Source organism: Duganella sacchari (genome assembly GCF_900143065.1).
Classification (GTDB): domain Bacteria; phylum Pseudomonadota; class Gammaproteobacteria; order Burkholderiales; family Burkholderiaceae_D; genus Rugamonas; species Rugamonas sacchari.
Map to the genome: position 1 here is coordinate 277,927 of NZ_FRCX01000004.1, position 57,671 is coordinate 335,597.

Consider the following 57,671-nt stretch of genomic DNA (forward strand, 5'->3'; position numbering starts at 1 on the left):
GGCAACTTCGACAAGCCGAATGCGGAAGCGGGCACGCTGCTGCGCGCGATGGCGCGTATCGGCCTCGCTTACAAGGGCGGCATCATGTTCAAGATGCAGGCGGGGATGGGCGACACCATCTTTACGCCGATGTATCAGGCCTTGCTGGCGCGCGGCGTCAAGTTCAAGTTCTTCCACAAGGTGGAGGAGCTGGTGCCGGACGGCAGCCAGATCGGCAGCATCCGCATGACGCAGCAAGTGGCGCTGGCAAACGGCAGCTACGATCCGCTGGTGCCGGTCAAAGGGCTGGACTGCTGGCCGAGCGAACCGCTGTACGGCCAGATCGACAAGGCGCAGGCGGCGCTGCTGCAAGCGAAGAATATCAACCTGGAGTCGCATTGGACCGACTGGCCGCAAGTGTACCGCGAAGCGTTTGACCAGGAACTGCCGGTGGTGACATTGCAGCGCGGCGTCGATTTCGACCAGGTAGTGTTTGGTATTTCGATCGGCTCGCTGCCGGTGCTGTGCCCGCAGTTGCTGGCGCAAAGCCCGGCGTTGCTGGCCACCTCCGAAAAAGTACAGACCGTGGCGACGCAAGCCTACCAGGTCTGGCTGGACAAGGACCTGGCGCAGATGGGCTGGTCCTATCAGCCGGACGGCCAGCAGCCGGTGCTGAGCGGCTTCACCGAGCCTTACGATACCTGGGCGCCGATGGACCAGCTGCTGGTACGCGAAGACTGGCCGGCGCCGCTGGACCCGCGCAATGTGTCCTACTTCTGCAGCGCATTGCCGGTGGAGAGTTATCCGCCGGTCAGCGACCATGGCTTCCCGGCGCGCATGGCGGAGGTGGCCAAGGCGGGCGCCATCAGCCAGCTGGGCAAGGAGATCGCTTCGCTGTGGTCGGCGGCCGGTCCGTCCGGCGCGTTCCCGTGGCAATGGCTGGTCGATGGCAGCGAAGCCACCGGTGTCCAGCGCTTTGATGCGCAATACTGGCGCGCCAATGTCGATCCGTCCGAGCGCTATGTGATGTCGGTGGTGAATTCGACCAGGTACCGCTTGCGCACCGACCAGTCGGGATTCTCCAACCTGTTCCTGACCGGCGACTGGATCAAGACGGGCCTCAATGCGGGCTGCGTGGAAGCGGCCGTGATGGCAGGCATGCAGACTTCGCGCGCGATCAGCGGCTATCCGGCCGTGATCGAGGGCGAGGTGGATTTCTAAAGCTGCTTGTAAAAGAAGGTGGTGCCGCAGTAGGCGCCATCTGGCATCAACGCGTAATTGGGCACGACGCCAACCGCCTGCCAGCCGGCGCGCTGGTACAGGCGTTCGGCGTCGCCACCGGTAACGGTGTCCAGTACCAGCACGGTTTTGCCTTCTTCCCGGGCGGTGTGATCGACTGCCGCCATCAGCTGCGCCGCCACGCCATGGCGGCGGGCATCGCGGTGGACCAGCATCTTGGCGATGTCCGCACGGTGCGGCTGGTTGTCGGGCAGCGCGGTGATAAGCTGGACGGTGCCGATGATGCGCCCCGCGCCGGTTTCCGCCACCAGCAGGATGCGTTCGTGGCGCGCCGCGCCGGCCAGCACGCCGCGCCAGAATTCCAGCGCTTTCTCGCGCGGCATCGGCAGCATGAAGCTGACCGAGGCGCCGCCTTCAACGCAATCAAGCAGTACATCGGCCAGGGCTGACGCCAGCGTTTCGGTGTGCGTGCTGGCCTCGCTCGCGCTCACACGGCGGACTGTGACAGCGTTCATGCGTTTCTCCTGGCGTTGGGCTGGGTGGTCAGTGCGACCAGATAGCGCGCCTGGGCGCCGGTGGGATTGTGGAAGCTGATGTGGCGGTCCAGGCGCATGGCCAGCGTGTCGCCAGCGTCCAGCCGCCACTGCTGATCGCCGACGCTGACTTCCATGGCGCCTTCTATCATCCATACCTGCTGGTGAATGTCGGCATTGTGCGGCACGCTGTCGTAGGCAACGCGCTGGCCGGCCGGGAAGACCACGTCCACCAATTGCAGCGGAGATGGTGCCGCTGGCGACAGGCTGCGCCGCATATAGCCGGATGCCGGGTCGGTCCATACTGGCTGGTCGGCGACCCGCGCGACTGGCGATGGCCCGGCCTCCGGTGCGGCCTTGTCTTCAAACAGCGCGGCCAGCGCCACGCCCAGCGCGCTGGCCAGTTTGTCCAGCACGGCGGCAGTGGGGCTGCTTTCGCCGCGCTCAATCAGGGAAATGTTCGAACGGCTGACGCCACTGCGCGACGCCAAAGCATCCAGTGAGAGGCTTTGGGCGTCGCGCAGTTCCCGCACGCGGCGGGCGATGAGCTGATGTATGTCCATGAATTCCATTTTACAGGAAATTCATGTCCAGTAAACTGGAATCAGCGTTTTTCCTGATTGTTGTCGGTGGAGCTGTCGCCGCGCGCACCGGCATTTTTGTCACGGTGGGTGGCTGCCGTTGCTGCCGCCGACGCGCTTTGCTGGTTGCGCTGGTCGCCGCGATTCTGGTTGTCCTGGCGCAGCGCATGTTCAGAACGCGCCGGGCCGCTATCGCGCTGTTGCTGCTGCAGATTGCCTGGCGGGGTATCGTTGCCAGCATCGCCGGTGGCATGGTTGCCACTTTCCGACATGCCCTGGGTTTTCGGATCGTAGTCGCCGTGCGGCATATTGGCGCCGGGTTTGAAGCCGCGTGGATCAGGTTTATTGGATGCACTCATGATGGGTCTCCTTGAGGAATGCGAGTTGTCATCGTAAGCCGTCACAGCCGCGGGGGGCGTAGGCGCACGCGCCGTGGTCATGTAGGAGCGTGCGTCAGCGCACGGAGGAGTGCTCAGCAGCGTGCCAAGCTGGGATTTCAACGGGAGATGACAATGGCAGAAGTACGACAGGGACAGGCGCCGCAGCCGCTCGAGCGCAAGGAATTTCATGTGGAATTCATGCGCGCATTTGTGGACCCGAAATTTGAGGCAGTCAAGACTGCGCTGGCGCAGGTAGAGGAAGTCGCGTGGCAGAATTATCACGAAGGCCGCAAGGCGCCAGTGACGCAAAAGGCCGGCAGCGGGTTTGCCGATCCCGATTACGATTTGTCGGTGGAGTGGAAAGCCACGCGCGACCGCCTGCTGGCGGCAGAGAAGCGCCAGAAAGATCCGCAGACGCGGTCGCGCGTGCTGTTGATTATCGGCGCCGCCCGCAATGACGGCTCCTGTCCCGGCGAAATCTCCAAGACCTACCGTATGAGCCTATGGGCGAAGGAAGCCCTGGCCGAAGCCGATATCGAGGCGGACGTGCTGGATCTGAGCCTGCTGACTTCCGGCTATGACCTGCACATCCATCCCTGCAAGGGCTGCGTCTCCACCGCCATGCCGCTGTGCCACTGGCCTTGCAGCTGCTATCCGAATCACGGTACACGCCAGACCAATGACTGGATGGCGGAAATTTACGAGAAGTGGATGGCGGCGCACGGCGTCATCATCCTGACGCCGACTTACTGGTACCAGGCGCCGTCTGTACTCAAACTCATGATCGACCGGCTGGTCTGCGCGGACGGCGGCAACCCTGATCCCACCAGCACCCACGGCAAAAAAGCAGCGGAAGCCAAGGAACTGGAACTCAAAGGCTGGGACTATCCCAAGCATCTGGCTGGCCGCGCGTATGGACTGGTGGTGCATGGCGATGTGGCTGGAGTGGAAAGCCTGCGGCGCAACCTGTCGGACTGGCTGGACTGGATGGGGCTCATCGACGCGGGAAAGCAATCGGCGCTGGACCGCTATCTGGGCTATTACGAGTCCTATACGGAGAGCCATCAGAACCTCGACCAGGAAGTGCAGTTCCAGCAGGAGGTGCGCAATGTGGCGCGCTCGGTGGCAGCCGCCGTCGGCAAGCTGCGCAGCGGCTGGCTAAGCAAGCCAGATGCGGCGATCACGCCGGTGCGGCCCAAATAAGGTGCAGCCGGCCTAGCGCTTGCGCGCCAGCGTCAGGCCGTCGCTGAGGGGCAGGAAGGACAGGTCGATGCGCTCGTCCTGATGCAGCTTGATGTTGAGCGCCTGGATCGCAGCGGTATCGTCGTTATCGGCGCGCTGCGTGACCTTGCCTTCGCGTAGCGTGTTATCCAGCACGATCAGGCCGCCGGGGCGCACCAGTTGCAGGCAGCTTTCGTAATAGCCGTCGTAGCCGGTTTTTTCCGCGTCGATGAAGGCGAAGTCGTACAGGCCTGCTTCGCCATCTTCCAGCAGGGTGTTCAGCGTCTGCTGGGCGGGAGCGATGCGCAGTGAAATCTTGTCGGCCACGCCTGCCTGCTGCCAGAACGGGCGCGCGACGCTGGTGTATTCCTCGCTGATGTCGCAGGCGACCAGCCGGCCTTCCGGCGGCAGCGCCAGCGCGACGGACAGCGCGCTGTAGCCGGTGAAGACCCCGACCTCGATCGCATTGCGTGCGCCCATCAGTTTGACCAGCAGCGCCATGAACTGGCCTTGCTCCGGCGAGATCTGCATGGTAGCGCGCTCGTGGCCGCGCGTTGCATCGCGCAAGGCGGTTTGTGCCGGATGTTCGCGCAGCGAATGCGTCAGCACGTAGTCGTACAGGGTGTCAGTCAGGGTAAGCGTGCGGTTGGACATGCTGTCTCCTCGAATCGGTGTGCAAACAGTTTAACAGCGCTGCCGTAAATGGGGTTCACCGTTGCGCGACGACCAGCCGTGAAAAACTGGCGATGCTGGCGACGCCGGAAAATACTGCGGCCAGGATCAGTGCATACGTGGTGCCGCGCGTCGCGGACAGCGTGAAGCAGTAGGCTACCAGGGCCGCGCCGGTAGCCTGTCCCAGCAGCCGCGCGGTGGCGACGATGCCGCTGGCGCCGCCGGCACGCGTGGGTGGCGCACTGCTCATGATGGCTTTCAAGTTAGGCGCCTGGAAGAAGCCGAAGCCGACGCCGCACCACGCCATGCGCCAGCCGATGTCGAATGCGGAGGGCTGGTCCGGCAGCATCAGCATCGCCACCAGTCCCGACGACAGCAAAGCCAGGCCTATGCCGCCCAGCGCGCCGGGTGGATAGCGGTCGCTCAGGCGGCCGGCGATGGGCGCCATGACGGCCACCAGCACCGCCCATGGCGTCATCAGGAAGCCGGTCTCAATCGGCGAGCGGCCCATCGTATGCTCAAAATAGAAGGGCAGCGACACAAAGGCCAGGCCTTGTGCGGCAAACGTGCACACGGCGGTCAGTGCGGACAGGGTGAATAGCGGGAGCTTGAACAAATCCACCGGCAGCATGGGCGCTGCGTGGCCGGCCTGGCGGCGCAGCAGCAGGCCAAAGAAGATCAGCGTGGCCACCAGCTCCGGCAGCAGCTTGTGCCAGCCTTCCTGGTGCGCGGCGTCGCCGAAAGTGAGGATCAGCAGGCCGAAGGCAAATACGTTGAGGATGGCGGTTGGCGCGTCGATCTTGTGCGTGGCGCGCACGTTATGCGGCAGCGCGCGCCTTGCCAGAAGGATGGCGGCGATCCCCAGCGGGACGTTGATGGCAAACAGCCAGGGCCAGGTTGCGGCGGCCAGTATCAGCGAAGCGGCGGTGGGACCGACCGCAAACGCCACAGCGACCACCAGCGAGTTGAAGCCAAAGCCCTGGCCATGCAGCCTGGCGGGGAAGATGGTGCGTATCATCGCGGTGTTCACGCCCATCATGGCGGCGCCGCCGATACCCTGGAACAGGCGCGCCACCACCAGCGAGGGCAGCGACCATGCGAGCGCGCAAGCCAGCGATGCGGCGGTGAACAGGGCCAGGCCGAAGATGCAGACTCGCCGGTAGCCGATCACTTCACCCAGCGCGGCGAACGGCAGCAGCGTGGCCACCATGGCCAGTTGATAGACGTTGACGATCCATACCGAGGCGGCAGGCGTGGTGTGGAGTTGATCCGCAATCGCCGGCAGGGCGGTATTGGCGATGGCGGTGTCGAGCGACGCCATGCCGACGCCAATGGCGACCGACAGCATGGCCAGGCGCCGCGCATCGGGCGGCAGGCCGTCGCGCGCAGCCAGCGCGCTATCGTGAGTATTCATGTGGGGTCCGATGCAAGGTGAAACGGGTCCACCATTGTCGCGGAAAATGGAAAACTTTGCTTACGCTGCGGCGGCGCTGCGCAAGTCGGTACAGGCTTTGTCCAATGCGGCTTCGACGCCGGGCAGCATGTCGATGACTTCCACCAGGTCGCCGGCCACCGCTGCTGCTTCCATCTCGTGGCACAGGCTGTGCAGGTGGGGCGAGTTGAGATAGCCGGCGCTGCCTTTGAGCGCATGGATGGCCGCTGCCGCTGCGGTGCTGTTGCCGGCGACGACAGCGGCGCGTGCGGTTTCCAGGCGGCGCGGCGCTTCATCCAGGAAGGCCTGCGTGATGCGCTGCATGTGTTTGTGCGACAGACCCGCCAGTGGCATGATTTGCACCGTGTCCGGATCGGTCACGATGGCCGCTTCGGATGTCACGCCGAACTGCTGGTCCAGCGCCACCATGCGTTCCGCCACCAGGCGGGCCGCGTCGGTGGCGCGCAGCTGTCGGCCACGGCTCAGATGCTGGGCGATGACTTTTTCCACCTGGTCGTACAGCAGGCGTTCGTCTACCGGCTTGCTGAGGAAGCCATCCATGCCGACCGCCAGATAGCGCGCGCGGTCATGGTCGCTGGCGTTGGCGGTCAGCGCGATGATCGGAATGTTCGGGTCCAGCACGCGGTAATCCTCGCTGCCGCCCGAGCGGATCAGGCGCGCCGCCTGTTCGCCGTCCATCATCGGCATTCGGCCATCCATCAGCACCAGGTCGTAGGCGGCGGTGCTCAGGGCGTGCAGCGCCTGCAAGCCATTTTCAACGATGCGGATATCGTGGCCCATGCCTTCCAGCAGGGTGCTGACGATGATCTGGTTGGTGCGCACGTCTTCCGCGCACAGCACGCGCAGGCGGTAGGCGTGGTGCTCCTTGCGCGGCAGCAGGGATGGGTCGAGCGTGGGGGCAGCACCCAGTTCCAGCGGCAGCGTGAAGCTGAACGTGGAGCCGGCGCCGACGCGGCTTTCCGCTGCAATCGCGCCGCCCATCAGTTCGACCAGCTCCTTGCAGATGGCCAGGCCAAGGCCGGTGCCGCCGTAGCGGCGCGTGGTGGAGTGGTCGGCCTGTTCGAATTTCTGGAACAGGCGTGGCAGTGTTTCGGCCGGAATGCCCGGGCCGGTGTCGCTGACATCGAAACTGACGCTGGTGCAGCCGTCGCTGGTCAGCAGCGCGGTGACGTCGAGCCGCACTTCGCCACGGTCGGTAAATTTGATGGCGTTGCCCAGCAGGTTAAGCAGGATCTGGCGCAGGCGGGTCGGGTCGCCGCGCACATAGCGTGGCAGGTCCAGCGCTAGGTCGGAGCGCAGCAGCAGGCTCTTGGCGTCAGCCTGGCCTTGCAGGATGCCGATGGCGTCGTCGATGAGCGCAATCAGGTCGAAGTCCACGGTTTCTATCGACAGCCGGCCAGCGTCAATCTTGGAGAAGTCGAGGATGTCGTTGAGGATGGCCAGCAGCGACTCGCTGTTCTGCAAACCGATGCGCAGATATTCTTCCGTACGTCCGCGCACCGACTGGTCGCGCATGGCGAACTTGATCATGCCGATTACACCGGCCAGCGGCGTGCGGATATCGTGGCTCATCGCCGACAGGAAGTCGATGCGGTGGCGGCTGACGACTTCCGCGTGCTCCTTGGCCTCCGTCAGCTCCGCCGTGCGTTCCTTGACGCGCTGCTCCAGGTTGTTGCGCAGCAGGCGGATCTGGTCGGCCAGCGCAAACGCCAGCAGCACGCCGTCCAGCGTCCCGCCCAATAAGGTGAACAGCTGGGCGTTGGTCACCACGGCGGGGATCAGGCCGACGTTGGCCGGCAGGATCAGCAGCCCCGGTATCATCAGCGCGACAAAGCCTAGCACAAAGAAACGCGCCGGGTAGTAGCCGCTGCGCCAGACGATGATGCCGCTGGTGAGCGCCATGGTCATCCAGATCGTAATGACGATGGTGGCGATGGTGTGTGCATAACTGAGCGCGAGGAAGCAGCTCGGCAGCGTCACCAGCGGCAGCACGATGTTGATGCGGCTCAGCGCATACAGGCGTGGCGCGGTTTCCTTCAGGCGCAGGAAGGTGGTGTAGAACAGCGTACTTAATACCGGCAGCAGGAAGAAGGGGACGTAGTGCCAGTGCAGGTTATGCCACCCGAACAGGTCGGCCACCATGTGGAAGGTCGTGCCCCATGCCACCGCGTAGCACAGCACATACATCGAGTAGTACAGCGAAGAGCGGTCGCGCGTGATCGAGTAGATGAAGAAGTTGAACACGGTGAGCGCCAGCAGCGCGCCAACCGAGCCGATAATCAGAACGTTTTCCTTGGCCACCAGCTGCTGGTAGGCGGGACGCGGCAGCACCGAGAACACGGGCGTGCGTGCATAGTAAGGACTGGAGAAGCGTATCAGCACGTGATAGCGCCGGCCCGGCTGCAGGTCGATGTCTTTACCGTAGTGCAGAAGGTAGGAGTGCGGTTGACGGTAGCCGGTCAGCATCTGGTAAATCGTGCCGTCCTCGCCGTAGACCTGGATATCGACCACGTCGATCAGCGTGTCGTTGGGATCGATGACCCAGGCCGGCTGGCGGCCGTCGTTACGTAGTTCTGCGTAGAGCCAGTAGCTGCCGCCCAGCAGGTCCACCTTGGACGCGGGCTTGAGCCGGGCCAGCATGGCAGGCAGGCCGGCAGCATCGACGGGATAAGGCTGGCCTTCGTCCTGATACAGCTTGCCGGCCTTGGCCAGGTCGATGCTGTCATGGGTGAGCGCAATGGCTTGCGCCTGTACCGGCGCGTTTGCGCACAGCGCAACGAAGGCCAGCAGCACCAGCAAAGCATAACGGTGGAAATGCGCGCTGAGGCTGTGGATCGTGCTCGCTTTGCTCATTCGTTGTCCGTGCGCCGGCTGTTCGTGAAAGTGGTATTTCTCATTTTAAACGAGAACTTGACGGTTTGGTATGATGACGCCTTTGCACGACAGGAAAACATCTTGCTAATTTCACCAGAACAGTTCATCGGATTTCTTGGCGCAGCGCTGTTGATTACGGTTTCTCCGGGGCCGGACAACCTCATGGTGCTCAGCATGGGCATGTCACGCGGACGTCGCCAGGGCATGATGTTTGGCCTCGGTTGTGCGCTGGGCTGCCTCAGTCATACGGTATTGGCGACGCTGGGCGTGGGGGCGCTGATCAAGGCCTCGCCCATGGCGTTTGGCGCATTGAAGCTGCTGGGAGGAGCTTATCTGATCTGGCTCGGCATCGGCGCACTGCGTAGCCGCGGCGGCGCGCGCGTGGAGGGCGCGGGCTTACCGGACGAAAGCCTGGGCAAGCTGTTTACCAAAGGGCTGTTCGCCAATAGCATCAACCCCAAGGTGGTGTTGTTCTTCCTGTCCTTCCTGCCGCAATTCGTGGTGGCGGAGCGTGGCGATGCGAGCTGGCAGACCGCGCAACTGGGCTTGCTGTTCACGCTGCAGGCAGTGGTGGTGTTTGGCTTGCTGGGTTATTTTTCCGGCGCGGTCGGTGCGTGGATCAACCGTACGCCTTCCGCAGGCAAATGGATGGACCGCATTGCCGGCGCCATCTTCGTTGGCCTTGGTCTGCGCCTGATCGTCGCACGTTAAAAAAAGTTTGTTCGGGAGAGCGGTGATGTCATCATCGCGTCATGCAGCGCTGAGATACTGTCCTTGCTCTTTCAAGTCTCTCCCGATTTGAAACCTTTGGCCCGCGCCTTACAACGTGCTGCGGGCCTTTTTTTATCTGGCGGTCAGATCGAAACGCAGTTCCATCTGATCCTGTACGGCCATGGCGCCGGCCATCACGGAAAACGGCGTGATGCCGAAATCTGTCTGTTTCAGGTTGACGTTACCCTTGACGTTGATACTGCCGTTTTCTTCCCTGATCGATGCAGGAATGGCCAGCGTGCGCGTGACCCCGTGCAGCGTGATGCTCACTTGTAGCGCTTGCGCATTGCTGATGCGTTCCACATGCATCTGTACCAGCGGATAGCGCTCGGCATCCAGCACCTTGCTCAGCATATTGTGACGCGTGCCGTCGATGGCGTCGGCGGAAGGCTGTTTATCGAGGCCCGCAATCTGCCGCAGATCGGCTTCGTCGACGATGAGCTGGTCCAGGCGGAACTGGAGATCCGCGCGGTTTTGCGACGGCATGACAGTACCGCTGACGGTGTGGCTGGCAACCACATGATCGTGACCAAGGCGCGCCAGGATGCCACCACGGCGCACGGTCACGGCGATCAGCGAGCTGGCGCTGTCGATGTGTAGCACGGGGCCGGCTGGCGCTGTCGCCGCGATGGGGGCGGTGGCCGCAACCGGCGCTGGCGGCGTTTTTAGCACCGGTGCGCTGTGCGGCGGCGGCAGCGGCGAGCATGCGCTCAAGGCGTACCAGGCGATGCACGCAACGGCGGCGCGTGATGGAAATGTAAAGTTTGTGTGCGTCATTTAGCCGTCATATTGTCCAATTATTATCGCTTCGCTGGCGACAGCGTGCTTTGATTGGCCCCGCATCCAAGCTGGTGCGGTCATCCGCAAAGCATAGCTCAGCAGGCTGGCCGGTGGCCTGAAACACCGGCACCACTCCCTTCCTCCGCTACCTTAATGAAGTCCTAAGCCTGCGCTTGCCGATCAATGGCAAAGTAGCACCCATAGCGCAAGGTTAAGCCCAGCGCCCGGTTGCCGGACCGTTCAAGCCCGGCACAAATTTTGTTCAACTGGCACGATAGCCGGTGAACCGTAGAGCAGCAGACATCCCCACGCTTTCGAGCGTTTTGCAACCAGCACCATCTCGCGATGGCGCTGGTTTTTTTTTGCTTAGCCGCGCTGATGCTGCGCCAGCCACGCGTCGATCTGCGGCAGACGCTTGCTGCGCACCTTGATGCGATACTCGATGGCGGCAATCGCGGTTTTGGTGTCGCCTTGCGCGTCAGCGCTCAGATGCTGTTTGGCGTAGGCTTGCAGCTTGCCGATCATGGCAGGATCTGCCGAGCTTCCGCCCAAAGCCGGGAAGTAGCGGCTGCGCGAGCTGCCGTCCACTTTCTTTTCAATCTGTTCGCGATGGGCGATGGCAAAGTCAAACGCCAGGTCGGGATGGCCGTGCGAGACATGGCTGATAATCGACGCGCTGGCAGTGGCGCCTGCTTCATCGGTCAGTGCCAGCTCCAGCGCGCGCTGCGCCAGGGCCTTGTCGTTGGCGGAGCCCAGCAGATCATACAGCTCGCTCTTGATCATGGTCGATTGCTCGGCTTGCGCAGCGGCGCGCAGCTGGTTCCAGGTTGCCGCATCCGCATGGGCGGCGATCACGCCCAGCACCGGGCGGCGCAGCGCGGCCGGCAGGGCGTCCTTGTCGGTTGCGAATGCGGCGTAGCGGCGGTGCGCCTCAGCGATCACGCCATCGTCGCCGACCTCACCCAGCGTGGTGATGAGCGTCTCACGCAGATTGGCGACCGGCGCGGCTTCGTCTTTGGCGGCGGTCCAGCCGATGCGGGCCAGCACTGGCGCCAGGCGCGCACGCGCGTAGCGGTCCAGCGCCGCACGCTGCTCTGGCTTGCCTTCGAAGTGGGCGTGCAGCCCGCCCAGCGCATTGGCGATCCGCTGCCATACTTGCGGTGCAGCGTCGACCGGGGCTTTGCTGGCCAGGTCCATGAAGCCGGAAGCCGGCATCAGGCCGGCCATGCCCAGCGACCAGCTGTCGGCCAGCAGGCCCAGTTGATCGATGGCCGGCATGGTGGCGAAGCTGTCCGTCAAGGTCGCAAATGCCTTCGGCGCATACAGCGTGCGGTAGTAGCCGCTCTGGCCTGCGTTGACCAGCACCGCACCGCAGCCCGGCAGCGTCATGCTGGCCTTGCCGCCGTTGACCACGGTGCGTACCGTGGCGCCGCCCACGGTTTGCGCAATCACCGGCACGCGCCAGCTCAGCGGTTTTTTGTTTTCCTGGTCCTTGCTGTATTCGCCCTGGGTCAGCTGGATGGTGGCCTTGCCGTTTTTGCAGACCGCCTCCGATACGCGGATCAGCGGTACGCCTGGCTGCAGCGTGAAGTCATGGGCAATCGCGGTGACTGGCTTGTGCGCCGCCTTTTCCACTTCGCGCCACAGATCGTCTGATACCGTATTGCCGTATGCATGTTTGGCGATATAGCTGCGCACGCCGGTGCGCCAGGCTTCGTCGCCGACATAATTTTCCAGCATGCGGATGACCGATTCGCCTTTGCTGTAGGTGATGGCGTCAAATGCCTGGCTGGCTTGCTCGACGCTATTGATGCGCTGGACGATCGCGTGGGTGGTGGCCAGTGCATCGCGTTCCATTGCACCTTCGCGCGTACCGACAGCGCGCAGGCTCCAGTTCCATTCAGGATGCAGGCGGTCGGTGGTGCGCGACTCCATCCACGAGGCGAAGCCTTCGTTGAGCCACAGGTCATCCCACCATGCCATGGTGACCAGGTCGCCGAACCACTGGTGCGCCATTTCGTGCGCGGCCACCAGGAAGGCGGTTTCCTTGTCCGACTGGGTCGCGGTGCGCGGGTCCAGCAGGATGCCATATTCAAACGTGAAGATGGCGCCCCAGTTTTCCATGGCGCCGAAGAACTGGCTGCGGCCCGGCGCGGCCACGTTGTCCAGCTTGGACAGCGGATACTTGACGCCAAAGTAGTCGTTGTACTCCTTGAGCACCGCGCGTGACGAGTCCAGCGCAAACTGGGCCTGTCCCAGCGAGCCTTTTTGCGTAATCACGCCCAGTTCCACGCCATCTTCCACGGCGCTGGCGCGTTCAAATTCGCCCAGGCCGAAGAACAGCAGGTAGGTCGACATCTTGGGCGAGGTCGCGAAGCGCACCAGCTCACGTCCGTCCGCCAGTTTGGTGGTGGAGGCCACCGGCATGTTCGACACGGCCATCTGGCCGGCGGGCACCGTGGCTTCCAGCGCGAAGGTGGCTTTGTAGAACGGCTCATCCCACGACGGGATCACGCGGCGCGCATCCGAGTTTTCAAACTGCGTGTACAGCGCGCGCTTTTTGGCGCCGCCGTTTTCATAGTCCAGCGAGAACATGCCGGAAGCCTGGGTGCCGATCACGCCGGTGTAATCCAGCTTGAGCTGGTAGCTGCCCGGCTTGAGCGCTTCGGCAAAATGGAAGGTGGCGGTCTGCTGTTCTTCGTTGACGTCGATCTTGCTGGCGGCATGCACCGCTTTGCCCGGACCGGCGCTGATGTTGGCCGCGCTGAATTTGAGCTCGGAGGCGTTCAGCGTCAGGCGGTTGGTGGCTTGTTTGATCTCGATCGCGATGGTAACGCTGGCGCTGAAACTGCTGTTGGCCGCATCCGGCGTCAGCGAAACGGCGTAGTGCGTCGGAACGGCGGTGCGCGGGAGCTGGGTGGTGACCTGCGCAGCCTTGGCGGCAGGTGCGGCAGCGGCCAGTGCCGGCGCGCCGGCGGACAATCCCATCAGCGCCGTCACGGCGAGCGAAATCAAACTGCGTTGCATGCTAATCCTTTGTAAGATGTAAAGGCCTTTTGGGCAAGCGTGCAATCTACGGCGAAGCGCAGGCGCTGTCAAATCCCAAATAGGATTATGATTTGGGCTAGCCCACCAAACCGAAGGCGAAGACATGATCGATCTGTACACGGCCGCCACACCCAATGGCCATAAAGTCTCCATCGCTCTGGAAGAGCTGGAGCTGGTTTATACGCTGCACGCGCTGGATTTGTCCGCTGGCGAACAAAAGGAGCCGTGGTTTTTAGCGCTCAACCCGAACGGCCGTATTCCCGCGATTGTGGACCGTACGGAAGATAACTTCGCGGTATTTGAGTCCGGCGCCATCCTGATTTACCTCGCCGAAAAGACCGGCGAATTGATGCCTACCGATTTCAAAGGCCGCTCGCAGGTGTTGCAATGGCTGATGTTCCAGATGGGCGGCGTCGGTCCGATGATGGGGCAGGCCAATGTCTTCCACCGCTACTTCCCGGAGAGGATACAGCCGGCCATCGACCGCTACCAGGGCGAGAGCAAGCGTTTGTTCCGCGTACTGGATAGCCATCTGGCGCACCATGAATATCTGGCGGGCGACTACTCGATTGCCGATATCGCCAACTGGGCCTGGGTACGCACGCATGAATGGTCAGGCGTGACGGTGCATGAGCTGCCGCATTTGCAGCGCTGGATCGCGGCGATCGCCGCGCGCCCTGCGGTACAGCGCGGCATCCTGCTGCCGCCGCGCGCCGAACGCACCGACCCCACCACCGTGCGTACCATGCTGGAGACGGGGCAGTCGCGATGAAATTCTATACGTCGTCCCGTGCACCCAATCCGCGCCGCGTGGCAATGTTCATCGCGGAAAAGGGGCTGACCGATATCGCGCAGGTGCAGATCGATCTTGCCACGGTCCAGAACCGCAGTCCGGAATACCTGGCCCTCAATCCGTTTGGCCGTGTGCCGGCGCTGGAACTGGATGACGGCCGCATCTTGTGCGAGACGCGCGCCATATGCAGCTGGCTGGAAGGCTATGCGCCGGAACCCAATCTGATGGGCGATGGCTACGATGAGCGCGCGTTCATCGAGATGACGGACCGCCGCGTGGAACTGCATCTGTTTTACGGCGCCGCCAATTACATCCGCCACACGCATCCAGGGCTGGCCATCCTGGAGCAGCCGCAGTTTCCCGAATATGGCGCAGTGCAGGGAGAGCGGATGCGCGAAACGGCGCGCTGGCTGGACCAGGTGCTGGCCACGCAACCTTACGTGGCAGGGCAGCGTTTCACGATTGCGGATATCACCGCCTTCTGCGCGCTGGAGTTTGCACGCGGGCTCATGAAATTCCGGCCGGGGCAGGAAGGCATGGCGCATCTGCAGGCATGGCGCGACCGCATTGCCGAACGGCCCAGCGCTTCGGTCGTGTATTAAGCGACCCGCTTGTACCAGGGCTGGTGCGCGAGGATGGCTTTGTAATCGCGCGCCAGCGGGTCGTGCTGGTCGAGCGGACGATCAAGGGCCAGCATGCCGAACGGCGCCAGGCTGTCGTGGAATAGCTGGAGCACGCGCTTGCGCAATGACGGCCCAAAGTCCGGCAGGGCGCGGTGGCCCAGTATCATCTGGAATTCGTTGAACGAGGCGTCGGTCACCAGATTGTATTGGGACCACGTGATGCGGTTGCTCAGATGGCTTTTCAGTACGGCGCGGGTGCCGTCCTCACTGACGTCGAAGTAGTCAATCAGTTTGCCGACGCCGCCGCTGCGGATATAGTTCCCCTGCAGTTCGCCGAGGCGGTCCATGGGCAGGCTGGCTTGCCGGACCTCGGCCAGCATGGCGTCGCTGGCGACCGTGGCATGGATTTCCGTGCGCGTCGCAAGCTGTTCCTGTTCCAGCAGGATGGCCAGCGTCCAGGCTTGCTGGACGCCCGCGCAGTCGGCCAGCCAGACGCGCGGCAAGGCGGCGCCGTGCAGGCAAATGCCCAGCGATAGGCGCAGCATCGACACTTCCGCCGCGTTGTCAAACATCAGCGCCGGCGTCACGTACAGCGCGCGCAGCAGGGCGTTATAGGTGGCCTCATCGTGCAGCACGCGTGATTGCAGGGCCGAGATGGTTGGCAGGCCAAGGCTGGCCTGCAAGGCCTGCACCTTGCGTTCGACCACGGCACGCTCGTAGCCACGGAAGTCGTAGCCGTGGCATTGGAACAGCGCTTCCAGCAGCAGTTCCAGCTCCAGCTCCTCAACCGTGGACGGCGAATGGCGGCGGGCCGCATGGCCGCCGGAGACGATGCCGGACGTGCCAATTGATGCCGTCGCCGCCTGCACGCTCGCGTGCGGCGCGGCGGCATCGTCGCCCAGCAGCGCTGCCTTGATGGACGCGAACAGCGACGACATCAATGCAACCACACGCGCATCAGCGACAGCAGCTGTGCCACATCCACCGGCTTGGTGATGTAGTCCGAAGCGCCGGCGGCGATACACTTGTCACGGTCGCCCTTCATCGCCTTGGCCGTCAGCGTAATGATCGGCAGCGACTTGAACTTCGGTATGCGGCGGATTGCGCGCATGGTGTCGTAGCCATCCATCTCCGGCATCATGATGTCCATGAGGACGATCTCGATGGTCGGATCGCGCTCCAGCACCTCGATGCCGTCACGGCCGTTTTCGGCAAACAGCACCTGCATCTGCTGGCGCTCAAGCAGCGAGGACAGGGCGAAGATATTGCGCAAGTCATCATCGACGATCAGCACCTTGCGTCCTGCCAGGCCGCCTTCGGCCGCGTGGATTTCTTCCAGCATGCGGCGCTGCGCTTCCGGCAGGCTGGCCTGGGAACGGTGCAGGAACAGCGCCGTCTCGTCCAGCAGGCGTTCCGGCGAACGCGCATCCTTGATGACGATGGTCTTGGCGTAGCGTTTGAGCTTGGCCACTTCCTTGCGGTTCAGGTCCTTGGCGGTGTTGATGACGATGGGCAGGTCGCGCAGGGATTCATCCTTGCCGATGATGTCCAGCAGGTCGAAACCGCTGATGTCCGGCAGCGTCAGGTCCAGCACCATGCAGTCGAAGCGCTGCTCGCGCAGCGCATCCAGCGCCGCCTGGCCGGTGTCCACGGCGACGATGTGGATGTCGACGTCGCCGATCAGCGCGACGATGGATTCGCGTTGCGCCGGTTCGTCGTCCACCACCAGCAGGCTGCGTTTGCCGCCCAGCAGGAACTTCTGGATGCGGCTGAACTCTTCCTGCAGCGCCTCCTTGCTGACCGGCTTGTTCAGGTAGGAGATGGCGCCCAGACGCAATGCGCGCTCACGCTCGCGCAGCGAGGACATCACGTGCACGGGAATGTGGCGCGTGCTGGGGTCGCGTTTCAGGCGGTCCAGCACCGTAAAGCCGTCGATGTCCGGCAAGTCCAGATCGAGCAGGATGGCGGACGGCAGGTAGTCACGCGCCAGGCTCAGTGCCGAATCGCCCTGCATGGTGACGATGCCCTTGAAGTTCTTCTCGCGCGCGAAGCCCAGCACGATCTGCGAGAAGCGCTCGTCGTCTTCGATAATCAGCACCGAAGGATCGCCAGGCGCCACCAGGCCGCGGTCATCGCTGCCGCTGTATTCATCGAGATCGGCATCGAGCTCATTGAGGTTGCTGAGGGCATCGTGCTCGGGCAGCACATGCCCGGCCTGCGGCGGTGTGTACACTACTTGCGGCGCCGGCAGCGGCATGCGGACCTGCGGCTGGCGGTTAATGTCGTAATTGACGAAGCCCGCGCGGTTATAGGGCAGGAACAGGGTAAAGGTCGAGCCGCTGCCGACCACGGATTCGACCCGGATTTCGCCGCCCAGCAGACGCGCCAGCTCGCGCGAAATCGACAGGCCCAGGCCCGTGCCGCCATATTTGCGCGCGGTGGAACCGTCGGCCTGCTGGAATGCTTCAAAGATCAGCTGCAGCTTGTCCGAGGCAATCCCCACGCCGGTATCGCTGACGCCAAACGCCAGCACCGCATCCGCATGCAGCAGATTCGGGTGGTCGCTGGTGAAGCCGCTGTTGACCAGGCTGATGACCAGCGAGACCTGGCCGTGCGTGGTGAACTTGAAGGCGTTCGACAGCAGGTTTTTCAGCACCTGCTGCAAGCGCGTGGTGTCGGTCATCATCGCGGTTGGCAGGTTGTCCTTGAGCTCTACGTAGAAGCCCAGATGCTTGGCCTCTGCCATGTGGCGGAAGGTACGGTCGACGTAATTGCGCAGATTCTGGAAGCGGTACTCGGACACGTCCAGCGTCACGGTACCGGATTCGATCTTCGACAGGTCCAGAATGTCGTTAATCAGCGTCAGCAGGTCGGAGCCGGAGCCGTGAATGGTCTTGGCGAATTCCACCTGCTTCGGCGACAGGTTGCCGTCCGGGTTGTCGCCCAGCTGCTGCGCCAGGATCAGCAGGGAGTTCAGCGGCGTGCGCAGCTCGTGCGACATATTCGCCAGGAACTCGGATTTGTACTTGGAGGACAGCGCCAGCTGGGTGGCTTTTTCTTCCAGCGCCAGTTTTGCCTGCTCCACCTCGCGGTTCTTGCGTTCCACCTCGATGTTCTGCTCGGACAGCAGGCGGGCTTTTTCCGCCAGCTCCTGGTTGGTCTGTTGCAGCTCTTGTGCCAGCGATTGCGACTGCGTCAGCAGCGACTCGGTACGGCTGTTTGCCTCGATGGTGTTCAGCACCACGCCGATGGACTCCATCAGCTGGTCGAGGAAGGACAGGTGGGTTTCCGTGAAGCGGTCCAGCGAGGCAATCTCGATCACCGCCTTCACCTGCTGCTCGAACAGGATAGGCAGCACCACGATGTTGGTCGGCGGCGCCGCGCCCAGGCCCGACGAAACGACGATGTAATCGCGCGGCACGTCGGTCAGCCAGATACGCACTTTCTCCAGCGCGCACTGGCCCACCAGGCCTTCACCCGGCAGGAAGGAGGTGGGCAGCTTGCGGCTGGAACGGTAGCCGTAGCTGGCGATCATGCGCAGGCGGGCGTCGGAGTCCTGCGAGTCCATCATGTAGAACACGCCGTGGTGCGCCGATACCAGCGGCGCCAGCTCGGACAGAATCAGCTTGGTCACGGCTTGCAGGTCGCGCTGACCTTGCAGCAGACGGGTGAAACGCGCCAGGTTGGTTTTCAGCCAGTCCTGCTGCGCGTTTTTCAGCGTGGTGTCTTTCAGGTTACGGATCATCTCATTGATGTTGTCCTTGAGGTAGGACACCTCGCCGCGCGCTTCCACCTGGATGGACCGGGACAAGTCGCCGCGCGTCACCGCCGTTGCCACCTCCGCGATCGCGCGCACCTGGTTGGTCAGATTGGCGGCCAGCTGGTTGACGTTCTCGGTCAAGTCCTTCCAGGTACCGGCCACGCCGGACACGTTGGCCTGGCCGCCCAGCTTACCTTCGGTACCCACCTCACGCGCCACGCGCGTCACCTCGGAAGCGAAGGAGGACAGCTGGTCCACCATCACATTGATGGTGTCTTTCAGTTCCAGAATCTCACCCTTCACGTCCACCGTGATTTTCTTGGACAAGTCGCCACGCGCCACCGCCGTCGTCACGGCCGCGATGTTACGCACCTGGCCTGTCAGGTTGGACGCCATGAAGTTCACATTGTCGGTCAAGTCCTTCCAGGTGCCGCCCACGCCGGGCACGTAAGCCTGGCCGCCCAGCTTGCCTTCGGTACCCACCTCACGCGCCACACGCGTCACCTCCGAAGCGAACGAGGACAACTGGTCCACCATCACGTTGATGGTATTTTTCAGTTCGAGAATCTCGCCTTTCACGTCCACCGTGATTTTCTTCGACAGGTCGCCGTTGGCCACCGCCGTGGTCACGTCGGCGATGTTACGCACCTGGCCCGTCAGGTTACCTGCCATGGAGTTCACGCCGTCGGTCAAGTCCTTCCAGGTACCGGCCACGCCGGGCACGTTGGCCTGGCCGCCCAGTTTACCTTCGGTACCCACCTCGCGCGCCACGCGCGTTACTTCGGAGGCGAAGGAGTTCAGCTGGTCCACCATCACGTTGATGGTGTTTTTCAGTTCGAGAATCTCGCCTTTCACGTCCACGGTAATCTTCTTGGACAAGTCGCCGTTTGCCACGGCGGTGGTCACGTCGGCGATGTTACGCACCTGGCCCGTCAGGTTACCCGCCATCGAGTTCACCGAGTCGGTCAAGTCCTTCCAGGTACCGGCCACGCCTTTTACCTGCGCCTGGCCGCCCAGCTTACCTTCGGTACCCACCTCACGCGCTACGCGCGTCACCTCGGAGGCGAAGGAGGATAGCTGGTCCACCATCACGTTGATGGTGTTTTTCAGTTCGAGAATCTCGCCCTTCACGTCCACCGTGATCTTCTTCGACAGGTCGCCATTGGCCACCGCCGTCGTCACCGCCGCGATGTTACGCACCTGGCCCGTCAGGTTGGACGCCATGAAGTTGACGTTGTCGGTCAAGTCCTTCCAGGTGCCGCCCACGCCCGGCACATAGGCCTGGCCACCCAGCTTGCCCTCGGTGCCCACCTCACGCGCCACACGCGTCACTTCGGAGGCGAAGGAACGCAGCTGGTCCACCATCACGTTGATGGTGTCCTTCAGCTGCAGGATCTCGCCGCGCACGTCCACGGTAATCTTCTTGGACAAGTCGCCGTTGGCCACGGCCGTCGTCACCTCCGCGATGTTACGCACCTGCGACGTCAGGTTACCCGCCATGGAGTTCACCGAGTCGGTCAAGTCCTTCCAGGTGCCGGCCACGCCTTTCACCTGTGCCTGGCCGCCCAGCTTACCTTCGGTACCCACCTCGCGCGCCACGCGCGTTACTTCGGAGGAGAAGGAGGACAGCTGTTCCACCATGGTGTTTGCCGTCATGGCCGCGCGCAGGTACTGGCCTTTCAGCGGATGGCCGTCCACTTCCAGCGCCATGGTCTGCGACAAATCGCCTTTCGCCACGGCGCCGATCACGCGCGCCATTTCCGTGGTCGGGCGTACCAGGTCGTCGATCAGCGTGTTGACGGAGCTGATGATGGTGGCCCAGCCACCGGTGGTGTTGGTCATTTCGGCGCGCTGGGTCAGCCGTCCTTCGCGGCCGACCACGCGGCTCACCTCCGTCACCTCGCGCACCATGCGCGACTTGGTGTCGATGATGTCGTTGAGCGTGTCGGCGATCTTGCCGGCCATGCCTATCCAGTCGGATGGCATGCGTACCGAGAAGTCTCCTTTTTTCAGTGCCATCAGTGTGGACAGGAGTACTTTTGCGTCCAGCTGTTCGCCCATATCGGTCATATTATTCATGGCTATTCCTCGTTGCTTAGGAGGGAAGGTGTAGTGGTGTCCAGATCAGCAATGCTGGTTTGTTCCAGCAGCCCGGCCGCCGGTAGCGGCGGATAAAACAGTTCGCCCTGGCAGGTGTGGCAGCCCAGCGATTGCAGTACTTCCAGTTGCTGGCGTGTCTCCACGCCCAGCGCCACCACGCGCATGGACAGCGCCCTGGCGAGGTGGATGACGGCTGCCACGATGTCGGTGCCGCCTTCGTCGTTGCCGATGCCGTGCACGAAGCTGCGGTCGATTTTCAGCACATTGAGCTGCCAGCGCTTGCACGCCGCCAGCGACGAGCGCGCGCTGCCGAAATCGTCCAGCGCGATGCGTACGCCGGTGCTGTGCATTTGCGTCAGCATCTGCGCCAGCGGCTCGGTAGGGCCGAGCAGCAGTTTTTCGTTGAGCTCTATGCCGATGCTGCCGGGCGCCAGGCCATGCTTGCGCATGGCCGGCAGCAACACCTGCAGCAGGTCCGCATGCAGCTGCGGCGTGGCCAGGTTGAGCCAGATGCACAGCGGTGGCGACTGCGCCGCACCGCTCAGGCTTTGCCACAGCGAGGCTTGCGAGCAGCACTGTCCCACCACCCAGGCATCGATGCGGTCGAGCAGGGCGCGCTCCTGCACCAGCGGCAGGAAGTGCGCGGCGTCCAGCAGGCCGCGCACCGGATGGCGCCAGTACAGCAGCGCTTCCGCGGCAATCACGCGGCCGCTGCGCAGATCGACCTGGGGTTCATAATGCAGTTCCAGTTGGCCGGCGGCGAGCGCCTTGCGCAATTCCAGCGTCCACTGTTCACGTTCACGCTCGCGTACATTGAGCTCTTCATGGAAGAACTGCACCGGCGTGGCGCTGTTCTTCTTGGCGTGGTACATGGCGGTGTCGGCGTTCTTCATCAACGCCTGGGCGTCGCTGCCGTCCTCCGGATACAGGGCGATGCCAATGCTGGCGGCGGTCTTCAGGCGGTGCTGCCCGATGTCGAAGGGCAGGGCGCAGGCCAGCTCGATCTTGCGCGCCACGCGGGCGGCGTTGGCGGAGGCCGATTTGCCTTCGATGAGCACGACGAATTCGTCGCCGCCAAGCCGCGCCACCACGTCGGCCACGCGCACGGCGGCGGTCAGCCGCGCCGCGACCTGGCGTAGCAGCTCGTCGCCGGCCTCGTGGCCGTAGGTGTCGTTGATCGGCTTGAATTTGTCCAGGTCGAGGAACAGCAGCGCAAAGCCGACGCCGCTGCGGTCGGCGGTGGCGACTGCATGCTCAAGCTGCTGTATCAGCGCGCGGCGGTTGATCAGGTTGGTCAGGGCGTCGCGCGTGGACAATTCATGCGCACGCTGCTCCGCCTGTTTGCGCTCCTTGATTTCCTGTTCGAGTTCGCGGTTGATGCGCTCCAGATCCTGCAGGCGCTGCACGCGCAAGTCCTGGTTGAGCCGCGCCAGCTCTTCGGTCTTGATGCGCAGCTGCATATTCTTCTTGGCCATTTCCACAAACACCGCTACCTTGGTTTGCAGGATTTGCGGTATCACCGGCGTGAACAGGTAATCGGCCGCACCTTTCTGATAAGCCTTGAGCCGGTTTAATTCATCCGCATAGTGGGCGGTGATGAAAATAATCGGCGTGCCGGCCGAACGCGGATGCGAGTGGATGGCCTCGGCGGTTTCAAAACCATCCATGCCGGGCATGCTGACGTCCAGCAATATCACTGCAAATTCATGCAACAACACCTGGCGCAACGCTTCTTTGCCGGAAGCGGCGGTAATCAATTCATGTAAATGCTGATCGGCTGCATCGAGCAGCAAGCTTTCCAGCGCGTACAGGCTGGCCTGATCGTCATTGACGAGGAGAACTTTTGGAATCTGCACGGCGGCGTCGAAGATAGCGGTTTGGAAGGTAAAAAGATACTCTTGTAAGGTAGAGAGTCAAGCAAAAATTGTGCACTGCCGCAAGGCGCATGCGGTTATTATTTTATCGTTTTACCAACTGTTTTTCCATCTTTTATAGCCTGAAAATATTATCGGAATTAAATTTTCCTGTGCGCACGATTGACAGTAATTGCTTGTATTCAAGAAGTAATTAATTTCAAATTCTCACCAATTCTTCCTCTGGTTCCTATGCAGCATTAATAGTATGCTGCTGTGATGCAAAAGAATTCCGTTTTTAAAGTGATCCTGCATGTTCAAAACAACTAACAGGGGGAAAGCGGTCACGGGTTCGCGCCTGATTTTTTGGGGCGTGGGCTTCGCATTGGCAACCGGGATGGGCGCTGCGTTGTACGGCACGGCCGCCAAAACGGTGGATGCCGATGCGGCACTGCGGTTTGAAAATCTGGCGCGCAGCACGCAGTACGGCATTTCTGCGCGCATCAAATCGTATTCCGACCTCACGCGCGGCCTGGCGGCGCTGTTCCAGACTTCGGACCACATCACGCGCGAACAGTTCCACCAGTATGTGGTGAACCTGGATATTGCGCGCTATTTCCCGGCGATCGAGGCGCTGACCTGGGCGCCGCTGGTCCAGGATGCGCAGCGAGATGCGTTTGTGGCCAGCGTGCGCGCGGAAGGCTATCCGGCGTTTGACATCAAGCCGGCGGGCCGGCGCGACCAGTATGCGGTGCTGACCTATCTGGAGCCGTCTTCCCTGGTGGAAGAGCGGCTTGGGGTCGATATCGCCGCCAATCCGCTGGTCGCCAAGATGCTGAACGGTGCGCGTGACAGTGGGCTGGTGGCCGCATCCGGCTTGCCGATCGTGGTGCGGCAACCGACGCCGCATTTCGGTCTGGGCGTACGCCTGCCTGTCTATCGCCGCAATATGCGCCTGGGGACGGTCGATGAGCGGCGCGCGGCCTATCTCGGTTCGGTGGGCGCCGGTTTCAGCATCCCGCGTCTGGTCCAGGGCGCGATTGACGAGATGACGGTGCGCCAGGTCCATCTGACCTTGTACGCGGACGGCAGTACGGATGTCGAACAGCGCCGGCTGGTGATCGAAAAGACGGACCGCCTGCTGTTCAACGATAACGGCGCCATGGAGGCAACGCCGTTGCCGGCCGCTGAGTTGGACAAGTATTTCGAAACCGTGCTGCCGATCGACTTCAACGGCAGCTTGTGGAAAGCGCATTTCCAGGTGAAGAAAGAGGCGTTGCTGACCGGCTTTGACCTGTACTTCCCGCGCATCGCCGCGCTCACGGGGTTTGCCGGCACGCTGCTGTTGTACAGCTATGTGTTCGTGCTGTATGCGTCGCGCCGGCGCGCGCTCAAGCAAGGCCTGTTGCTGGACACGGTGCTCAACAACGTTGACGCGCATGTCTACATGAAGGACCAGAACCGGCGCTATATCTATGTGAACGCGCGCATGGCCGAGTCCATGGGTTTGCCGGTCGAGGACATCATCGGCAAGCGTGACCGCGAGCTGATGCCGGCCAACGTGGCCGATGCGGCGTGGGCGCAGGAACGGCCGATCTTTGCGGACCTGGTCAAGCGCTCGGGCGAGTCGCAGTATGTGGACCGCAACGGCGAGGTGCAGCACCAGTGGACCGTCAAGGTGCCGGTGGAGCTGGGACGCTCGTCCACGGCCGTGATCGGGCTGGCGACCGACGTTACGGCGCTGCATAAGCTCAAGGATGAAGCGGATGCCGCCAACCAGGCCAAGAGCGACTTCCTGTCGAATATGAGCCATGAGATCCGCACGCCGATGAATTCGATTATCGGCATGGCGCACCTGGCGCTGAAGACGGTGACCCATCCCAAGCAGCGCGACTATCTGCAGAAGATTTACCATTCGGGCCAGCATCTGCTGGGCATCATCAACGACATCCTGGACTTCTCCAAGATCGAGGCGGGCAAGATGGACCTGGAGGTGCTGGACTTTACGCTGGATGCGCTGCTGGCCAATATCTCCAGCCAGCTGGGCGAGAGCGCGCAGGCCAAGGGACTGGAGCTGGTCTACGAGATCTGGCCAGGCCTGTCGCATCAGCTGCGTGGCGATCCGCTGCGGCTGGAGCAGGTGCTGCTCAACTTCACCAGCAATGCCATCAAGTTTTCCGAAGACGGCAAAGTCATTATCCGCGCGCGTCCGGTCGAGGAACGCGACAGCAATATCATGGTGCGCTTCGAGGTGGTGGATCATGGCATCGGCATGACGCCGGAGCAGGTGGCGCAGCTGTTCCAGTCCTTCCACCAGGCCGATACGTCGACCACGCGGCGCTACGGCGGCACGGGACTGGGCCTGGTCATCAGCAAGCAGCTGGCGGAGCTCATGGGCGGCGGCGTTGGTGTCGACAGCAAGCCGGGCGAGGGCAGCACCTTCTGGTTTACTGCGCGCCTGGCCAAGGGCGTGCGCTTCCTGCAGCAGAGCGACGAGTTGGTGCAGCCGGATGTGCTGGATAGCATACGCGGCGCCTCGATCCTGCTGGTCGAGGACAATATCTTCAGCCAGCAGGTGGGGCAGGAACTGCTGGAGGATGCCGGCGCCACGGTCTGCGTGGCCAACAACGGCAAGGAAGCCATCGATCTGATGCTCAAGGAGCGCTTCGACTGCGTATTGATGGATGTGCAGATGCCGGTAATGGACGGCTACGAAGCCACGCGCCTGATACGCGCCCACCCCAAGCTGTCGGCGACGCTGATTATCGCGATGACCGCCAACGCCGGCCGCGATGACCAGCAGCGCTGCCTGGATGCGGGCATGGACGAATTTGTCACCAAGCCCATTGCGCCCAAGCTGCTGTTCGATATGCTGGCCAAGTGGATGAGCCAGCGCGCGCGTGCGGCCAACCCGCCGCGCAAGCCGGTGCCGCCGCCGCCGTCCTATTTCTCGGTGCCGGAAGGGGCGGCCGTGCTGCCGGTATTTGTACCGCGCCAGACGGCGCCGTCGGCGCCGGCCATGCCGATGGTGATTGCGGCGCCGGCGCCGGACCCGGAAGCGCCGGTCGAGATGTTTGATGTCGCGGCGCTGGCCGAGACCTTCTCCGGCAAGCCGGACAAGATGCGCAAATACGCCGCGCTGTTCCTGACTTCCGCGCGCGACGGCCTGCAGGAAATCGACGAGGCGCTGGCCATGGAAGACCTGGCGCATCTGTCGGAACTGGGTCACCGCACCAAGTCTGCTGCGCGCGCGGTGGGCGCCATGCAGTTCGGGAATCTGTGCCTGGCGCTGGAAAAAGTCCGTCACGACCCGGATGCCGGCAATGCCCGCCGCATCGTCGGCGAACTGCACGCCATGCTGGATGTGCTGGATCAACTGGTGGAGCAGGAACTGCTGGCATACGACCCGGGCTAGAGCGATAATAGGGGCTTGACCATAACGAAGAGCCCTATGCACCCTGGCATCACCCCCGGCTTGCTGATTTTGCACGGTAATCAGATGGAGCAATTGCGCGCCGCCGTTTTTCAATGGCTGCGCAATCATCCGCTCGGGGCGCTGGAGTCGGAAATCTTCCTGGTGCAGTCGAACGGTGTGGCCGAGTGGCTGAAAATTGCGCTGGCCGAGGAAATCGGCATCTGCGCGGCCTCGCGCGTGGCGCTGCCCGCCCGTTTTCTATGGGACGCCTATCGCGGCATGCTGGGCCGCGACCGCGTGCCGCCCATTTCCGCTTTCGATAAAGGCCCGCTGACCTGGCGCTTGATGCGGCTGTTGCCGACCTTGCTGGCCGAGCCGGTGTTTGCGCCGCTGCGTCACTTCCTCGCGGACGGCGAGGCGGAGCGCCGCTTGCAGCTGGCCGAGCGTCTGGCCGACTTGTTCGACCAGTATCAGGTGTACCGCGCCGACTGGCTGGATGACTGGGCTGCGGGCCGCGACCAGATGCGTACTGCGCGCGGCGAGCTTGTGCCGCTGCCGGAAGACCAGCGCTGGCAGGCGCAGTTGTGGCGGTCGGTGATTGCGGATGTGGAGCCGCACGAGCGCGGACTGGGCCGTGCCACCGTGCACACGGAATTTGTACGTGCCAGCGCGGCGGGCGAGCAACCGCTGGGCCGTCTGCCGCGCCGGGTGGTGATCTTTGGCGTCTCGGCGCTGCCGTTCCAGACCTTGCAGGCGCTGGCGTCAATCGCCCGTTATACCCAGGTGCTGCTGGCGGTGCCGAATCCCTGCCAGTACTACTGGGGCGACATCATCGAAGGCCGCGACCTGCTGCGCAGCGCGCATCGGCGCCAGCAGCTGCGCAATGGCCAGGATCTGGGCCAGATTCCGCTGGAAGAACTGCACGCGCACAGTCATCCGCTGCTCGCGAGCTGGGGACGCCAGGGCCGTGACTTCGTGCGTATGCTCGATGAATTTGACGAAGGCGCGCAGGCTGCTGCCGCTGAAAACGATGAGGTGGCGCCGCTGCGCGTGGATCTGTTCAGTGAAGGCGAGGGCGATACGCTGCTGACGCAGGTGCAGGCCGCAGTGCGCGAGCTGCTGCCGATGTCCGAGCATCCGCATACGCCGCCGTCCGATGACGACCGTTCCATCGAATTCCACGTCACCCACAGCGTGCAGCGCGAGGTGGAAGTGCTGCACGACCAGCTGCTCAAGATGTTTGCCGATGCGGAGCAAAACGGCCGTCCGCTGCGTCCACGCGATGTGGTGGTGATGGTGCCGGACATCGACACCTTCTCGGCCGCCATCCACGCCGTATTTGCCCAGCACCGCCGCAACGATGCGCGCTATATCCCGTTTGAAATCGGCGACGTCAACGACCGCAGCGTCAATCCACTGCTGGTGGCGCTGGAGTGGCTGCTGCGGTTGCCGCAACAGCGTTGCCGGCAAAGCGAAGTCCGCGACCTGCTGGACGTGCCGGCGCTGGCCGCCCGTTTTGGCCTGCATGAAGACGACTTGCCGACGCTGGGCCGCTGGATCGAAGGCTCCGGCGTGCGCTGGGGGCTGGATCAGCAGCACCGCAGCGGCCTGGGGCTCGGTCCGGCCGGTGAGCAGAATGCCTGGATTTTCGGCGTGCGCCGCATGCTGCTCGGCTATGCCAGCGGCGCGTCGGGCAGCTATGCCGGTATCGAACCGTATGCGGAAGTGGGCGGCCTCGATGCGGCGCTGGCGGGTTCGCTGGCGCAGATGGTGGAGGCGTTGCTGCACTGGCGTGCCATGCTGGCGGAGCCGCACACGCCGGCCGAGTGGGGCGTGCAGGCGCGTGCGCTGCTGGCAGCCTTCTTCAAAGCCAACGAGGAGGGCGACCGCCTCACATTGGCACAGCTGGACGATGCCCTCAACAAATGGCTGGATACCTGTGAGGGCGCCGGCTACGAGGAGGCCGTGCCATTGGCCGTGCTGCGCGAAGCCTGGCTGGGATTGATGGACGAGCCGACGCTGAACCACCAGTTCGTTTCCGGCGGCGTGACCTTCTGTACGCTGATGCCGATGCGCGCGGTGCCGTTCCGCGTGGTCTGCCTGCTCGGCATGAACGACGGCGATTTTCCGCGCCGCGCGCCGAAGGCCGACTTTGACCTGCTGGCGCTGCCGGGCATGGCGCGGCCAGGCGATCGCTCGCGGCGCGACGATGACCGCTATCTGATGCTGGAGGCTGTGCTGGCGGCGCGTGACAAGCTGTATATCAGCTGGGTAGGGCGCAATGTGCGCGATAACAGTGAGCAGCCGCCGTCGGTGCTGGTGTCGCAGCTGCGCGATTATCTGGCCAATGGCTGGGAGCTGGATCTGCATGTCCGCACCACGGAGCACGCCTTGCAACCGTTCAGCCGCCGCTATTTTGAGGATGGCGGCCTGCTCACCTACGCGCGCGAATGGCGCGAGGCGCACGGCGAGGAAACCATCGCGACGGAGGCCACAGAACTGCCGCCGTTCGATATCGACGACAAACTCCGCCTCAAGCTGGGCAGCCTGCATAACTTCCTGCGCCAGCCCGTGCGTTTCTTCTTCCGCCAGCGGCTTGGCGTGATGTTCGGCGAAGCCGCGCTGGTGGGCGAGGACGAGGAACCGTTCTCCCTCAATGCGCTGGAGCGCTATCTGCTGGAAGACACCATGCTCGATGACGGCGAGACGCCGGAAGAAATCGACCAGGTCTACGACAAGCTCACGCAACGCGCCGAACGCCTTGCGCGCGAGGGTGTGCTGCCGATTGGCCTGATCGGCCAGCAGTACCAGCACCAGCTGGTGGAAGCCCTGGTGCCGGTGCGCTGCGCGTGGCTGACGCTGCGCCAGTATTACGATAGGCCGGCGCCCAAGGTGGCGCTGAATCTCCAACTGGCCGGCGTGCCGCTGGATGACTGGATCGATCAGCTGCGGAAAAACGAGAGCGAGACGGTGTGGCTGGCGCAGATGTCGTCGCGCGTGGCCGACAAGCAGGGCAAGCCGCGCGGCGATAAATTGATTGCGATGTGGCTGCGCCAGCTGGCGGTATCCGCCACCGGCATGCAGGTGACGGGTTATCTGGTGGCGCGCGATGCAATCGTCACCATGAACCCGCTCGATCCCGCGCAGGCGCAGGAGGCGTTACGCGAGCTGGTGTGCCTGTGGCGCGACGGCATGAACCGCCCGCTGCCAACTGCCTGCAAGACCGCGCTGGCGCTGGTGCAGGGGGGCGATCCGCGCGCTGTCTATGATGGCGGTTTTGAGGTCAACGGCGAAAATGAGGACCTGTGCCTGGCGCGTTTGTGGCCAGACTTCTCTTCGCTGAGCAGCGAACCGGATTTTGACGATGTATCGCGCGCCCTGTATGGGCCACTGGCGGACTGGATGGAGCAGCATATCAAGGTAGAGCAAATTGACGGCGAGAGCGCGTAATGAGTAACACGGCCAATCAACTCGCCCCGCTGACTTTCCCGCTGCATGGCTCGCGGCTCATTGAGGCCAGTGCCGGCACCGGCAAGACCTGGACCATCGCCGCGCTGTATGTGCGGCTGGTGCTGGGGCATGGCGATGACAATGCCTACCAACGTCCCTTGCTGCCTGCCGATATTCTGGTGATGACCTTTACGCGGGCGGCGACGCGTGAGCTGTCCAACCGCGTGCGCGAGCGTCTGGTGGAGGCGGCGGCTTACTTCCGCTCGCATGAGGGGCGTGGGCAGCGCGACGATTATCTGGACGCGCTGCTGGAGTCCTATCCGGACTACAGCGCACAACAGCAGGCTGCGCACCGCTTGCAGCTGGCTGCTGAAACGATGGACGAAGCGGCCATCTTCACGATTGACGCCTGGTGCCAGCGCATGCTGCGCGAGCACGCCTTCGATAGCGGCAGCCTGTTTGATGAAGAACTGGTCAGCGATGAGCAGGCGCTGTTTGAGGATGCCGCACACGATTACTGGCGACAGCAGGTCTATCCGCTCAATGCGGTGTCGCTGGACGCGCTGCTGTCGTGCTGGGGCGATGTGGGAGCATTGAAGTCGTCGATACGCGAACTGGTCAAACGTGCCGATATCATCGGCGAGGTGGATGCGCGCGGCGCATCGCTGGGCGCCCTGATCGCCGAGGTGCAGCGCAAGCAGCAGGCGCAGCTGGCTGAACTCAAGGGCGGCTGGTGGGAGCGGGCCAACCGCATGGAGCAGTGGATTGCGCAGCATCGCGCGGTCGATCCGAAATGCTTCAACGGCAACAAGATGCGTGCTGATTCGCTGGTGAGCTGGTTCAACGGCTTGCGCGAGTGGGCGCAGAATCCCGCAGCCGTCATGCCGGAGATATCGGATACGGCCTGGAAGCGGCTGACGCCCTGGGGCATCGAGGATGCCTTCTCCAAGAATTTCAGCGCCGCCGTCCCCGAGGACTTTGACGCCATCGAATCACTGAAGCAGGCGCTGGATGGGATCGAGCCGCTGTCGCACGCGCTGTACCGCCACGCAGCGGCGGCAGTGGCGGACCGTATGGCCGAGTTGAAGAAACGCAGCCGCCAGTTCGGTTTTGCCGACATGCTGGACCGCCTGAACGCGGCGCTGCAAGGCGAGAATGGCGCCGCGCTGCGCAAGCGGATTACCGACCAGTACCCGGTGGCGCTGGTGGATGAATTCCAGGACACGGCGCCGAACCAGTACCAGATCTTCAATGCGCTGTACCGCGTGGCGGATAACGACCCGGAGACCGGCCTGTTCCTGATTGGCGATCCCAAACAGTCCATCTATGGCTTCCGTGGCGCCGACATTCACAGCTATCTGTCCGCGCGCCGCGCCACTGCGGGCCGGCATTACCAGCTGGGCACCAACTACCGCTCGACCAAGCCGGTGGTCGACGCCGTCAATCATTTGTTCCTGCATGCGGAAGGCCGTGGCGCTGACGATGGTTTCGCACGGGGCGCGTTCCGCTTCCGCGACCCTGCCTCGCGTGACAATCCGCTGCCGTTCGAGGCGGTCGGCGCCCAAGGCCGCAAGGAGCGCATGGTGGAGGCGGGCGGTGATGTGCCGGCGCTGGTGATTGCCTGCAGCGCGGCGCAGGACTTGAAGGCGGATAGCTACCGCGAGTTCTTTGCGCATCACTGCGCGGAGGACATTGTGGCCCGCCTCAATGCCGAGCACACCGGCTTCGCTGGCGGTGACAAGGGCTTTGAACGCCTCAAGCCTGCAGATATCGCGGTGCTGGTGCGCGACCGCAAAGAGGCTGCTGCGATCCGCCGCGCGCTGCAACGGCGCGGTGTGCCCAGCGTCTACCTGTCCGACAAGGATTCGGTCACGGACAGCGAAGAAGCCGCCGATGTACTGCGTTGGCTGTCGGCCGTCGCGAATCCGCTGGATGGCGCGCTGGCGCGTGCCGCATTCGCGACGCGTACCACCGGTTTGCCGCTGGCTGAGCTGGCGCGTTTGTCCTCGGACGAACTGGCGTGGGAAGAACGGGTCGAACAGCTCAAGGCACTGCACATCATCTGGCAACGCCAGGGCGTGCTGGCCATGCTGCGCCGTTTCATCCACGAGCTGCAATTGCCGGCGGCCCTGCTGCAGCAGGTAGGCGGTGAACGCCGTCTGACCAATCTGCTGCATCTGGCGGAACTGCTGCAATCAGCCAGCCGCCAGCTGGATGGTGAACAGGCGCTGATACGCTGGCTCGCCGAGCAGATCGAAGGCGGCGAGGGCGCGGGCGACGAGCGTGTGCTGCGCCTGGAAAGCGACGCCGAACTGGTCAAGGTCGTCACGGTGCACAAGTCCAAGGGCCTGGAGTATCCGCTGGTGTATCTGCCGTTTGCCGTCACCGCGCGCAAGGTGGAGCGCCGCAACCGCAGCTTCTTTGAATTCAGCGACGATGATGGCGTGCGCCGCATCGATATGGCGCTGACCGATACGGCGATGGAACTGGTCGAGCGCGCGCGCCTGCAGGAGGACCTGCGCCTGATGTACGTGGCATTGACGCGCGCGCGCCATTTCCTGTGGCTGGGCGTGACCGCGCTGTCGGCCCGCAAGGCCGGCGAGAATACACTGCACGAATCCGCGCTGGGCTATCTGCTCACTGGCGGCGCACCGCTGCCGTCGGACTTGATGATGGAACGCTGGCACCACGCCTGCCAGGGCTGTGACGATATCAGCATCCTCACCTTGCCGATGGATGGCCAGCCGGTCACGCGTCTGAGCCGTATTGAAGAACGCCCGCCGTTGCTGGAGCCGCAGCACTATAGTGGTCATTTTGAACGGGACTGGTCGGTCGGCAGTTTCAGCTCGCTCGCGCGCCGTACGGGACCGACCGGCACTATCAGCGCGGCTGGCCTGGTGCCACGCGACGCGGCCGAGGCGAAGCTGCTGGAAGGCGGCGATCAGCCAGCCGTCGTGCAGGCGTCGCGCGTGGAAGACGTGGCCTGGCATCGCTTCCCGCGCGGTTCCGTCCCCGGCAACTTCCTGCACGAGCAGCTGGAGTGGATGGGGCAGGAGGGCTTTGCGATTGTCGATGACGAGAATTTCGCTGCGCGCCTGACGCGCCGCGTGGAGCGCGCCGGCTGGGGCAACCGCCTCGACGACACCCTGGTCTGGCTGCGCGAGATCGCCAGCACAACGCTGCCGTATTTGAACGCATCGTTGAGCCGCATTGTGTCGCCGCTGCCGGAGATGGAATTCTGGTTCCCTAGCGATCGGCTCGGTACGGCCGCGCTGGACCGGCTGTGCGCCACGCATCTGCTGGGCGGCGCGCCGCGCCCCGCGCTGCCGGAGCGCGAACTGCACGGCATGCTGAAAGGCTTTTGCGACCTGGTGTTTGAACACGCGGGGCGCTACTGGGTGCTGGACTACAAATCGAATGCCCTGGGCGGCGGTGACGCGGCTTACCACGAGCCGGCGCTGATGACAGCCATGGCCGAGCATCGCTACGACATCCAGGGCGCGCTCTATATGCTGGCGTTGCACCGTTTGCTGCAAAGCCGCCTGGGCGACGCCTACGATCCGGCGCAACAGCTGGGCGGCGCCATCTTCATGTTCTTGCGTGGCATCGGCAATGCGCAGACGCGCGGCTGCTACCGCATCGAACCCGACCCCGAACTACTGGATGGCTTGGATAGCCTGCTGGGTGCAAGTGATGAATGACGAATTTTTTGCGCAGGTCGATGCGCTGACCGAAGCGGGCCAGTTGCGCCGGTTGAGCGGCGCGTTTGCGCGCTTTATCGCGTCGATCGGCGCCAGCTCGCCACCGCTGATGGCGGCCTGCGTGCTATTGTCCGAGCTGGAGGGGCGTGGGCATAGCTGCCTGCTGCTGTCGGAATTGAACGCGGACCCGGCCGCGCTGCTGGGCTGGAACGGCGACGAATGGCTTCATTTGCGCGCATCGGTTGATGGCTGGCCGGAAGATGTTGCCAGCTGGCGCACCTTGCTGGCGGCGTCCGAACAGGTCTGGCCGGTCGGCGGCGCGGATTGCAGCCAGCCGCTGGTGCTGGATGGCGACCGGCTGTATCTGCGCCGTTACTGGCAGGACGAAACCCATGTGGCCGCCGCTGTCCGCGGCCGCGCGCTGGGCGGCGTACTGGCCTCGGATGCCGATGCAGAAACCGCCGAGATCCGCCGCTGGCTGGATATCCTGTTCCCGCACGCTACGCGCGGTGGCGGTGTCGATTGGCAAAAAGTCGCGTGCGCGGTGGCGATGCGTGGCAAATTAGGCATCATTACCGGTGGCCCGGGCACCGGTAAAACCTACACGGTGGCCCGTCTGCTGGCGCTGCTGTTTGCAACGGCCGGCAGCATGCGCCAGTCCGGCTTGCGGGTGGCGCTGGCGGCGCCGACCGGCAAGGCAGCTGCCCGCCTCAAGCAGTCGATTGACGATGCGCTGGATAAATTGGCGGTGCTGGTCGGCACAGCATTGCCGCTGCGCGAGCTGACGGCACGCATGGGCGCCGCGCGTACGCTGCACAGCTTGCTTGGCGCCCGCCCTGACACGCGCGCCTTCCAGCACAACGCCGGTAATCAGCTGGATGTCGATGTGCTCATCGTCGATGAAGCATCCATGATTCACCTGGAAATGATGTCGGCACTGCTGGCGGCGCTGCCGCCGGAAGCGACATTGATTTTGCTCGGCGACAAAGATCAGCTGGCGTCGGTGGAAGCCGGTGCGGTGCTGGGCGACCTGTGCCATAACGCCGAAGCCGGCGAGTATCTGCCGGAGACCTTGTCTTATGTGCAAGCTAGCACAGGACAGCAGATCCCGGACGACTATGCCGGGCACGGCGGCCCGATTGCGCAGCAGACTGTCATGTTGCGCGAAAGCCGGCGTTTTGGCGGTCCGATCGGCGAGCTGGCGCTGGCGGTCAATGCCGGCAATGCGGCCAAGGCTGTTGAAGTATTGCGTTCCGGGCAAGACGGAAAAGTTGCCTGGACCGACTTTGCGCAACCTGCGGACATGCTTCAGCTGGCGCTGTCGGGTTATCGGCAATATTTGCAATTAATCAAAAATTCAATCGCTGATGCGGATGACGTCGTACGACTTGCTATTCTGAGAAGCTTTGAAGGCTTCCGTATTTTGTGCGCGGTGCGCGACGGCGAGTGGGGCGTGTCCGGTCTTAACGATGCCATCGAGCAACGACTGCAGTCGGCTGGATTGCTCAAGAGAACGGGCGAGTGGTATGTCGGCCGGCCCGTCATGGTCACCCGCAACGACTATGCGACCGGTGTTTTCAACGGCGATATCGGCCTGACCCTGCCTGACCCGGCACGGCCGGGAGCGCTGCGCGTCTACTTCTCGGAAGGCGAAACGGTGCGCAGCGTCCTTGCCACCAGGTTAAGAAATGTGGAAACCGCGTTTGCCATGACCGTGCATAAATCGCAGGGTTCGGAGTTTGCGCACACCGCCATGGTGCTGCCCAAGGACGGCGGCAGCATGCTGGCGCGCGAGCTGATCTACACCGGCATCACGCGCGCACGCGACTACTTTACGTTACTCACGCCGAATGGCCAGGTCCTGCTGGACGCCATAGGACAACGCACCCAGCGTGCCAGCGGCTTGCGCCATCTGCTGGACAATTAAGCCAAAAATTAGCTTGTTGACACCAATTTTTGGCGCGCGTACGGGCGTAAAAAAGCCGGACAATAAGGTCCGGCCCTGTGGTGCGTGACGTCAGCCGCTTACATTGCGCGGCGGCTGCGCTTGCCGGCTTTCACCGCTTTCTTATGGCGCGTTACCGACGCCTTCATGACTTTTGGTTTCTCATCCGGGCCGGCAATGAAGCGGCGAATGTTGACCGCATCCATCAGGCGGGCCGAATTGGCCTTCGCGTTGAGCAGCACCAGGGTGGCATTTCTGCCTGCGGATTTGAAGCGCATGATGAGGCAGCGGCCAGCTTCCTCGGTGTAGCCGGTTTTGGACAAACCGACATCCCAGCCCTTGGCGCCAACCAGGCGGTTGGTGTTGTGGTATTCCACTTTGCGACCCTTGATGTTGATCACATCTTTGGTGTCGGTGGTGATGCGGCGGATGTCCGGATAGGCGGCAGCGGCGCTGGCCATCTTGACCAGGTCGGTCGCGGTGGACATATTATGCGGCGACAAACCGGTCGGTTCTTCAATCACGGTCTGGGTCATACCCAGCGTGCGGATCTTGGCCTTGACCGCGTTTTTGAACGCGTCCGCACCGCCAGGGTAGGTGCGGGCCAGCGATGCCGCAGCGCGGTTGTCTGACGACATGAGCGCGAGTTGCAGCACATCACCACGCGAAATTTCGGCGCCGACCGGCACGCGCGACGCGCTGTGTTTCAGCATGTCAACGTCGGTATGGTCGATGGCGATTTTTTCGTCCATATTTTGTTTGGCATCCAGCACGACCATCGCGGTCATCAGCTTGGTCAGCGAGGCGATCGGCACTTGGGCGTTGGCGTTCTTTTCGAGCAGCACCTTGCCGGTGCCATCTTCGACCACCAGCACCGACTGCGAACCCAGCGGTACTGCGGCGAACGCAGCCGCAGTAAACGAAGTGAGCAATACAGCAACAATTTTCTTGAGCATACGGATATTCAGAGGGAACAGGAGTCTATCGGACACGTCAGGGCGACGTGGCGCGCGCAATCTAGCTATACGGCAATATTCTCTAAGGATAGACAATATCATTAAAGTGGGTTCTCGTCTATTGTGCCTAAGTGTCTAATTCTTATATTTTTTATGCGATGTGGCCCGCTTGATGCAAAAAAGCCCTGAGACGGGAGTTCTCAGGGCTTTTTTCCGTTTTTCCGGCCACGGCGGCAGCCGGGACGGGGACGTTAGCTGCCGATCTTGGCGATCGACACTTCGGTGGATTTCACCAGGGCAATCACTTCACTGCCCACCTTCAGGTTGAGGTCTTGAATCGAGCGCGAGGTGATGACGGAGGTGACGATCCCGTGCTGGGTTTCGACATCGACTTCCGAAACGACTGGGCCAAAGATGATTTCCTTGATCTTGCCACGGAATTGGTTGCGTACATTAATTTCAGAAATGGCCATCGTGCTTCCTTTGTCTGGTTAATTACTACACTTCCAGATTACGGGCACGATGGCCATTTGCAAACGAATCTATCCGAATAATCTTATTTGTTATAGATTTTGTCGAATTCGGCGCCATCGTCGAAGTGTTTCTTCTGCGCCGCTTTCCAGCCGCCGAACACGTCATCGATGGTGAACAGCGTGACCTGGCGGAAGTTGGCGTTGTACTTCTTGAAGGCTTTTTCCGAGCGTGGACGCAGCGAATGCTTGGCGATGATTTCCTGGCCTTCTTCGCTGTACAGGAAGTTCACGTAGCCGGTGGCTTGCTTGCGCAGGTTGCGGCGGTCCACCACCTTGTCGACTACGGCCACCGGCGATTCCGCCAGAATCGAGATCGATGGGTAGATCACGTCGAATTTGTCGCCAAACTCTTCGCGCACCAGATTCACTTCGTTTTCAAACGTCACCAGCACATCGCCGATTTCGCGCTGGGTGAAGGTGGTGGTGGCGCCGCGGCCGCCGGCATCGAGCACCGGCACGTTCTTGAAGATCTTGCCGACCAGGTCGCGGGCCTGTGCTTCGTTGCCGCCTTTCCTGATGACGGCGCCCCACGCCGCCAGGTAGGTGTAGCGGCCATTGCCGGAGGTTTTAGGATTCGGGATGATGACTTTGACGCCCGGCTTGCCCAGGTCGGCCCAGTCCTTGATCTGTTTAGGATTGCCCTTGCGTACCAGGTACACCATAGTGGAGTAGAACGGCGAAGCATTGTTCGGGAATTTCTTGGCCCAGTCGGCCGCTACCACGCCGCGCTCGACCAGAATGTCGATGTCGTTGGCCTGGTTCATGGTGACCACCGACGCTTCCATGCCGTCCGCGACCGAACGCGCCTGCTTGGACGAACCGCCGTGCGACTGGTTCACATCAATGGTTTCGCCCGTGGTTTTTTTCCATTGCGCGGTGAAAGCGGGATTGATCTCTTTGAACAGTTCCCGTGTGACGTCGTACGCGGCGTTCAGCAGCACGGTATCCGCAGCGTGCGCCTGCGGCAAGCCGAACAGGGTGGCCGAGGCAGCCAGGAAGGAGGCGAGGATAACGCGGCGAGTTGAATTTTTGGTGGTCATAATGAGCTTTCGTAATAACGAGCGCTCATAGTGTAAAATTTCGCCCCGAAAAGATACGAATTTTTCGTAATATGCTTAGAAGTTCGCTATAAAACATATATGGATTTTTGAAAACATTAGTGGGCAAATAAGGAAGCACCCTCTAGTCTGGCAGCATCCGACAGCCTTATGCCGCTTGGTGTATAGTCCGTACCAGCACAGAAAGGCGTGCTATCAGTAATAGTTTTGTGAGCGTACATGAGTCTTGAAATTCGTATTGCTGCTTCGACGGATGCGGAGGCAGCGTGCAATGTATTGCGCCGGTCCATCAGGGAATGCTGCGAACTGGATCATAAGAATGATCCCGCCATCCTCGATGCCTGGTTAGGCAATAAAACTCCGCAGATGGTGGCGAACTGGTTCAGTTCCCCGACCAATTTTTCGCTGGTGGCTGTCAGCGAAGGCGTCGTCGTCGGCGTCGCATTGCTGACCGGCGCTGGCAAACTGGCGCTGTGTTATCTGCTGCCGGAAGCGCGCGGGCAGGGCGCCGGCAAGGCGCTACTGGCGCGCATGGAGGAACAGGCATGCAGCTGGGGCGTGAAGGCGCTGCAATTGCATAGCACGGCCACCGGCAAGGACTTCTTCGCCCAGCGTGGCTATACCGATGCCGGCATGGTGCGCTCGCCGTATGGCGTCGAGACGGTGTTTTACTGGAAGCAGCTGGATGAGGACACCACCTGTCCTAACGCGCCCAAGCGTAAGCGCTTCTGCAATTGCAATAGCGATTGATGTAAACCGTTGCTTGCCGCGCGCTGCTCAGCGCCCGGCGAAGCGCACAGCCATCAGTAGCACATCGCCAGACGGAATTCGGCGTCACGCGCTGGCGCCGCGCCGACCTCTTCACCGTTGACAAACAGCTTCAGCGCGCCGGCTTCCAGCCTGGTCCATGCCTCATTCGAGGTCAGCGGATGGGTGGCGATCACGGCAATGCGGTCGTCCAGGTGGTTGTGGCGGCTGAAGTCGATGCTGAGGTCGCAGTCGATCAGATGCGCCACCGAGAACGGATACTCCCTCACCACATAATGCAGGTCGGTGCTGCAATGGGCGAACAGCAGGTCGCCATTCGACAGGATGAAATTGAAAGTGCCATAGGCCGCTATCTCGCCGGCCAGCGTTTCCACTGCCGCGTACAGCACATGGCGTTCCGGCGGACTGTCGAAGCGCAGCGCCAGGCCGGACAGCAGGTGGCAGAAGGCGCGCTCGCTATCCGTGTCGCCCCATGGCGCGTACAGACTCGGGTTGGGATCGAACAGCTGCAAATCGCCGTTGTGGGCGAACGACCAGGTCTGGCCCCATAGCTCGCGCGTGAACGGATGGCTGTTCTCCAGCGAGACGCGGCCTTGCGTGGCTTTGCGGATATGCGCCACCACATTGCGCGCCTTGATCGGACTCTGCTTGAATTGCGCCGCCAGCGGCGAGTGGATCGACGGCAGGTAATCGGTGTACAGGCGGCAGCCGTTGGGCGTATGCAGGGCGATGCCCCAGCCATCCTTGTGTTCCCCGGTGCGGCCGCCGCGTTCGGCAAAGCCGGCAAAGGAAAAGTCCACGGCGGCGGGTTTATTGCTGCTCATCGCGAGTAATTGGCACATGACTAGACGGCGGAGTTAATCGATGACATCACGATAACGGCCGCACCGCAGGGGCGGAACGAATGTTTTGGCATATCCATAGGCGAAAGCATTCGTTCTGCTTTGCCGCGCACGGGCATACGCTGTCGACATTATTCGTACCCCTAGAGGAGTTCCATGTCATTCCCCATCTTGCAGAAGTACCTGGCGCGTTTATCCGACGCGACCGGCGCCGCTTCCAGCATCTGGCTCGATCACGAGGGCAAGGCGCAAGGGCGGTTTTTCAATTGCACCATGAGCAGCGCGTTCCAGCCTATCCGGCAACTGGACAGCAGCGCGGTGCAGGCTTACGAAGGTCTGGCGCGCAGCGTGTCGGCGCAGGACCAGGGGCTGTCGCTGTGGAAGCTGCTCGACCATGCGGCCAGCGATGACGAATCCATCGAACTCGACCGGCTGTGCCGCATGCTGCACGCGATTAATTTCTTCCGCCAGGCCGGGGAGTCGCAGGCGGATCTGTATTTAAATGTGCATGACCGTTTGCTGAGCGCCGTCAGCAGCAATCACGGCCACGCGTTCCGCCGCATCCTGGATGCGCTGGAGCTGCCGCTGAGCCGCGTGGTGCTGCAACTGCCGGCGGCGACGCCGCAGCAGGGCTGGCTGTTGAACTATGTGTCGGACAACTATCGCCGCAACGGCTTCCGCTTTGCGGTCAACGTCAACAGCCCGCGTGATGCGCTGGGCGTGTTGGACCGCCTGCGGCCGGACGTGTTCAAGCTGGATGTGCGGGAATTGCAGGACCGGGCGGGCCTGCTGGAAGTGCTGGAGCGTTGCGCGGCTGCCGGTGTGTCGGTGGTGTTCAAGCGGCTGGAGACGCCGCAGCACGTGGCGGCCTTGCGCGAGCTTGCTGCCGATGCCGGCGCCTCCTTGCTGGTGCAAGGCTATCTGCTGGACGAACCGCGCGCCACCCTGCCGCAGGAGCAGGCGCGGCGCGCCGCCTGACGCTTAGTTCAGGACCCAGTTGTACTGGACTTGCGCCCACACCGGCTCGCTGCCGTTGCTCGCTGGCTTGAACTTGCAACTGGCGCCGGCGCGCAGCGAGGCTTTGTCCAGCGCCACGTGGCCGCTCGACGAGATCACTTTGGTATCTTGCACATTGCCATTGGCGTCCACCAGGACCGCCAGTTTTACATTCCCTTGCAAGTCATCGTCCTGCCAAGCGGTGCGGTAGTTCGGCACATTGCATTCGGCATTGCTCAGGCGGCTATTGCTGGTGGAGGCTGCTTGCGATGGGTTGATGGTCGACAGCAGAATCAGGGACACGGCGGCGATAGAACGGATGATCATGATGGGCTCCGGTAGTGAGTGCGATGAGTTCACTATACTGCGGTGCATCATATATGAATACTTTATTGTTGGAATGCCAGCCATCAAAAATTGAAATAACTGAGGGCTTGAAAACGTTTCTGATACGCAGTTTCTGTATCGCGGCAGCAGCCGTATCATTTCTTAAACGTAAGTTGCGCAGGTTTTTCTTTCCCTCAGCATAAGCTATAGTAACAATATTGTTTTTTACGAGTAGGCTATGGCATCGCGCAGAGATTTTTTACAGCAGGGTTTGGGGCTGACCGCAGCGAGTTTTTTGTCCGTACCCTTGATTGGTTGTGCCTCGAGCACACCGGTGTGGCATAGCAGCACCAGCGCTGCCGCCGCAAAACCGGCAGTGCACAGCACACCGGCCGCGCCTGCGGTGGCGTCGTCCGGCGGCATGCCGCGTGCATCGGAGCAGTCCGCGCCGTCCGGCGCTGGCGGCATGATGGAACCACCTCCCGATATTTTTGACGCCCAGGCGCTGGACCTCGAGTTCTGGCTGCGTCCGCGCACGATTGAAGTGATACGCCCGGCCAGCAAGGAGCGCGCCAAACTGCTCTACTGGAAAGATGGCGAGATCATCGAATCGGCCTATCAGGATTTGTGCCACCTGATGCGCGACGTCAACGGCGGCAATGAGGCGCGCACCATCGATCCGAAGCTGTTTGAAACGCTGTGGGGCACGCAGGCTTTCGTGCAGCGCTACGGGATTGATTCGCCGCTGGAGATCCTGTCCGGCTACCGCACGCCCGCCTCCAACCAGAAGCTGCGCGAAGCCGGTGTGCCGGCCGCGCGCCAGTCGCTGCACATGGTGGGGCGCGCGGCCGACATCCGTATCGCCAATCTGAACGCTGAAGTGCTGGGCGGACTGGTCAAGAGCTTCCGCCAGGGCGGCGTCGGATTCTATTACCGTGCCGGTCCGCGCGGCGGCTGGATCCACGCGGATACCGGCCTGCAGCGCACCTGGAAGGGCTAATCGCCGTTGCGGCGGACGTCAGCTGTTCTGCGGTCGGTGGGCCGTCGACTTCATGCTTGGTCCTGCGATCGATTACACTGGCGGCTTAGTGAGTAAGGAATCGTTATGCAAGACAACAATGAGCCGCCACGCTTTCGACCGGTGCCGTGGAGCGGCCTGGAAACGCCCGCCGATGTCGAGCTGTGGATAGAGGAACATAATCAGTCCATGCTGCAGCATATCGGCAAGCATGAAACGGGGTATGGCGTGTGCTTCACGCTGGCCGAAGGCGGCGAGATTTATCTGCAAACCACCCAGGACGGCGCGCTGATTCTGGATGTGACGCCGGAAGCGGCATGGGTGGCGCCGCTGATTATGGCGGCCGCGCGCATCGGCGACGCGCCGCCGGGCCGGCTATGGGTACTGCCGGACGATAAGCTGGTACAGTTGATGATCGGCCTGAGCGGATTGATCGCCAGTTCCATCCTGGTCGTGGGCCATGATTTTGGCCTGCGCCGCCGCATGGGCGCCGCGTGGTAGGCGTCCGTTTTTAAAGGGATTTCATGCGCAAACGGGATTTCGTGTTGATGCTGGCGCTGTGCGCCGCCTTGCCGGCCATGGCCGCCGATCTGCTGGGCGCCGTCAAGGCGCGCGGCACGCTCAAGGTCGCCATGGAAGGTACCTATCCGCCGTTTAACTACCGCGAGAAGAATGGCGAACTGGCTGGCTACGATGTCGATGTCGCGCGCCTGGTGGCCGGCAAGCTGGGCCTCAAGGTGGAGTTTGTCACCAGCGAATGGGCCAGCATCCTGGCCGGGCTGTCGGCCAACAAGTATGACGTGATCATTTCCCAGGTCGGCATCAACCCCAAGCGCGAGCAGGCGTTTGATTTCTCCGAACCGTATATCTATTCCGTGCCGCAGCTGATCGTGCGCAAGAACGAGACTGCCACGTACAAATCGCTGGCCGAGCTGAAAGGCAAAAAGCTCGGCGTCGGGCAGGGCAGTGTCTACGAGCAGCAGGCCAAGGCGGTGCCGGGCATTGAGGTGCGCAGCTATGCGGCCGCGCCGGAGACCATGGCGGACCTGGCGTCCGGCCGTATCGACGCCGCGCTCAACGATAGCCTGATGTCGGCCTATCTGCTGAAAATCTCCAGGCTGCCGATCAAGGCCGGTGCGCAGGTCGGCGCCGTGGAGCGCATGGGCATCCCGTTCCAGAAAGGTAATCCGCAGTTCAGGCAGGCGCTGAACAAGGTGCTGGCCGATGCCGCCGCCGATGGCAGCCTGAAAGCCATTTCGCTGAAATGGTTCGGCGCCGACGTCAGCAAGGCGCCATAACCCATGGAATGGCTGGAGCTGCTGCGCGAGGCCGCGCCGGTCATGTTGCGCGGCGCCGGCTACACGGTGCTGTTCGCGCTGGCAGCCATGCTGGGCGGCTTGCTGATCGGTTTTCCGGTGGCGATCGTGCGGATGCTGCCTTACCGCGTGCTGGCGTGGCCGGCCAATGTGTATGTCAGCCTGATGCGCGGCACGCCGCTGCTGGTGCAGATGTTTGTGATCTACTACGGCCTGCCCAGCATCGGCATCGAGTTCACGCCAGTGACGGCCGGGATCCTGGCGCTCAGTCTGAACTCGGGCGCGTTTCTGTCGGAAAGCCTGCGCGGCGCGATTGCTGCAGTCAGCCAGGGGCAGTGGGCCGCCAGCTACAGTCTGGGACTGGGTTACTGGCGCACGCTGTACCACGTGGTGCTGCCGCAGGCGCTGCGCGTGGCGGTGCCGGCCATGAGCAATACGCTCATCAGCCTCATCAAGGACACCTCGCTGGTGTCGGTGATTACGCTGACGGAGCTCATGCTGTCGACCAAGGAAGTGATTGCCACTACCTTCCAGCCGCTGCCGCTATATCTGGCCGCAGCCGCTATCTATTGGCTACTCAGCCTGCTGTTTGAAGCGCTGCAACGGCGCGCAGAACAACGCTTGAACCGCGCACACCGTTCCCGATAGCTGGTACGCTCGACATCGCTCTCGTGTGATGTTAGTCTAAATACATCAACGAGGGGGTGTATGGATAAGACTATGCACGCTGAATTGCCAGGAATGGCCGTGTTTGCCGACGCGGCTGCACTTGCGCCGTCGCTCACGCCATTTGCGGTGATGGGCGCCGAGATGGAACCAGACTGGTTCAATGATATTTATCTGCTGGCGCCGGTCGGCTACTTCGTGCTGGCGCCGGATACCAGCATCCTGCAGATGAACGTGGTGGGCGCGGACCTGCTTGGGATTGCACGCGCCAATCCGGAGCGGCTGCCGCTGCGCCAGTTCATCGCGCCGCGCTTCCATGAGGATTTCGACCGCTTCCTGCGGCGGGCCATCAACACCACCCAGCCAGAGCAGTGCGACCTGCAGATGCTGCGCCATCGCAACCAGCAGGGTTTTCCAGTGTCGCTGCGCGCCAGCGCCGACAGCACCGGCCAGACCATCCGCGTGGTGCTGGAACTCGCGGAAGGCAAGATGGCAGCGCTGGAACGCAGCGAGGAACGCTTCCGCCGCATCGTCCACAATGCCGAGGAAGGCATCTGGGAAATCGACGCCGCCGCGCGCACCAGCTTTGTCAATCCGAAGATGGCGCAGATGCTGGGCTACACCATCGAGGAAATGCTGGAGCAGCCGCTGGTGGCGTTCATGGACGAGGAGGGCCGCACCATCCTTGAGCGCAATATCGCGCGCCGCCAGCAGGGCATGGCCGAACGCCACGAATTCAAATTCCTGCGCAAGGACGGCAGCGACCTGTGGGCCACGCTGGCCACCAATCCGATCTTCGACGCGGACGGCAGCTACCGCGGCGCGCTGGCGCTGGTCAGCGACATCACCGACACCCGCGCCTCGGCGGAACTGATCTGGCAGCAGGCCAATTTTGACGCGCTCACCGCGCTGCCCAACCGCCATATGTTCAATGACCGCCTGAACCAGGAAATGAAAAAGGCGCGGCGCGAGAATGTGCAGCTGGCGCTGCTGTTCATCGACCTCGACGATTTCAAGGACATCAACGACCTGCTGGGCCACGAGCAGGGTGATGCCGTGCTGGTGGAAGCGGCGCGCCGTATCGGCTTGTGCGTGCGCAGTTCGGACACGGTGGCGCGGCTGGGCGGCGATGAGTTCACCGTGATCCTGTCCGGGCTGGACCAGATCAGCAGCGTCGACCGCATCGCCCAGAGCATGCTGACCCTGCTGAACCGGCCGTTGGCGCTGGGCGCCGCGCAGCCATCGATTTCCGCCAGCGTCGGCATTGCCCTGTTCCCGTCCGACGCGGGCACGGCGGAAGAGCTGGTGCGCAGCGCCGACCAGGCCATGTACGCGTCCAAGCAGGGCGGACGCAACCGCTACAGCTACTTCACGCCGGACCTGCAGCTGGCGGCCCAGGCACGCCAGCAGGTCACGCTGGACCTGCGCTCGGCGCTGTCGCTGGAGCAGTTCGAGCTGCACTACCAGCCCATCATCAATCTGCAGAACGGCAAGGTGGAGCGGGCCGAAGCCCTGCTGCGCTGGCGCCATCCGCAGCGCGGGCTGCTGGCGCCGTCGGAGTTCCTGCCGTTTGCCGAGTCAGGCGGCCTGATGCTGGAGATCGGCGACTGGGTGTTCCGCCAGGCCGCGCAGCAGGCACGCCGCTGGCACGAGCAGCTGGGCGCGGGCTTCCAGGTCAGCATCAACCAGTCGGCCACGCAGCTGCGCGGCGATGCCGCGCTGTACGTGTCGTGGCTGAACTACGCCACCCAGCTGGGACTGCCGGTGCGCAGCATCGTGCTGGAAATTACCGAAGGCGTGCTGCTGGACGGCGCCGCGCGCGCCAGCGAGCGCTTGCGCGACCTGCGCGAGATGGGCTTGCAGGTGGCGCTGGATAACTTTGGCACCGGCTATTCTTCGCTCTCGCATCTCAAGCATTTCGGCATCGACCTGCTCAAGCTCGATCACAGCTTTATCCAGCACCTGGCCCACGACAGCGGCGACCTGGCCATGTGCGAGGCGCTCATCGTCATGGCGCACAAGCTGGGATTGCGGGTGGTGGCGGAGGGCGTGGAAACGGCGGCGCAAAGCGGCTTGCTGGCCATGGCCGGTTGCGACTACGCGCAGGGATTTGTGTTTGCCGGCGCGCTGCCGCCGGACGAGTTCACCGCGCTGGCGCAGCGCGGCATCAGCCTGCTGAATTAACGCAGGCTCAGCAGGGAGATCACGCGCTCGCGGCTGATGCCGGCCAGCGCCGAGGTGATCGACAGCAGCGACTGATAACCGGGCTGCTTGGTGGTGCTGACGAAGTTCTGCGCCACCTGGTCCATGCCGTTCTTGGTGGCCACCGGCGCTGCGCTTTGCACGCGCGCACTGACTTGCGCCAGCGCCTGGTGCACGGAGGCGATCGACTGCTCGACCTTGGCCAGCGCCTGCACCACCTGCTGCAGCGTGGCGCGGATGCCATCCAGATCCGAGGTGTTCCAGCTGTCCGGTTCGATGTCGGCCGATTCCGATTCCGCCTTGACCCGGTTCAGCTGGCCTGCAGGGAAGCGCACGCCGCCGCCTTGCACGGCGATGGTGTCACGCACATTGGCCCACTGCGATTCGGCGGTGGAAAACGCCAGCTGGCCGTCGCTATTGATGGCGGCGCGCACCCCGGCCGGCGCCAGCGCTTCGTCGAAACGCTGGGCGATCTGGCTGTCGGACAGGCCTGGTTCCAGCACCACCGACCGCACGTTCTGGCCGCCGCCGACCGAGATGGCCAGCACTTCGCGGCCGCCCGAGCGCAGATTGCCCAGGTTCATGCCGCGGATCGTAAATTGGGTATTGGTGCCCTTGGTGCTGAAATTCAGGCGCGCATCCAGCGTGCCGCCGGACGCCGTGCTGCGGTTGCGCCAGCTATTGCTGAACTGGCGCACGCGCGCTTCGACCGCACCATCGGCGCGCTGGCGGTTGGCCAGGCGGGCGCTGAGGTCCGCCTTGAGGTTGCGCAGCTGGGCCGCGCTTTGTTCGAGGAAATCCAGCGCCTGCTGGGCGCCCGAGATGTCGCCTTGCAGCGGCTGGTCCCAGTTGTTCAGGCCACGGCGCAGCGGCGCCGCCGAATTCGGCGTCGGCGTGACCGGCGTCGCGGTGGCGGCGTTTTCGCCGTTGAGCCCCAGCGATGTGCCGTCCACCGCAGTGGCATTGCCGGCATTGGCGCCGGGAACAATGACTTGGGGTGTGGATGTGGACGTGATTTGCATACGCTTAGGGCCGGAAAGGGTTACAGGATGTTAAACAGCGACAGGCCGCTGACCTTGGCATACGCCTTGTACGATGCTTGCAACGCGGTGTTGTAGCCGTTCATCTCGGTGACTGCCGTGGTCATGTCCAGCGAACCCAGGTCCAGGATCGCGGTCTGGTTGGACAGGCTGACGTTGGCATGGTTGCCGTCCAGCGTGGCCATGACGTTTTGCGCGCCGCCGAAGCTGGCGACCTTGCCCGACACCAGGGTCAGGGTGTCGGCCGCGCCGTCCATATTGGCTTTGATGGCGGCCTGCAATGATGGCGTCGAGGCGGTGATGCCTGGCTGCGACAGCTGGTCGATCGTGGTGTCCATCTGGTTCAGCAGCGACTCCAGGCCCTTGACGTCAACGTTGACGGTTTGCGTGATGCCATTGCCCACCACCGATTTCTGCTCGTTGGTGTTGCCGGTAAAGGTGTAGCGCGAGCCGGCCGGTGCGGTGGCGTCGTAGCTGATCGACGGGGTATTGGTCAGCGTGCCCGAGAACAGGTAGCGGCCTTCCTGGTCTTTCTCGTTGGCGCTGTAGTAAATACTGTCGCGCAGCGCGGTCATTGAAGTGACCATGGCTTTCAGGTCGTCGCCGGTATTGCTGCCGTCCGAGGCCCACACCAGCAGGTCGTGGCTCTGGGTGATGTCGTTGACCATACTGGTCAGATAGGTCTCGTTGGTCGACAGGCGGATCTTGATGGCCGAGATGTTGTCGCGGTACTGGCCGACGATGGCTTCTTCGCGGTTCAGGCGCGACAGGCGCACGGCGGTGACCGGATCGTCGGACGGCACCTGGATGGCCTTGCCGCTGGCGATGCGCTCGGTCAACGAGGACAGGGCGCTCTGGTTGTCTTGCAGGCCGCGGTTCATGGTGGCCTGGAACTGGCTGGTGGCGATACGCATTCAGGCTCTCCTTAACCGAACATTTGCAGCGTCGAGTCGAACAGGGTGTTGGCGACCGCAATCACCTTCATGTTCGCTTGGTACATATTCTGGAATTCCACCAGGTTGATGGCTTCCTCGTCCGTGTTGACGCCGCTGGTTGATTTCCAGTCGTCTTCGGCCTGGGAACGGATGGTGGTGGCGGTTTTCAGCTGCGACTGGTTTTGCTGGCTGCTGATGCCCAGCTTGCCGACGATCTGGGTGTCGGCGTCGCCCAGCAGCACGCTGCCGATCGAGGTCAGGTTGATCGACTGGCCTTTGACGTCCACCAGTTTTTGCAGGTTGCCGCTGTCGCCCGGCGTGCCATCGCTGGAAAACGCCAGGTCGGTGGTCTGGAAGCCGCTGGCAACTTGCAGCAGGCCGGTGGCGCTGGTCGGGTTGAACGACAGCATGGCCACACCGGCCGTGCCGTCGCTCTTGAAGCCGGAGGTCAGCGTATCGTTGATCTTCTGCGACATCTGCTCAGCGATTTCCGAAATCGACTTTTGCAGCGGCTTCAGTGTGTTGTCGCGGAAGTCGCCCAGGCCGCCCAGCTGGCCGCCCACCTTGGTGTCGTCCAGCTTGAAGCTGGTGTTGGCAAACGTCAGCGTCAGCGTGCTGGCGCCCGAGGTGCTCACGTAGTTCAGGTTGGCCGCCAGGTTGGACACCACCAGCGGCTGGCCGCTCTTGAGCGAGACCGAGGCGGTGCCGTCCGGATTGTTGATGACTTCCACCGCCACCTGCGAGGCGACGCTGTCGATGAGCTGTTCGCGCTTGTCGAGCAGGGCCGAGGTGTTGGTGCCGGTGGCGCCCAGCGACACGATCTGCTGGTTCAGCGCGGCAATCCCGGACAGCGATTCATTCAGCGACGGCAGGATCGCGGTCTGCTGCTGCTGGACCGAGATCAGCTGGTTGGCGGTCAGGTTGTAGATGCTGTTGAACTGCTGCGACATCGAATCGGCTGCGGTAATCACCTGCTGGCGCAGCGGGGTCGAGGTGGGATCGACGCCGGCCGCGTTCAGGGCCTTGAAGAAGTTGTCGACGCCATAGCTGATGCTGGACTTGTCGGCGCTCATCACGGTTTCCAGCTGGCTCAGGTAAGGCTGTACTTGCGAACGCTGGCCCAGGTCGGAGGCGGCGCGCCACATCTGCTGGGATTTGTACGAGTCGCTGAAACGCAGCAGGGAGCCGATCTGCACGCCGTTGCCGGGCGAGTTGGCGCTGGCGTCAGACGCGGTCGCCACCAGCAGCACACCCTGGCGCGTATAGCCCTTGGTTTGCGCGTTGGCGATATTCTGACTGACAGCGTTCAGTGCGGCCTGGGCGGCCAGGGCGCCCGACAGTGCGTTATTCGTGATGGTCATGGAGCGGGTCTTTCCTGGTGAAGTCCGAGGGGCCCGTGGTGCGCTGCATGAGGGCTGGCGCCCACTGGTCCGATATCAGTAACGGGCGACCGTTTATTGCTGCGGATTAAGCGGCTTGGTGAAATTTTGCGAACTAGAAACATTAGTCGCCGTGACAGCTTGCTGTGGAGGCAACAATTGACGCAGGATGGCGTCGGCCACGCCGAACGCGCGCTTGCCGGCCAGCTGGTCGGCCACCAGGTTGTCGGCCATGTCCAGCATGTCATCGTTGATGCGGTCTTTGGGCGCGTCGTCGGAGGCCAGGGCGCGCGTGCCGTCGCGCATCTGGTGCAGCATGTGGCCGATGAAGAAGCTTTCAAACTTGACAGCGGCCTCGGTGGCCTTGGCGCGGTAGGCCGGATCGACGCTGTCGCCGGCCGGGGCCGGCTGCGGCGCCACGTGGGTGCCGCTGAGCTGGCCGGCGACGCCCTTGTCCAGCAGGCGGGAGGGATCGAAGCTGTTGTAGTCCATGGCGTGTCCTTAGATAACCACCAGTTCGCCTTCGATGGCGCCGGCCTGGTCCAGTGCTTGCAGGATGGCCATGATGTCGTCCGGGGTGGCGCCCAGGCTGTTGACCACGTCGATAATCGATTGCAGTTTGGCGCCGGCCGGCCATTTGAACATCTGCGCCGGGCCCTGGTCGGCCGTGACCTGCGACTGCGGCGTGGCGATGGTCTGGCCGCCGGCCAGTGCGTTCGGCTGGCTGACCTTGGTGGATTCGGAAATCACGACTTTCAGCGAGCCGTGAGTGACGGCCGCCGCGCGCACGCGCAGGCCTTCGGCAATCACCACGGTGCCGGTGCGCGAGTTGAACACCACTTTCGGTGCGTCTTCGCCGACGTCGATGTTGAGCGACTCCAGCTTGGCCATGAAGGCCACGCGCTGGGTCGGATTGGCGGGCGCCACCACGTCGACGCTGGTAGCGTCGCTGGCGGTGGCGATGTCGCCAAAGCGCTTGTTGATCGAATCAACGATGTTGGTGGCGGTCTGGAAGTGCGGATGGCGCAGCGACAGGCGCACCGTGGGTTTGCTGATGAAATCGGTAGCGATTTCGCGTTCGATATTGGCGCCGCTGGGAATGCGGCCCGAAGTCGGCGTGTTGACCGTGATCGAGGAACCGCTCTTGCCCTGGGCGCTGAAGCCGCCCACCACCACATTGCCTTGCGCCAGTGCGTAGACTTCGCCATCGGCCGCGCGCAGCGGGGTCAGCAGCAGGGCGCCGCCGCGCAGGCTCTTGGCGTCGCCCATGGACGACACCACCACGTCGATGCTCTGGCCCTTGCGGTAGCCAGGCGGGAATACCGCCGACACCATCACGGTGGCGACGTTCTTGGACTTGGCGTCAGTACCATCCGGCACCTTGACGCCAAACTGCTTGAGCATATTGATCACGGACTGGCTGGAGAACTTGACCTGGGTCGAGTCGCCGCTGCCGTTGAGGCCGACCACGAGGCCGTAGCCGACCAGCGGATTATCGCGCACGCCTTCGATGGCGACCAGGTTGCGCAGCACCTGCGCCGCCTGCACTGGCGCGGAAGCGCCCAGGCCCAGGCTCAGCGCCAGCGGCAAGACCAGGAGTAGCTTGCGGAAATTCATGGGATCACCCCTTGGTTAAGCTTAAAACGGCATCAATGGGCCGTTGAAGAAACGCGACAGCCAGCCCGGCTGCTGCGTATCGGCCAGCGTGCCCTGCGCCGAATAGGCGATGCGCGCATTGGCAATGCGCAGCGAGGACACCTGGTTGTCGGCATCGATATCGGCCGCGCGCAGGTAGCCGCGCAGACGGACGAATTCTTCGCCATTGTTCAGGGTCAGGGTTTTTTCGCCGGACACGCGCAGCAGGCCGTTCGGCAGCACTTCCTGCACGATCACGGTGATCGCGCCACTCAGCGCATTCTGCTGGGTGCTGGTGGCGTCGCCGGCAAAGGTGTTCGAGGCGCCCAGGCCCACCGCCGCCTTGCCGAAAGTCTTGCCCAGCAGGTTGGGCGCGGTGATGTTGTCGGCCGAATTCTTGGAGTAGCTGGTCCCGGCCTTCTTGCTGGCCTGGGTGGTTTCCTGCAGGTTCACGGTGACGATGTCGCCGACGCGGAAAGCGCGGCTGTCCGAGGTCAACGACATGCTTAGGTCGGTGCTGAAGACACCGCCCGAAGTGCCTTTGGGGCCGCTCACGCGGTTGACCTGCGGCGGTTCGTCGGACGGGCCGGGACGCACTGCTGGCGGCTGCAACTGGGCGCAGCCCGCCAACGACAGCGCCGTCAGCAGCAGAACAAACGGCCGATTGCGCAGTGCGGGTTTCATCAGCGTGCTGCCTGCGACAGGTATTGCAGCATATTGTCGGCGGCCGACAGCACCTTGGTGTTCATTTCGTAGGTGCGCTGGGCAGCAATCATGTCCACCATTTCTTCCACCACCTGCACGTTCGAGCCTTCCAGCGTGCCTTGCTTGATCTTGCCCCACTGGGCGGTGCCTGGCGTGCCTTCGGTTGGCGTGCCCGACGACGGGGTTTCTGCAAACAGATTCTCACCCAGGGCCAGCAGGCCGGTCGGGTTGATGAAGCTGGTCAGGGTCAGCTGGCCCAGTTGCTGCGGCGTGGTGTTGTCGGCGATCTTGGCCGACACCACGCCGTCTTCGGCGATGGTCAGCGCGGTGGCCGTCGCAGGTACGGTGATCTGCGGGATCAGCGGCAGGCCGCTGGCGTTGACCAGGATGCCGTTGGCGTCCACCTGCAGCTGGCCGGCGCGCGTGTAGGCGGTAGTGCCGTCAGGCTGGCGCACCGACAGGAAGCCGTTGCCCATCACCGAGATGTCCAGTTCGCGCTGGGTGGTTTGCAGGATGCCCTGGGTGAACACCTTCTGGGTGCCGACCATGTGCACGCCGTTACCGAGCTGTACGCCCGATGGGTTCAGCGTGTTGTTGTCGGCGCGCTGGGCGCCCGGCTGCTGCTCGACCGAGTAGAACAGGTCCTCAAACACCACGCGGTCGCGCTTGAAGCCGACGGTGTTGGCATTGGCGAGGTTGTTGGCGATGGCCTGCAGTTTCTGGTCCTGGGCTTGCACGCCGGTCTTGCTGATCCACATTGCTGGATTCATGATTTCTCCCTGTAGTGTCGAAGTGGATTAGCTACCGCTAATCAGGCGGTTACCGGCTTCTGTCATCGAATCGGTGGACGAGAACAACTTCATTTGAATTTCAAACGTCCGGTTCAGGCTCATGGTGGCGACCATTTCCTCGACCGCCGAGACGTTGCTGCCTTCCAGGTGGCCGGGGCGCAGCACCACGGTGGGATCGGTGGCCAGCTGGCCGCCGTTGCGCGGCACCAGCAGGCCGGCTTCGTTCTTGGTCAGCTCGGACGCTTCCGCCTTCACCAGGCGCAGCTTGTCGATCACCTGCATGGTGGTGGTGCCGGGCGCCTGGATCGAGATGGTGCCGTCGGCGCCGATGTCGATGGCCTTGTAGTCGGGCAGGGTGATCGGGCCGCCTTCGCCCAGCACCACGTTGCCATTGATGCGCAGCGTGCCGTTTTCATCTAGCACCATATTGCCGGCGCGGGTGTAGGCTTCGCCGGCGCCGCCGGTCTGCACGGTCAGATAGCCGCTGCCGGCCACTGCCACGTCCAGGTCGCGGCCGGTACTTTTTACCGTGCCCGTCTTGCCGGAAATGGAGTTGGCCTGCAACTGCGACATGTGACGGTCGTCGTAGCCGTAACCGTTGACGGTTTGCGCCGCCGACAGTTCCATATTGGCGCGGAAGCCCGTGGTGTCGGCGTTGGCCAGGTTGTTGGCGTGCACCTGTTGCCCGCGCAGGGCCCGTTCGGCCCCGCTCATGGCGGTGTAGATCAGCGCGTCCATGGGTGGTCAGCCTTAGATAGCCTGCATCAGCGACTGCAGCATGGTGCTCTCGGTCTGGATCACCTTGGAGTTGGCCTGGTAGTTGCGCTGCGAGGTCATCAACCCCACCAGTTCCGAGGTGATGTCGACGTTGGACTGTTCCAGCGTGGCGACGTTGATGGTGCCGCCCATGCCCACGCCTGGTGCGTTGACCAGCGGTTCGCCCGAGGTGGTCGACGTCACCCAGCTGGTGTCGCTGACCGAGGTCAGTGCGCCTTCGTCCGGGAAGGTGGCCAGTGCCAGGCGGCCCACGGTCTGCTTCTGGCCGTTGGTGTAGCTGGCGATCACCGAACCGTCGGTACCCAGCGCCACGCCGCTGAAGGTGCCCGACGAGTAGCCGTCGGCGTTGTTGGTCGAGGTGGTGGCTTCGCCGGCAAAGCCGGTGGTGCCGGTGTAGTTGATCACCACGCTCTTGAGCGCGCCGCCATTGGTGGTCGGCACCGCAGTCAGGTCCAGCGTGATGCTGCCGGCATCGGCCGATGGGTCGGGCGTCAGCATCTGGCCGGTGGTGGGGCTGAACGTCATGGTGGTCGGGGTGCCGACTTCAACGCCGTCCAGCACGTAGTGAATGTCCACCGAGTTCGCGGTGGCGGGACCGCCAGCGCCGGTGCGGGCGAAGTACTGGGTCAGCGTGTGCTTGCCACCCAGGGTGTCGTAGATTACCGATGCCTTGGACATATTGAAGGTGGTGGTATCCGGTGCGTCCGCCGGGGTGGGCGGGGTGACCCAGGCCGTGGTCGGCGCATTCCAGTCGGCCGACAGGTTGCCGATGTAGCTGACTTTTTCCGACGCCACGGCCGGAATCGAGCCGGTCGGAATGGCCAGGTCGCCCAGGGCGCCGGCGGTGCCGCTTTTCGGGTCGATCGGATAGCCCTGGATCTTGCGGTTGGAGGCGTCGATCAGGAAGCCGTCTTTCGATGCATCAAAAATGCCGACGCGGGTGTACTGGGTTTCGTTGGTGGCGCTGTTGCGCGCGATGAAGAAGCCGCGGCCGTTGACGGACGCGTCCAGCGCGCGGCCGGTGTTCAGGATGCCGCCTTGCAGGCTGATGTTCTGCGTCGTCGAGCCGACCATCACGCCCGTGACCTGGTTGCCCGCGACCAGCGAGGCAAAGTTGGTGCGGCTGGCTTTGTAGCCGTAGGTGCCGGCGTTGGCGATGTTGTGGCTGGTGGTGTCCAGCGAATCGTTGATGGCCTGGATGCCAGACAATGCGATATCAAAACTCATGATGGAGACCTTCCTTTAGAGAGCAGATTGAGTGGCAGTTTTGCCGGCAAATGCGGTAATGGTGTCGGAACCGGTGTCGCCGATGTTGGCGACATTGAGCTGCACGGTGCCGCTGGACAGCAGGCGCACGCTGTTGAGGCGGCCCTGGATGTCGATGGTAGGCGTATCTTTGCTGCTGGTTTCCACCGCCACGCTGTAGGTGCCCACAGGCAGGCCCAGCGCGGCTGGATCGATGGTGAACGGCACGGTGCCCGGCGCTTGCGTGCCCAGGTTGACGTTGTGCTTGACGCCGTCGGCGCCGGTCAGCACCAGCGTGGTCTTGGCGCTCGAGGCGGACAGCGTGGTCTGGCCATTGATCTTGCTGCCGGTGCCATCCACGAGGACCGACTTGCTGCTGACCATGAGGTTGGAGCCGACCTGGGCGCCCAGCGCCATCACTTGCAGGCTGGACAGCGCGCTGGCGCTGGCGTTGGTGATGGTGGTCAGGTTTTGCAGCGATTCGGTCTGCGACAGCTGGGTCAGCTGCTGCACGAACTGGGCCGGATCGGACGGCGACAGCGGGTCCTGGTTCTGGATCTGCGCCACCAGCAGCTTGGTGAACATCTGCGAGGTCTCACTGGCGGTATTGCCGGTGATGTTGGCCGTGGTGCCGGCATTGCTGCCGCTGGCATTGTTATTGAGGAGACTGACGCTCATGGCTTAACCTTCACCGAGTTTAAGGAGGGACTGCTGCATCGTGCGGATGCGGCCGAGGACTTCAACATTGGTTTCAAAGGCGCGCGAGGCCGACATCATGTCGGTCATCTCGGCCACCTGGTTGACGTTGGGATAGAACACCATGCCCTCGCCATTGGCCATCGGGTTGCCCGGTTCGTAGACCTGGCGCAGCGGTTCCGACGATTCCACCACGTCCAGCACCTGCACCTTGCCGCCGGCGCTGGCCATGCCAGCCGGGCTGTCGCTCATGACGGCGGCAAACACCGGCTTGCGCGCGCGGTAGGTATCGCCTTCGGTGCCGGCCACGGAGTCGGCATTGGCGAGGTTACTGGCAATCGTATTGAGGCGCACCGACTGGGCCGCCATGGCCGAGCCGGCGATCTCGGAAATATTCTTGAAGGACATGCTGGCGCTCCTGCGGTTACTGGCCGTTGATGGCTTTCGCCAGGCCTTTGAATTTCATGTTGAGGAAGGTCAGGCTCGTCTGAAAGTCGGTGGCGTTCTGCGAGAAGGCCGCCTGTTCGACGCCGATTTCCACGGTGTTGCCGTCGCGGGTAGGGTGGAAGGGCACGCGGTACATGCGCGCGCTGTCGCCGCCGTCGCCAATATCACCGCTGGCTTCGGCCTGCACATTGGCCAGCGTGGCGCTGAAGTCCATGTCCTGGGCCTGGAAGCCGGGCGTGTTTTCGTTGGCGATATTGGCTGCCAGGATGCGGGTGCGTTCAGCGCGCAGCGCCAGCGCGTCGCCATGGACGCCTGCTGCATCCTTGAAGTTAATCCCCATAGTCTTCCCCTGTGTAGACGTTGCAGTAAAACGCATGAGCATGAGTGACAACCGCTACACCGCATGTAGAATGACGGCCGGGCATTGTATTGCCCACCGTCTCCGGCATCATAGTAGAGGTATTGCCCATGCTCAACAAATGTATTGTAACTGTTTCGGCGGGAATGTTGCTGGTTTGCATTCCACTTTTTAACGCTTTTTCTGCGCCCGTGCCGGTGGCCGCAGAACAAGTGCCGGGCGTGGTGGAAAAAGCCGCGCGCCAGCATGTGCAGCGCTGGGTCGAAGCGGCCGGTTTCAGCGAGCCGCAATTCACGCTGGAAGTGGTGCCCGGCACACGGCCGCTGGCCGCCTGCAGCCAGCCGCTCACGGTGCAGGGCGCCGATACGCGCTTGCCGAGCCGCATGCGTTTTGTCGCCGTCTGTGGCGGCACGCCAGGCTGGCGGTATGAATTCATCGTGCGCGCCCAGGTGTCGGCGCGTATTGCAGTCATGGCAAACGACTTGGCAGCGGGGAAAGTTCTGGCAGATGAGGACCTGTTGCTGGAGCGCCACGACGTGTCTGGCGTTACTGACAGCATTACCGATCCGCAGGACGCGGTGGGCATGAGCGGCAAGCGCACGCTGCGTGCAGGCGAGGTGTTGCGCAAGGGTTTGCTGTCGTCGCCGACCGTGGTCAAGCGCGGCGAGCCGGTCAACATCATCGCGCGCCGCGAGCAGATCGAGGTGAGCATGGCCGGCGAGGCATTGGACGCCGGCGCGCGCGGCGACACGGTGCGCGTGCGCAATGCCAACGGCATGGTGATCCGCGCCCGGGTGACAGGCGTGGCCACGGTGGAACCTGTCTCGATGCCGGTCACGACTAATTCTCCGTCGGAGTGAGGCGGGCAAGTCCGCCGCCACGCTGCAATTGCGTGGCGACCTTGCTCAGCTTGTCTGCATAGTTGGGGTCGGTGGCATAGCCGGCCTTGGCCAGTCCGCTGGCGAAGGCCTGGGCATTGCTGCCAGTGTTGAGGGCGGCCGCGTAGCGCGGATTGCTGGTCAGCATATCGGCATAGTCGCGGAAGGCGCTGGCGGTGTCGGGATAGCTGCGGAAGCGTTCGGTCTTCTTGAGCATGGCGCCATGTTCGTATTCGGTGGTGCTGGCCACGGCCACATCGCCTTGCCAGTTGCCGCTGGCCTTGAGGCCGAACAGGTTGTTGGCACTGGCCGCGCCGTTGCGCAGCGGCTGCTTGCCCCAGCCCGATTCCAGCGCCGCATGGGCCGCCACCAGTTCCGGCGAGACGCCCAGCTTGCTGGCGGTTTCCTCGGCCCACGGTTTGATCGACGCCAGGAACTGCTGCTGCAGCTCGCTGTCGACGCCGTTGCCATCGTCTGCAATGGCGCCGCTGGCGCGGTTGCGCAGCGCCATGGCCTGCAAGCTCATGGCCTGGGAGGACGGTTGGGAGGAGGGCTGGAAGTCGCTGCGGAAGCCGCCGTCGCCATTGGCGATAAAGCTGGCGACGTCGCTCTGCACTTGCTGGAAAGTGGTGTTGAAGCCGCCGGACGCGGCAAAGCCGCCAGTCGCCGCAGCAGGGCGGCTGGCAGTGATGTTCGATACGGTTGCGGCAGTGGGCGCGGTGCTTTGCATGACCCCGTTAAGCTGGCGCATAAATCTGCTCCTCGCCATGCAGCACGCGCTGCATGATGCTGTATTGCTCTACCAGCAGGTCACCATTGCGCTTGCTGATGCGCTTGCATTCAATGACGGCCTGCTCCAGCGTGTTCCAGTCCGCTTCCATTTTCTCCCGTGCCGCATTTTTCAGCAAGGCAAAAGCCTGCTTCATGGTGCC

At 63.0% G+C, this 57,671-nt stretch carries 48 protein-coding genes (2 of these 48 only partly in view); 17 read left to right on the forward strand and 31 right to left on the reverse strand.

The annotated features are described in order from the left end of the window. Positions 1–1,200, forward strand: partial view of an NAD(P)-binding protein gene (locus tag BUA36_RS10360; RefSeq protein WP_072784131.1) — the end only. The gene continues 1,902 nt to the left of window position 1, outside the view; 1,200 of the gene's 3,102 nt are visible here — the last part of the coding sequence; the start codon falls outside the window, past its left edge; its stop codon occupies positions 1,198–1,200. On the opposite strand, the gene BUA36_RS10365 is transcribed toward BUA36_RS10360, so the two are convergent. From BUA36_RS10365 to BUA36_RS10375, 3 genes are read right to left on the reverse strand one after another with little or no spacing between them, the layout of a single operon-like run. Further along, a complete protein-coding gene (locus BUA36_RS10365) occupies positions 1,197–1,733 on the reverse strand; it encodes a GNAT family N-acetyltransferase (RefSeq protein ID WP_072784134.1) in 537 nt (178 codons plus the stop codon). The two genes, BUA36_RS10360 and BUA36_RS10365, sit on opposite strands and share 4 nt — an antisense overlap. Beyond that, positions 1,730–2,314: a helix-turn-helix domain-containing protein gene (locus BUA36_RS10370; RefSeq protein ID WP_072784636.1), complete on the reverse strand. Its 585-nt coding sequence runs from the start codon at positions 2,312–2,314 to the stop codon at positions 1,730–1,732. Before BUA36_RS10370 ends, BUA36_RS10365 begins: the two co-directional genes overlap by 4 nt. A 41-nt stretch (positions 2,315–2,355) precedes the next feature. Continuing rightward, positions 2,356–2,691, reverse strand: a complete 336-nt coding sequence (locus BUA36_RS10375; protein WP_072784136.1) for a hypothetical protein — start codon at positions 2,689–2,691, stop codon at positions 2,356–2,358. 153 nt (positions 2,692–2,844) lie between these two features. Between BUA36_RS10375 and BUA36_RS10380 the strand changes: the two genes are divergently transcribed. Continuing rightward, the gene (locus BUA36_RS10380) at positions 2,845–3,915 is read left to right on the forward strand and encodes a flavodoxin family protein (RefSeq protein ID WP_072784139.1); all 1,071 of its coding nucleotides are present in this window, start codon (positions 2,845–2,847) and stop codon (positions 3,913–3,915) included. Between the two features lie 12 nt (positions 3,916–3,927). Here the strand turns inward: BUA36_RS10380 and BUA36_RS10385 are convergent, their stop codons facing one another. Genes BUA36_RS10385 through BUA36_RS10395 form a run of 3 tightly spaced genes read right to left on the reverse strand, consistent with a single transcriptional unit; the run spans position 3,928 to position 8,911 of the window. Beyond that, on the reverse strand, positions 3,928–4,587 hold the full coding sequence (locus BUA36_RS10385; protein ID WP_072784141.1) for a class I SAM-dependent methyltransferase: 660 nt from the start codon (positions 4,585–4,587) through the stop codon (positions 3,928–3,930). Positions 4,588–4,642: 55 nt separating this feature from the next. Further along, complete coding sequence (locus BUA36_RS10390) at positions 4,643–6,019, reverse strand: MFS transporter (RefSeq protein ID WP_072784143.1); 1,377 nt, start codon at positions 6,017–6,019, stop codon at positions 4,643–4,645. Between the two features lie 60 nt (positions 6,020–6,079). Next, entirely contained in the window at positions 6,080–8,911 is a 2,832-nt protein-coding gene (locus BUA36_RS10395) for a hybrid sensor histidine kinase/response regulator (protein WP_072784145.1), read from the reverse strand. A gap of 102 nt (positions 8,912–9,013) precedes the next feature. Between BUA36_RS10395 and BUA36_RS10400 the strand changes: the two genes are divergently transcribed. After that, positions 9,014–9,643, forward strand: coding sequence for a LysE family translocator (locus BUA36_RS10400; protein ID WP_072784147.1), 630 nt, complete (start codon positions 9,014–9,016; stop codon positions 9,641–9,643). Between the two features lie 132 nt (positions 9,644–9,775). Here the strand turns inward: BUA36_RS10400 and BUA36_RS10405 are convergent, their stop codons facing one another. Beyond that, positions 9,776–10,480: a YceI family protein gene (locus BUA36_RS10405; protein WP_072784149.1), complete on the reverse strand. Its 705-nt coding sequence runs from the start codon at positions 10,478–10,480 to the stop codon at positions 9,776–9,778. 369 nt (positions 10,481–10,849) lie between these two features. Beyond that, positions 10,850–13,510, reverse strand: coding sequence for a M1 family metallopeptidase (locus BUA36_RS10410; protein WP_072784151.1), 2,661 nt, complete (start codon positions 13,508–13,510; stop codon positions 10,850–10,852). 124 nt (positions 13,511–13,634) lie between these two features. Here BUA36_RS10410 and BUA36_RS10415 point away from each other — a divergent pair, with 124 nt between their 5' ends. Both BUA36_RS10415 and BUA36_RS10420 read left to right on the forward strand, forming a co-directional pair. Continuing rightward, positions 13,635–14,303 carry a glutathione S-transferase family protein gene (locus tag BUA36_RS10415; RefSeq protein WP_072784153.1) on the forward strand — a complete coding sequence of 223 codons (669 nt, stop codon included), beginning with the start codon at positions 13,635–13,637 and terminating at the stop codon, positions 14,301–14,303. Beyond that, complete coding sequence (locus BUA36_RS10420; RefSeq protein WP_072784155.1) at positions 14,300–14,926, forward strand: glutathione S-transferase family protein; 627 nt, start codon at positions 14,300–14,302, stop codon at positions 14,924–14,926. Before BUA36_RS10415 ends, BUA36_RS10420 begins: the two co-directional genes overlap by 4 nt. On the opposite strand, the gene BUA36_RS10425 is transcribed toward BUA36_RS10420, so the two are convergent. The 3 genes from BUA36_RS10425 to BUA36_RS10435 are packed head-to-tail and all read right to left on the reverse strand — an operon-like array spanning position 14,923 to position 22,663. Further along, positions 14,923–15,885 (reverse strand): CheR family methyltransferase, encoded by a 963-nt coding sequence (locus tag BUA36_RS10425; protein WP_084560091.1) that lies wholly within the window; start codon positions 15,883–15,885, stop codon positions 14,923–14,925. The two genes, BUA36_RS10420 and BUA36_RS10425, sit on opposite strands and share 4 nt — an antisense overlap. Then, on the reverse strand, positions 15,885–20,786 hold the full coding sequence (locus BUA36_RS10430) for a HAMP domain-containing protein (protein WP_208861876.1): 4,902 nt from the start codon (positions 20,784–20,786) through the stop codon (positions 15,885–15,887). Before BUA36_RS10430 ends, BUA36_RS10425 begins: the two co-directional genes overlap by 1 nt. A gap of 2 nt (positions 20,787–20,788) precedes the next feature. Next, on the reverse strand, positions 20,789–22,663 hold the full coding sequence (locus BUA36_RS10435; RefSeq protein ID WP_072784159.1) for a putative bifunctional diguanylate cyclase/phosphodiesterase: 1,875 nt from the start codon (positions 22,661–22,663) through the stop codon (positions 20,789–20,791). A gap of 394 nt (positions 22,664–23,057) precedes the next feature. On the opposite strand from BUA36_RS10435, the gene BUA36_RS10440 reads away from it, so the two are divergent. Genes BUA36_RS10440 through recD form a run of 4 tightly spaced genes read left to right on the forward strand, consistent with a single transcriptional unit; the run spans position 23,058 to position 35,153 of the window. Then, positions 23,058–26,075: a CHASE domain-containing protein gene (locus BUA36_RS10440; protein WP_229255663.1), complete on the forward strand. Its 3,018-nt coding sequence runs from the start codon at positions 23,058–23,060 to the stop codon at positions 26,073–26,075. A gap of 36 nt (positions 26,076–26,111) precedes the next feature. Further along, complete coding sequence (gene recC, locus BUA36_RS10445) at positions 26,112–29,525, forward strand: exodeoxyribonuclease V subunit gamma (RefSeq protein ID WP_072784162.1); 3,414 nt, start codon at positions 26,112–26,114, stop codon at positions 29,523–29,525. Beyond that, on the forward strand, positions 29,525–33,226 hold the full coding sequence (recB, locus tag BUA36_RS10450) for an exodeoxyribonuclease V subunit beta (RefSeq protein ID WP_072784164.1): 3,702 nt from the start codon (positions 29,525–29,527) through the stop codon (positions 33,224–33,226). The genes recC and recB overlap by 1 nt, the downstream gene beginning before the upstream one ends. Further along, the gene (gene recD, locus BUA36_RS10455; protein ID WP_072784166.1) at positions 33,219–35,153 is read left to right on the forward strand and encodes an exodeoxyribonuclease V subunit alpha; all 1,935 of its coding nucleotides are present in this window, start codon (positions 33,219–33,221) and stop codon (positions 35,151–35,153) included. Before recB ends, recD begins: the two co-directional genes overlap by 8 nt. Before the next feature lie 98 nt (positions 35,154–35,251). Here the strand turns inward: recD and BUA36_RS10460 are convergent, their stop codons facing one another. The 3 genes from BUA36_RS10460 to BUA36_RS10470 form a co-directional block, all read right to left on the reverse strand. Continuing rightward, positions 35,252–36,127, reverse strand: a complete 876-nt coding sequence (locus BUA36_RS10460; RefSeq protein WP_072784168.1) for a serine hydrolase — start codon at positions 36,125–36,127, stop codon at positions 35,252–35,254. A gap of 251 nt (positions 36,128–36,378) precedes the next feature. Then, entirely contained in the window at positions 36,379–36,600 is a 222-nt protein-coding gene (locus BUA36_RS10465) for a TOBE domain-containing protein (RefSeq protein ID WP_072784171.1), read from the reverse strand. A gap of 83 nt (positions 36,601–36,683) precedes the next feature. After that, the gene (locus tag BUA36_RS10470; RefSeq protein ID WP_084560092.1) at positions 36,684–37,700 is read right to left on the reverse strand and encodes a sulfate ABC transporter substrate-binding protein; all 1,017 of its coding nucleotides are present in this window, start codon (positions 37,698–37,700) and stop codon (positions 36,684–36,686) included. 237 nt (positions 37,701–37,937) lie between these two features. Between BUA36_RS10470 and BUA36_RS10475 the strand changes: the two genes are divergently transcribed. Then, positions 37,938–38,468: a GNAT family N-acetyltransferase gene (locus BUA36_RS10475; RefSeq protein WP_072784173.1), complete on the forward strand. Its 531-nt coding sequence runs from the start codon at positions 37,938–37,940 to the stop codon at positions 38,466–38,468. Positions 38,469–38,521: 53 nt separating this feature from the next. Here BUA36_RS10475 and BUA36_RS10480 read toward each other — a convergent pair whose 3' ends face one another. Next, positions 38,522–39,328 (reverse strand): class II glutamine amidotransferase, encoded by an 807-nt coding sequence (locus BUA36_RS10480; RefSeq protein ID WP_072784175.1) that lies wholly within the window; start codon positions 39,326–39,328, stop codon positions 38,522–38,524. A 156-nt stretch (positions 39,329–39,484) separates the two neighbouring features. On the opposite strand from BUA36_RS10480, the gene BUA36_RS10485 reads away from it, so the two are divergent. After that, on the forward strand, positions 39,485–40,306 hold the full coding sequence (locus BUA36_RS10485) for an EAL domain-containing protein (protein WP_072784177.1): 822 nt from the start codon (positions 39,485–39,487) through the stop codon (positions 40,304–40,306). Between the two features lie 3 nt (positions 40,307–40,309). On the opposite strand, the gene BUA36_RS10490 is transcribed toward BUA36_RS10485, so the two are convergent. After that, complete coding sequence (locus BUA36_RS10490) at positions 40,310–40,651, reverse strand: energy transducer TonB (protein WP_072784180.1); 342 nt, start codon at positions 40,649–40,651, stop codon at positions 40,310–40,312. Positions 40,652–40,876: 225 nt separating this feature from the next. Next, a complete protein-coding gene (locus tag BUA36_RS30690; RefSeq protein WP_167544270.1) occupies positions 40,877–41,119 on the reverse strand; it encodes a hypothetical protein in 243 nt (80 codons plus the stop codon). On the opposite strand from BUA36_RS30690, the gene BUA36_RS10495 reads away from it, so the two are divergent. The 5 genes from BUA36_RS10495 (at position 41,118) to BUA36_RS10515 (ending at position 45,835) form a co-directional block, all read left to right on the forward strand. Next, positions 41,118–41,651, forward strand: a complete 534-nt coding sequence (locus BUA36_RS10495; protein ID WP_229215427.1) for a YcbK family protein — start codon at positions 41,118–41,120, stop codon at positions 41,649–41,651. The genes BUA36_RS30690 and BUA36_RS10495 overlap by 2 nt on opposite strands. 105 nt (positions 41,652–41,756) lie before the next feature. Next, a complete protein-coding gene (locus BUA36_RS10500; protein WP_072784182.1) occupies positions 41,757–42,170 on the forward strand; it encodes a hypothetical protein in 414 nt (137 codons plus the stop codon). A gap of 23 nt (positions 42,171–42,193) precedes the next feature. Further along, positions 42,194–42,967: a transporter substrate-binding domain-containing protein gene (locus BUA36_RS10505; protein ID WP_072784185.1), complete on the forward strand. Its 774-nt coding sequence runs from the start codon at positions 42,194–42,196 to the stop codon at positions 42,965–42,967. A 3-nt stretch (positions 42,968–42,970) separates the two neighbouring features. Further along, the gene (locus BUA36_RS10510) at positions 42,971–43,633 is read left to right on the forward strand and encodes an amino acid ABC transporter permease (protein ID WP_072784187.1); all 663 of its coding nucleotides are present in this window, start codon (positions 42,971–42,973) and stop codon (positions 43,631–43,633) included. Between the two features lie 72 nt (positions 43,634–43,705). Next, positions 43,706–45,835 (forward strand): putative bifunctional diguanylate cyclase/phosphodiesterase, encoded by a 2,130-nt coding sequence (locus BUA36_RS10515; protein WP_229255665.1) that lies wholly within the window; start codon positions 43,706–43,708, stop codon positions 45,833–45,835. Here the strand turns inward: BUA36_RS10515 and BUA36_RS10520 are convergent. The 12 genes from BUA36_RS10520 to flgB form a co-directional block, all read right to left on the reverse strand. Then, a complete protein-coding gene (locus BUA36_RS10520; RefSeq protein WP_072784193.1) occupies positions 45,832–46,875 on the reverse strand; it encodes a hypothetical protein in 1,044 nt (347 codons plus the stop codon). The two genes, BUA36_RS10515 and BUA36_RS10520, sit on opposite strands and share 4 nt — an antisense overlap. A 20-nt stretch (positions 46,876–46,895) precedes the next feature. After that, positions 46,896–47,807 carry a flagellar hook-associated protein FlgL gene (flgL, locus tag BUA36_RS10525; RefSeq protein ID WP_072784195.1) on the reverse strand — a complete coding sequence of 304 codons (912 nt, stop codon included), beginning with the start codon at positions 47,805–47,807 and terminating at the stop codon, positions 46,896–46,898. 11 nt (positions 47,808–47,818) lie between these two features. After that, complete coding sequence (gene flgK, locus BUA36_RS10530; RefSeq protein WP_072784198.1) at positions 47,819–49,189, reverse strand: flagellar hook-associated protein FlgK; 1,371 nt, start codon at positions 49,187–49,189, stop codon at positions 47,819–47,821. Positions 49,190–49,282: 93 nt separating this feature from the next. Next, on the reverse strand, positions 49,283–49,699 hold the full coding sequence (locus BUA36_RS10535; RefSeq protein ID WP_072784201.1) for a hypothetical protein: 417 nt from the start codon (positions 49,697–49,699) through the stop codon (positions 49,283–49,285). Positions 49,700–49,708: 9 nt separating this feature from the next. Continuing rightward, entirely contained in the window at positions 49,709–50,824 is a 1,116-nt protein-coding gene (locus BUA36_RS10540) for a flagellar basal body P-ring protein FlgI (RefSeq protein ID WP_072784203.1), read from the reverse strand. Positions 50,825–50,845: 21 nt separating this feature from the next. After that, a complete protein-coding gene (gene flgH / locus BUA36_RS10545) occupies positions 50,846–51,526 on the reverse strand; it encodes a flagellar basal body L-ring protein FlgH (RefSeq protein ID WP_072784205.1) in 681 nt (226 codons plus the stop codon). Continuing rightward, entirely contained in the window at positions 51,526–52,317 is a 792-nt protein-coding gene (gene flgG, locus BUA36_RS10550; protein ID WP_167544276.1) for a flagellar basal-body rod protein FlgG, read from the reverse strand. The genes flgH and flgG overlap by 1 nt, the downstream gene beginning before the upstream one ends. A 27-nt stretch (positions 52,318–52,344) precedes the next feature. Continuing rightward, the gene (locus BUA36_RS10555; RefSeq protein WP_072784210.1) at positions 52,345–53,076 is read right to left on the reverse strand and encodes a flagellar basal body rod protein FlgF; all 732 of its coding nucleotides are present in this window, start codon (positions 53,074–53,076) and stop codon (positions 52,345–52,347) included. 12 nt (positions 53,077–53,088) lie between these two features. Further along, positions 53,089–54,342 (reverse strand): flagellar hook protein FlgE, encoded by a 1,254-nt coding sequence (locus BUA36_RS10560; RefSeq protein WP_072784212.1) that lies wholly within the window; start codon positions 54,340–54,342, stop codon positions 53,089–53,091. Between the two features lie 15 nt (positions 54,343–54,357). Then, positions 54,358–55,038, reverse strand: a complete 681-nt coding sequence (locus tag BUA36_RS10565; RefSeq protein WP_072784214.1) for a flagellar hook capping FlgD N-terminal domain-containing protein — start codon at positions 55,036–55,038, stop codon at positions 54,358–54,360. A 3-nt stretch (positions 55,039–55,041) separates the two neighbouring features. Then, a complete protein-coding gene (flgC, locus tag BUA36_RS10570; RefSeq protein ID WP_072784217.1) occupies positions 55,042–55,464 on the reverse strand; it encodes a flagellar basal body rod protein FlgC in 423 nt (140 codons plus the stop codon). Positions 55,465–55,480: 16 nt separating this feature from the next. Further along, on the reverse strand, positions 55,481–55,843 hold the full coding sequence (flgB, locus tag BUA36_RS10575; protein ID WP_072784220.1) for a flagellar basal body rod protein FlgB: 363 nt from the start codon (positions 55,841–55,843) through the stop codon (positions 55,481–55,483). A gap of 215 nt (positions 55,844–56,058) precedes the next feature. On the opposite strand from flgB, the gene flgA reads away from it, so the two are divergent. Beyond that, a complete protein-coding gene (gene flgA / locus BUA36_RS10580; protein WP_229255666.1) occupies positions 56,059–56,721 on the forward strand; it encodes a flagellar basal body P-ring formation chaperone FlgA in 663 nt (220 codons plus the stop codon). On the opposite strand, the gene BUA36_RS10585 is transcribed toward flgA, so the two are convergent. After that, positions 56,702–57,490 (reverse strand): glucosaminidase domain-containing protein, encoded by a 789-nt coding sequence (locus BUA36_RS10585; protein ID WP_072784226.1) that lies wholly within the window; start codon positions 57,488–57,490, stop codon positions 56,702–56,704. The two genes, flgA and BUA36_RS10585, sit on opposite strands and share 20 nt — an antisense overlap. Next, positions 57,477–57,671, reverse strand: the 3' end of a protein-coding gene (flgN, locus tag BUA36_RS10590) for a flagellar export chaperone FlgN (RefSeq protein WP_229255667.1). 261 nt of this gene lie beyond the right edge of the window; only the last 195 of its 456 coding nucleotides appear in the window; the start codon falls outside the window, past its right edge — the gene reads right to left on this strand; its stop codon occupies positions 57,477–57,479. Before flgN ends, BUA36_RS10585 begins: the two co-directional genes overlap by 14 nt.

Coding starts and splice junctions, on each gene's coding strand:
- BUA36_RS10470 (WP_084560092.1), bottom strand. CDS start 37,700: ATGACCACCAAAAATTCAACTCGCCGCGTTATCCTCGCCTCCTTCCTG.
- BUA36_RS10380 (WP_072784139.1), top strand. CDS start 2,845: ATGGCAGAAGTACGACAGGGACAGGCGCCGCAGCCGCTCGAGCGCAAG.
- BUA36_RS10565 (WP_072784214.1), bottom strand. CDS start 55,038: ATGAGCGTCAGTCTCCTCAATAACAATGCCAGCGGCAGCAATGCCGGC.
- BUA36_RS10410 (WP_072784151.1), bottom strand. CDS start 13,510: ATGCAACGCAGTTTGATTTCGCTCGCCGTGACGGCGCTGATGGGATTG.
- BUA36_RS10425 (WP_084560091.1), bottom strand. CDS start 15,885: ATGTCGTCGCTGTTCGCGTCCATCAAGGCAGCGCTGCTGGGCGACGAT.
- BUA36_RS10540 (WP_072784203.1), bottom strand. CDS start 50,824: ATGAATTTCCGCAAGCTACTCCTGGTCTTGCCGCTGGCGCTGAGCCTG.
- BUA36_RS10555 (WP_072784210.1), bottom strand. CDS start 53,076: ATGGACGCGCTGATCTACACCGCCATGAGCGGGGCCGAACGGGCCCTG.
- BUA36_RS10585 (WP_072784226.1), bottom strand. CDS start 57,490: ATGCGCCAGCTTAACGGGGTCATGCAAAGCACCGCGCCCACTGCCGCA.
- recC (WP_072784162.1), top strand. CDS start 26,112: ATGCACCCTGGCATCACCCCCGGCTTGCTGATTTTGCACGGTAATCAG.
- BUA36_RS10465 (WP_072784171.1), bottom strand. CDS start 36,600: ATGGCCATTTCTGAAATTAATGTACGCAACCAATTCCGTGGCAAGATC.
- BUA36_RS10430 (WP_208861876.1), bottom strand. CDS start 20,786: ATGAATAATATGACCGATATGGGCGAACAGCTGGACGCAAAAGTACTC.
- BUA36_RS10370 (WP_072784636.1), bottom strand. CDS start 2,314: ATGGACATACATCAGCTCATCGCCCGCCGCGTGCGGGAACTGCGCGAC.
- BUA36_RS10475 (WP_072784173.1), top strand. CDS start 37,938: ATGAGTCTTGAAATTCGTATTGCTGCTTCGACGGATGCGGAGGCAGCG.
- flgG (WP_167544276.1), bottom strand. CDS start 52,317: ATGAATCCAGCAATGTGGATCAGCAAGACCGGCGTGCAAGCCCAGGAC.
- flgH (WP_072784205.1), bottom strand. CDS start 51,526: ATGAAACCCGCACTGCGCAATCGGCCGTTTGTTCTGCTGCTGACGGCG.
- BUA36_RS10395 (WP_072784145.1), bottom strand. CDS start 8,911: ATGAGCAAAGCGAGCACGATCCACAGCCTCAGCGCGCATTTCCACCGT.
- BUA36_RS10365 (WP_072784134.1), bottom strand. CDS start 1,733: ATGAACGCTGTCACAGTCCGCCGTGTGAGCGCGAGCGAGGCCAGCACG.
- BUA36_RS10440 (WP_229255663.1), top strand. CDS start 23,058: ATGGGCGCTGCGTTGTACGGCACGGCCGCCAAAACGGTGGATGCCGAT.
- BUA36_RS30690 (WP_167544270.1), bottom strand. CDS start 41,119: ATGCCGCCAGCGCCGGACGGCGCGGACTGCTCCGATGCACGCGGCATG.
- BUA36_RS10505 (WP_072784185.1), top strand. CDS start 42,194: ATGCGCAAACGGGATTTCGTGTTGATGCTGGCGCTGTGCGCCGCCTTG.
- BUA36_RS10560 (WP_072784212.1), bottom strand. CDS start 54,342: ATGAGTTTTGATATCGCATTGTCTGGCATCCAGGCCATCAACGATTCG.
- BUA36_RS10415 (WP_072784153.1), top strand. CDS start 13,635: ATGATCGATCTGTACACGGCCGCCACACCCAATGGCCATAAAGTCTCC.
- recB (WP_072784164.1), top strand. CDS start 29,525: ATGAGTAACACGGCCAATCAACTCGCCCCGCTGACTTTCCCGCTGCAT.
- BUA36_RS10495 (WP_229215427.1), top strand. CDS start 41,118: ATGATGGAACCACCTCCCGATATTTTTGACGCCCAGGCGCTGGACCTC.
- BUA36_RS10390 (WP_072784143.1), bottom strand. CDS start 6,019: ATGAATACTCACGATAGCGCGCTGGCTGCGCGCGACGGCCTGCCGCCC.
- BUA36_RS10520 (WP_072784193.1), bottom strand. CDS start 46,875: ATGCAAATCACGTCCACATCCACACCCCAAGTCATTGTTCCCGGCGCC.
- flgL (WP_072784195.1), bottom strand. CDS start 47,807: ATGCGTATCGCCACCAGCCAGTTCCAGGCCACCATGAACCGCGGCCTG.
- recD (WP_072784166.1), top strand. CDS start 33,219: ATGAATGACGAATTTTTTGCGCAGGTCGATGCGCTGACCGAAGCGGGC.
- BUA36_RS10490 (WP_072784180.1), bottom strand. CDS start 40,651: ATGATCATCCGTTCTATCGCCGCCGTGTCCCTGATTCTGCTGTCGACC.
- flgK (WP_072784198.1), bottom strand. CDS start 49,189: ATGACCATCACGAATAACGCACTGTCGGGCGCCCTGGCCGCCCAGGCC.
- BUA36_RS10500 (WP_072784182.1), top strand. CDS start 41,757: ATGCAAGACAACAATGAGCCGCCACGCTTTCGACCGGTGCCGTGGAGC.
- BUA36_RS10510 (WP_072784187.1), top strand. CDS start 42,971: ATGGAATGGCTGGAGCTGCTGCGCGAGGCCGCGCCGGTCATGTTGCGC.
- BUA36_RS10485 (WP_072784177.1), top strand. CDS start 39,485: ATGTCATTCCCCATCTTGCAGAAGTACCTGGCGCGTTTATCCGACGCG.
- BUA36_RS10375 (WP_072784136.1), bottom strand. CDS start 2,691: ATGAGTGCATCCAATAAACCTGATCCACGCGGCTTCAAACCCGGCGCC.
- BUA36_RS10480 (WP_072784175.1), bottom strand. CDS start 39,328: ATGTGCCAATTACTCGCGATGAGCAGCAATAAACCCGCCGCCGTGGAC.
- BUA36_RS10405 (WP_072784149.1), bottom strand. CDS start 10,480: ATGACGCACACAAACTTTACATTTCCATCACGCGCCGCCGTTGCGTGC.
- BUA36_RS10385 (WP_072784141.1), bottom strand. CDS start 4,587: ATGTCCAACCGCACGCTTACCCTGACTGACACCCTGTACGACTACGTG.
- BUA36_RS10515 (WP_229255665.1), top strand. CDS start 43,706: ATGCACGCTGAATTGCCAGGAATGGCCGTGTTTGCCGACGCGGCTGCA.
- flgB (WP_072784220.1), bottom strand. CDS start 55,843: ATGGGGATTAACTTCAAGGATGCAGCAGGCGTCCATGGCGACGCGCTG.
- BUA36_RS10420 (WP_072784155.1), top strand. CDS start 14,300: ATGAAATTCTATACGTCGTCCCGTGCACCCAATCCGCGCCGCGTGGCA.
- flgC (WP_072784217.1), bottom strand. CDS start 55,464: ATGTCCTTCAAGAATATTTCCGAGATCGCCGGCTCGGCCATGGCGGCC.
- BUA36_RS10535 (WP_072784201.1), bottom strand. CDS start 49,699: ATGGACTACAACAGCTTCGATCCCTCCCGCCTGCTGGACAAGGGCGTC.
- BUA36_RS10460 (WP_072784168.1), bottom strand. CDS start 36,127: ATGCTCAAGAAAATTGTTGCTGTATTGCTCACTTCGTTTACTGCGGCT.